Below are 55667 nucleotides of genomic sequence, written 5' to 3'. Positions count from 1 at the left end.
CGGTGCAGAACGCGCGTCACGAGCCTGAGCACCGACCCCGCCGGGCACGGCGTACAGGCCTGACCATCTGAGTCACCGAATACTTCACACACCGACGCGGGCGTGCACTGCTTATGCCGGAGGCGCGCCGGGCTGGTTGATCAGCTCGGCGCACCCCCGACCCCGTCGCGGTCAGTACGTCATCCGCATCAGGTCGCGGACGTCGTCGAGCGTGCTGTCCGCGATCTCGTTGGCGCGCGCGTTGCCCCGAGCGAGCAGGTCGTGCAGGTACTCCGGTCCGTGGGCGGCCGCTTCGGCACGGCGGGCTCGCATCGGCCGTAGCCCCTCGACGAGCGCCTCGGTGACGACCTGCTTGAGCCGACCCGCCCCGGCGGTACCGACGGACTCGGCCAGCGCCTCCGGCGTCGTCCCGGCGAAGTGCGCCCCGATGGTGAGCAGGTTCGCGATCTCCGGACGGCGGTCCGGCTCGTAGGTGATGTGCCGCTCGGAGTCGGTCTTGGCCTTCTTCACGAACGCGACTGTCTCGTCCTCGCTCGCACGGATCTCCAGCGCATTGCCCGCGGACTTGGACATCTTTGCCCCGTCGTTCCCCAGGATCGTCGGGGCGGGCACGATCAGCGCGTCGGGCTCGGGGAAGTACGGCCGGTCGGCGGCGTACCGGTAGTTGAACCGGCGCGCGACGGTCCGGGTGATCTCCAGGTGCGGCAGCTGGTCCTGCCCGACGGGGACGAGGTTGGCGTGGCAGAACAGGATGTCGGCGGCCTGGTGGACGGGGTAGGTGAACATCAGCCCGGACATGCCCCGCCGCCCCCGCTTCTCCGCCGCAGCTGTCTCGGCCTTTACCGTCGGGTTGCGCTCCAGCTCGGCGACGGTGACCAGGGACAGGAACGGCAGGAGCAGCTGGTTCAGCGCCGGGACGGCCGAGTGCGTGAAGATCGTGGTCGCCTCGGGGTCGATCCCTGCGGCGAGGTAGTCGAGCAGTACCTCGCGCACGACGGCGGGCAGGTCACCTGCGACGTCGCGGTCGGTGATGACCTGGTAGTCCGCCACGATCAGGAAGATCTCGACACCCTGCGCCTGGAGGCGGACGCGGTTGTCGACGGTGCCGATCAGGTGGCCCAGGTGCAGCGCACCGGTGGGGCGCTCACCGGTCAGGACCCGGAACCGGGACGGGTCGGCGGCGATCTGCTGCTCCAGGACCGCGGAGCGCTCCCGGGCGGTACGGACGGACTCGGTCGAGTAGACGCCGTCGGTCGTCGCGACCGACGGCGACGGCGCGGCCGGCTCTGTCGGTGCCGGGGTGACGGTGGGCGGGTTCATGGATGGTCTCCTCGTTGCTCGAGCCTGCCACGGGCCCGGAGACCACCCCTGAAATGCAGAAGTCCCGGGCTGCGGCAGGCAGCTCGGGACGGCGGGCGGGCGCGTCAGGTCACGGCTGCGAGGGCAGCCGCCACCAGGAACGCCGGAGAGTCATGGCCGTGAGCATAGTCTGGGGATGCATCGTCGTCACGGGGGCGCTGTGCTGAGCTGGCGCGGCGAGGTCGGGTCGAGCTGGAAGGCGGCTCGTGCCAGGTCGAGCTGGTCAACCCCGCAGACGTCTGCGCAGCGGATCCATCTTCGGAACGTCCACCCAGAGCTGGGTGCTGTTCGGCGTCGTGCCCGTGCCCGTCACACGGAACGCACCTGCGTCCACCGCGTCCAGGATGGGCGACAGCGATGCAGCGCGTGAGGCAGAGAGATGGCCGACCTTGCGGCCCTTCGTACTGAATACCGCGACGGCTGAGGCGTCGGCTTCGTTGTCGGGCTCACGGATCAGCAGGTACTCGCGCCCTCCGAATTCCTTCCGCTCACCATCGCGCAACCAACGTGCCGGTCCCTTGATCCGCGTGCGCGTCGACTCCAAATCGGTCAGGTCGAGGATGCGTAGCGATGTGGTGTCGACGGTGACGACCTTGACCCGAGCTGCGTCTACCAATTCGTCGTACTCGCGGACAATCTCGTCGTAGTCGAGTCCACCATCGTCGACCTCGTGCCAGTTCACGCCGCCTTTCGGATGGCGTTCGAAGAGATCGCGTGCAAGTGCTCGCGCTGACGTCGGCCGAGGGGGCGATGCGGTCTTGGCCGGTGTTGGATTACCTGCTGGTGAGTCTTTCGCAGGCTTCCTGAACAGGTTGAATAGGCCCATGTAGAGCAAGGGTAGTCATGGCGTTGCCGCCCCGGCCGCGGCAGGCAGTGCTCCAGGTCCGTTGTAGGCTGCGGTCTCGCGCGAGGCGCCACTGGACCGCAAGGCTCAATCGCCGCAGCCGTCGCAATCGTGACCCTGTTGATCTTGTAATTGTCGACGGCTGGCTTTGCGAATGCCCGGATTGCGACCATGAAGACTTCATCGCCGTCTACGTGAGGGACGGCGTACTGCACGCCGTCGGGCCGGTCAGCGACGTCTCGGACCTTCCCCAGATCGCGTGGATCGTTCTTCCAGAACGCTCGAAGGAGCCGACATGACGCCCCCATGTAATGGGCTTCGATCCGGCCTGATTCGGCTGCCACACTCACCCCATGAGGGAGAGTGAGCGCCTGTCGACGGGGGATTCCAAACGACCCGGCCTGACGGAGCGCGGTGCTGAGTTGCTGCGGCAGCTCGCGGCCGAGGCCGGGGATCAGGATCTCGACCTCAGCGACGAGCACGCCAGGTGGGGTCTGTACTGGGAGGTCGTGCCGCGCGCCGACTTGCGGCCCCTGCTCAAGGAGATCGTGGCTGAGGGTGAGGCCCTCGGCTCTCACATCGTCACGGAGGTCCTCAAGTACGTCGACGAGACGGAGGGCCGGACGTGGGTCGACCTGCTGCGCACCGAGGAGGATCGGGAGTTCCCGGAACGCCGGCTGCGCGAGTGGGCGCTGATCCGTGAGGTGGCGACGTCACCTCGGCGGATCGCCGATGACCTTCCGGGCCTGACGATGTGGTGCCAGCGTCGCCTGGTCGAGCACGCGACGTCGGACGTCGTGCTGAGCGACCTTGCCGTGCACGCCTCGTTCAGGAAGGTCCGTCATGCGGCCCGCGAGAAGCTGCGGGGTCGGTGGAAGGGATGGGTATGACGCACGAGACCGGGTCCGTCGCGGCCCGGCTGTCTGGACGGCGGCTCGCGACCGTCATGTACTTCCCTCTCGGATACGAGGGGGACGACGGGACCTGCGACATCGAGGACTGGGACTACGAGATCGGGCACGTCCCGACCGTGGGTCTGGCTCTGCGGACGACTGACGGTGCGGAGTTCTTCATCGGTTGGGAGCAAGCGGAGTGGGAGTTCGGCGTTGCACTTTGGGAGGGACCGCCCCTCTTGATCCCGTCCGCCCTTGACGCGGCTGTCACGGTGGAGGACCACCCGCACTGGCGCCCGTTGATCGGTGTGCCGTTCGACGTCGAGGTCGGCCCACGCCTGCGGGGACACTCGGAGCCGCACGCTTTCATCAGGCTGCGCACCGCCGAGCAGGTTGTGACGATCACCGCCGCGGAACTGAGCTACGAGAACGCCACCCCTCGAGTCACGCTCGGCATGGACGCCGTGATGGTGTTCTTCGGGCCGGACGCGCCCTTCGACCGGGCGTAGAACCAGCCCGAGCCGGGTTGTCGTCGGACATGACCGATCGGCGGGAGTCCCGGACGGGTGCCCCCGCTAGAGTCGGTGCCGTTCCCGCCCGTCGATCCGAGGAGTTCGCCCCGTGATTGCTGAGTTTCGTCTGCTGGTGACCGGTGGCGGGACGGGCGGGCACACGTACCCGGCGTTGACGACGGTGCGGGCGCTGCAGTCCCGGCTCGCGAGGGAGGGCACGACGGTGCGGGTGCTGTGGGCGGGCACAGCCGGTGGCCTGGAGGCGCGGGTGGCCGAGGCTGAGGGGATCGAGTTCGCGCCGGTGGCGACGGGCAAGATCCGCCGGGCGTCGAACCCGCTGGGAATGCTCACGGTGGAGAACGCGAAGGACATGGCCCGGGTCCCGCTGGGGGTGGCGCAGGCGCGGTCGGTGGTGGCACGGTTCCGGCCCGATGTGGTGCTGTCGACCGGCGGGTATGTGGCGGTGCCGATCGGGCTGGCGGCGCAGATGCTGCGTCGCCCGCTGGTGGTGCACGAACAGACGGTCCGGCTCGGGCTGGCGAACCGGGTCCTGGTCCGTGGCGCGGCCCGGGTGGCGGTGTCGTCCCCGTCCACGCTGGACCTGCTGTCGCCTTCGGTGCGGGAGCGGGCGGTGGTGACGGGCAACCCGGTGCGGGCCGAGGTGCTGACCGGTGAGCCGATGAAGGCGGTCGACACGCTCGGGCTGGACTCGTTCGACCCTGGCCTGCCGGTGGTCTACGTGACCGGTGGGGCGCAGGGGTCGGTGCAGATCAACACCCTGATCGCCGAGTCGCTGCCGTGGCTGCTGCAGCGGGCGAATGTGATCCACCAGTGCGGCCCGAACAATGTCGAGGCGATGACCGAGACCGCCACGGCGCTGCCCGCCGATCTGGCGGGCCGGTACCGGGTGCTCGGGTTCGTCGGCGGGGAGCTGCCAGACGTGCTGGCTCTGGCCGACATCGTGGTCTCCCGCTCCGGGGCGGGCACGATTGCGGACCTGACCGCGCTGGGCAAGCCCTCAGTGCTGGTGCCGTTGGCGTCGTCCGCGGGGATCGAGCAGGCGCACAACGCGAGCCGGCTGCAGGACGTCGGCGCCGCCGTCGCCCTCGAAGGGGACGTCACGGCCCAGGGGTTGCAGGAGGCGGTCGAGCCGCTGCTGACCGACGCCGGGCGACGTGAGCGCATGGCTCACGCCGCCCGGGAGCACGGCCGACCGGACGCGGCTGAGCGGCTGGCGGACGTGCTGCTCGACGCCGCCCGCACCGGCAGGCGGTAACCGTCGCGGTCAGAGGATCAGACGCCGCGGTCGCCGGTCGGTGGCTGACAGCGAGCGGCCCGCCACCTGGAGGTGGCGGGCCGCTCGTCGTTTGCGTGTCAGTCGCGCGGGTCCCGGCCGGAGCTCTCGCTCTTGCCCGAGCCCGGGCATGTAGGGCGGGGTGATCGCCCGGAGAGGCCTGTTGCCTATGGTGGCCGGGCAAGTCGATGCGGCTATCGCCGTTGGTAGGGTCGGCGGCATGAGCCTGGGTGTGCTGTATGTCGTGGTCACGGCCGCTGGCGCTACCCGGCAGGTGCCTTCGCAGCTGCTCCCGATGGCCGCGGAGCGGGGGTGGGACGTGCATGTGCTCGCGACCGAGCGGGCTGCTTCGGTGTTCCCCGACACGATGGCTGAGATCGCAGAGGTGACGGGCCGCCCGGTCCGGACGGACTTTCACACGTCGGTCGGGTACTCGCTGCCTGACCCGGACGCGGTGATCGTGGCGCCGGCTACGTACAACACGATCACGAAGTGGGCGCTGGGCATTGCCGACAGCTACATCCTGACGCGGTTGGTCGAGCAGACCGGCCGTGGGGTGCCGATCGTTGTCGGGCCTTACGTGAACGTCAACTTTGCTCAGCTTCCGACGTTCAAGCGCAGCCTGGACACGCTCACGGGGTGGGGCGTTGAGGTGGTGATCGGCCCGAGCGAGCCCCACCAGTCCGGTGTCGAGGCGGCCGACGACTTTCCCTGGGCCGAGATCCTGGACGCGGTCGCGCCGCGCTGAACCCTCAGGCGGCTCGACGTCGTTCGCTGCTCACCCGTTCGAACCTGCGAGCGGGCGCCAATTGTCGGTCGGGACGATTGCGCCATCGTCCTAGCCTTCGTCGCTGGCCGTCGGCCGGACGGTCGTTGTCTCGGTCCGGGGGATCGTGACCTCATCGGTCGTCGGCGAAGGTGATCTCGAGTTCGTCGGCGAGGACCGTGGCGAGGTCGGTGAGCTGGTGCTGGTCGATGACGACGCGCTTGAGGTTGATCGCGCCTGTGATGGCGGATAGGTCGTTGTCGCGCAGGTCGGTGCCCTTGTAGGTGCCGGGCTGGAACGACGTGGCGCGTAGGACGCAGTCATCGAAGACCACGCCGGACAGGTCGCACCCGGTGAACTCGGACTCGACCAGAGAGCAGCCGAGGAACGCGACTGGTCCCTTGGCCGTGATGTCGGTGAACGTGGCGTAGTCGAACCGGCATCGCTCGAACACGACGTGCTCGAAGGTCAGGTCGCTCAGCCGCGCGCCGAGGAGTCGGCAGTCGGTGAACCGGACCCGGGAGAGTCGGCTGCTGGTAAGGGTCAGCGATGCGAGGTCGCACCGGGTGAGCTCGACGGATGACATCCGTAGGTGGTCCAGGTCCGCGCGCTGGACCGTCACGCCCAGCAGGCGGGCGTCGAAGATCTGCGTTCGGGACAGGACGAGGGTGCGCAGGCTCGCCTCGCCGTAGGTGAACAGCGACAGGCGATCCTCATCCGTGTCGAGAACCTGCACAGGCGTCAGCTCGTCGTCGTGCAGGACGGGCAGGTCGACGGCGAGGTTGCGGATCGTCAAGGTGTCCATGGTTCCTCACCCTAGGGACGGGATGGGCTGGAGGGGGTGCGTCCCGCGGGCCCCCGCGGGACGCACCGCGCGAGCGGTCTACGAGTTCTTCTTCCAGTTGTCCCAGCTCGGGCGGTTGTCCCACGGGCCCGGGTCCTTCTTCCAGTTGTCCCAGGAGGGCCGGTTGTCCCACTCCGCCGTGGGACGTCCCGTGCCGGTGAGGGCGGTGACGGCGTCGTGGTCGGAGTCGATGAGCACCGCGAGGGCGTTGTTCGCGGTGTCGAGGATCAGGGTCACTAGTTCGTCTCCTTCTGGGTGATGTCGATCAGGGCGTGCACGAGCTCCTGCTTGGACACCCGGCAGAAGTTGGTCTCGGTGGTGTCGAACCGGCCGTTCTCGAAGTACCGGTTCCCGGCCTGTGCGCCACGGCAGAAGTCGAAGAACCCGCACGTCGCACGGCACGCCGCCAGCCCGGCGAGGAACTCGGACACGTACCGCAGCCGGTGTGCGCCGTCGAGGATCTCGTTCAACGACTGTTCCAGGACGTTGCCCGCGAGGAAGTCGCCGTAGCGGTCGTCGCGGATCCCGGCGAGCTCGGGCGACAGCAGCACGACGTCCCCGTCGAACGCCACGGTGGGTAGCGGGTCAAACCGGTGGGACTCCCACCACTGGCGACCGCCCGCGCGGATCGTGCGCAAGTAGCGGCCGAGCCGGTCGAGCTCTCGCACCTCGACCCCTTGGTGCGCCGCGGACCAGGTGAACACGTCCGTCCAGAAGGTTCGGGCCTGCTGCGGGGTGGGCTGGGTGCGCTCGGCGTTGACGCCCTCGAACTCTTCGATGTTCAGCCCGATCGACGTCGGCCCGAGGCCCGACAGGAAGTCCAGCAGCTCGGTAGCCCGGCCGATGCCCGCGCCGACCACCGCGATGAGCGAGAACGCGATGCCCCGCCGGGCGAGCGTCCCGATCCCGGTGACGATCCGGTCGTACGCGGGTCGCCCGGACCAATCTGTCCGTTCGGCGTTCAGGTCGGCCGGCCCGTCGATGCTCACACCGACGCTGACCTCATGCTCGATGAACAGGTCGCACCAGGTGTCGTTGATCAGCGTGGCGTTCGTTTGCAGGCTGTGCCGCACGCGTCCGGCCCGGCGAAGGTCCTCGAACGGTGCCATCAGCGCCGCAAGCTTCTCGGGACCGGCGGCAAGGGGCTCCCCGCCGTGCCAGCACACCTCGGTCGTGTGGTTCGGCGGAACGTCAGCGAGCGACGCGGCGACCGCTTCTGCGACCTCGACCGGCATCTCCTGGCGCTTCTTGCGGAACGGCAGGTAGCAGTACGAGCAGTCCAGGTTGCACAGCGTCGTCGGCTGCAGAACCAACAGGCTGGCTCGTGGCGCGACCCACTGTTCGAACCGGTCCGCGGCCTCGCGCTCGCCCGCATTGGTCCTGGTCATGGCACCTCCTTGGCGTCGTTCTCGATCGGGCGGACTTGGCTTCTGTCGCGGTGGCCGGGGGCTCCCAAGGGGCGGGGAGCCCCGGACCGTGGTTCCTGCCGTCTGGGGGCGGCCTCACGGCCGGGCGGGGTCGGTCCGGCCGCAAGACTTGTGGTGGCAGGGCCGGTCACCAGGGGCGCGTGACGTCCAGGGTGTAGAGGCCGCCGTGGTTGGCGTCGTACCGGTACTTGGGGCGTCCGTCCGGGGTGAGGTCGTAGACGTACCCGGCGGTGACCAGGGCGCGTTCGAGGTCGAGCATCGTGGCCCCGACGGCGGCGGGCAGGTCGACCCGGTGGGCCAAGAGGGCGTCGCCGTCGCCGGTCCAGACCTCGCACGACGCCAAGGCCGGACCCGTTCCGGCCAGCCGCACACGCACCGAGACGGGGTGCAGTCTCGGGTGCAGGTCCTCGGCCAGCGTCCGGACCTCGCGCAGGAGCTCGGCCGGCGGCGGCGCAGGGGCGGTCATGATCCTGCTCCCGTCATCGCCTGCGCGACCCGAGTGGGCGCGTCCTCGGCCGGCAGGTTCCGCAGCACGGTCGCCGCGCCGTGCTCGGCGAGCGTGCCGGTCACATGGTTGGCGGTGTCCTGCACGAGCATGGGTGCGTGCCCCATCGCGAAGGAGCGGGCGGCCCAGACCATCGCCTCCAGGTCGTTGACCCCGTCGCCGACGAACACCGTGTGCTCCGGGGCGACGGCGAGGCGCTGGCGGACCGTGTCGAGCGAGGACGCCTTCGACAAGCCAGGTGGGGTCACGTCCAGCCAGGACGCCGATGCCGGGTTCACCGTCACCCCGAGCGACCGGACGGGTTCCAGCAGCAGCGCTGCAGCGTTCGGGGCGGACAGGATGACCCGGGGTGCTGGCTCGGCGGTGAGGTCGTCGTCCGATACGACGATCTGGCGGCCGTTGACCTCGCCCGGGTCGAACAGCTCGGATGCGTGGTAGCCCCAGCCGACCTCCTCGACCGCGACCCGCACCCCGGGGCACAGGCGCCGGGCCAGGTGCAGGACCGGGACGACGTCGAGGGTCTGGCAGGACTCGACCCGGTACCCGCAGGGCCACGTCCGGTCCAGCCGGACGGTCACCGCCCCGTTCGAGGCCACGGCCCAGGAGCCGTCCAGCCCGAGCGCCTTCGCCACGGGGAGCACGCCAACCAGGGAGCGACCTGTTGCCAGAACGACTACATGCCCGGCCGCGACGACATCGGCCACCGACTGCCTCGTGACGTCGGGTATGTCGGTGGTGCCGTCCGGACAGAGGGTCCCGTCGATGTCGAGGGCGACCAGCAAACGCTCGTTCTTCGCGGTGGTGTTCATCCGACCGTCTCCGTCGTTGCGACCTTCTCGGTCGCCGCGTGGGTTGGCGCGGCGCGGCGCGGCAGGGTGTCGGTCAACCGGGACCCGCCCGCCATCGCGTTCGGTGTGTGGCCGAGGACTACGCACGAGGCGCCGTCGGGTTCGAGTTCGTGGACCAGGCGGGGGCGCGCCGTGGAGAGCCGGGCTCCCGCCGGGAGGAGGAGCACGGTCGCGTCGTGGTAGCGCACGGCCTGGACGACCTGGCTGATCGTGAACGTGTCGAACCGGTCGGTGACCACCTGCGCCAGAGCCAGACCCTCCGCGCGGGCGTACTCGGTGACGGCGTCACGCTGCTCGTCCAGGCCCGCGCCCTCTGGGGCGCACACGTAGCCGACGGCCACCGGGCTCGGCGCGTTCACAACGCCACCCCGACCGGACGGCGCAGGACGGAGCGGACCTGGACCTCCAGCCCGTCACGCTCACCGGTCCACAACGTGTGGCCCGGGACGAACATCCGGTGGTCGAGCGGCACGACGCATCCGAGCGCCTTGGCGATCGACTCGCCGTCGTCCAACCGCGCGGGCTGCAGGCAGATCCGATCCCGAGTGATGGTGACCAGCTCGATGCGGTCGTGCCCGACGGCATCGACGATCCGGGATGCTGCTTGGAGTCCGTCGTAAATACCCATCGGGCACCACCTCTCGCGGCTGGTGGCGGAAGCCGAGGCGCCCCCGCCTGGTCACAGCCTGAGGTCCGGTAACCCTTCCCCGCGATGACGAAACCGGCGCCAGAGAGGCGACATTGGGGCGACATTAGGGCTAGGCTCGCGGCCATGGAGACGACGCCGAACACCGCTCTGCGCGCATGGCGGGTCAGCCGCAGACTGAGCCAGGACGCCATGGCCCGCGCGGTGCAGGAAGCTGGTGCCCGCATCGGGGAACCCAACGACGCGTCCAAGCGACTGATCCAGCGCTGGGAGACTGGCGCAACCCGACAGTGCCGCTACGCGTATGCGAAGGCTCTGGAGGCGATGACGGGCCTGCCGATCGAGATGCTGGGGTTCTCGGTGCGTGTCATGCCTGACGGTAGGGGTGGTCATGACGTCGTTCGTGAGGCGCAGCCGCGGCCCGTCGCCGATGCACACGCTGCTCCAAGCCCTTACGGCGGCATCTGGCTCTCGCGCTACCAGTACTTCTCCTCGGGCAGGGAAGGTACGTTCGAAGGTCGGCACTACGTCGTACTCCTCCAGCACGACTCCCGGTTGACAGTGCGTTCCCTGCCCGGTGCCAGCTCGAACCCGGACTCGAATCTGTCGATGGATCTCGCCATCGACGGAAACGTGGTCACCGGAACCTGGCGGGAGGAGACCTCGAAAGAGGGCTACTACCGGGGCGCGGTCTACCACGGTGCCGTCCAGATGCTGATCGAACCAACCGGACGCCGTATCACCGGCAAGTGGGTTGGATTCGGCCGCGACATGGACGTGAACACCGGCCCCTGGGAGCTCGTCTTCCAGGACGCCAGCACCTCGCAGACGTCCATCCAGGATTACAGCCGACCACCTGAGGAGTAGACCGACTCGGCGCTGTGTGGGCCTGGACGAGCGCGCGCCCACCGTGAGCTCGCTGGTCTGAGCATCGCCGGAAGTGGTCCCGGCATGCTGACGACCCTTGACCACCTCGATGCCCCGGACGCAATCCACAAGATCGACACGCTCGGAGGAGCACGGTGACAGTCCATCCCGACGAGCCCGGACTGCTCACCTACCGGCGCGTCCTGGAGGCAGCGTGCACAGTCGGCGAGTGAACAATCAGTTGCGTAATGCCTGAGGACGTCATCGAGCTATGTTGTGCGCGCTTCCCATCGGCCATCCGGCGTGATGCGGAGGTCGTAGCCATCGAGGTATTGGCGCAATTGCCAGAGCTGGTCAGAATTGCGGTACTTACTCAATAGATCGCTACCCTGGCCGGTCAGATCGAGAGCAAGGAGCCGGACCAGCCACGTGTTGATCTTACTGACAAGAATGGACTCTCTTGCCTCAGGGAAATCGCCACGGTCGGCGTGCTTGATTTCGTTGTAGTTGCGGGCGATAGCTCGTGCGAGACTCTCCTTGCCGCCAACATGTTCGGGCCAAACAATGTCGACTACGTCAAGACACCGGTAGACGTGGGTGGCTGTGGTCGGCTTGTTGCGATGATATGTGTTCTCCTCGTTGTCCCGATGCCCGATCAGCACACTCGCCGCCTCCAGGCTTGTGGACGTGGAAACGACAATGTCCTCCGCGAATGCTCCGACCCGACTCATCGCGCTGACGGCAGGGAGGATGAATCTCCGCCACCGGTCGTAGTTTTCGGCCCAGGTCGCCATACCGTCGGCGCCGATCTGGGCCAGGTCAGCGAGCGGAAGGCGGAGATCTTGAGGATCAGGCGGCGGAAGCACTCGCTCACGGACGGTTTGTTCGCTCACGATCTCGACGAATGGCTTGCCAATTACCTCGCCACTCATCACTCGCGTGACATACCGCGGATCACGGAACTGATGGCGCCGGAAGGCGATCTTCTGCCCGTAAAGCAGTACCAGTAGGTTGGCGACCTTGCGCTGCTCCGTGAGATGGTCGCTAAACGGACGCGCGTCGGGGAATGAACTCTCAATGACGACGTCGTCAGCGATGACGTGTCGTCGGCCCCGACCGTCGTTCTCCTGGACGGATCGCCACACTGACTGAAGGGAAATATTGGCGCCGCCTTGCGGCCACGCTGTTGCCACCGCGGTCTCGGTGGTCACGGTCAAGCCCTTGATTCGACTAACCGATCCATCGGACTCACTAATGATTTCTTTGCTCACGGAACTGAGGCGGGTCCACTCGTTCAATCCATCGACCCAGCTCCTCACTTGCTGCATCGTCAAAGGGTCGGAGAGTTCCCCGTCGCGGGCGCCTAGTGCTGCCTCCCCAACCTGTATGCTTCCGCGAGCGGCGGTCATTCCGCTCGGTTCCGAGTGGCCGCCCCAGCGCAGCCCGAACAATGTGATCGGTCCTTCTGTCGACATGAATAGGAGGTTCTGTGGCGGCGTCCTAGAGTCAAACCACTCACTTACATGTTTGAATTGGCCGGTGCCGTCGTAGCTCAAATAGGGCACTTCCACAAGTGTTCCCGACTTCTCATCCAGCCTCAGGGTTGCGCCCACGTATGGGGTTTCTGGGACTCCGTCAACCAAGAGGCCGGCAAGCGACTGACCGAAGTCGATCTGTTCGATTGGCATGGTGCCCAGCCCTCCCGCGTGGTCGAGGAACTCGTCGATGATGGCGCACGCAAGCGGCTGCGGCCAGGGCAGGTGATGGGTGATGTCGGACGGTCGACAGTCCCCTCTTCCGATCCGAGCGCACTACCGCGACCTGGATATCTGCAGCGAGCACTCGCGTTCGCACCCGGGACACCCGTTCCCGAGTGGCACGCAGGGGGCGAGGCCCGGTCACGGGACCGAGAACCGCAGGATTCCACCGACCCTGAGCCTCCACGACCGGATGGTCAACGTGTGGCTGGCCGCCAGCGCCCATGCGGCCGGGGAGGCCGGCCGTTGCCTCGGCGACTCGGGTTGGGCGGAGGCCCTGCTTGCCCGCCTCGTGCTACCTCGTGCGACCCTGTCCTTGTGCACACGCACCGTGGTGCCTGCCCCCTGCGGGCCCCCGCGGTTCACGCATCAGCCTTAAACATGCAGGTCAGGCCCACTTCCATGGTTTACACCGTGCAGGTGGTGGGGGTCAGTCCGTGCGTGGGCGGCTGGCTGACGTGCTCCAGCAGAGGCGCTGGGGCAGGACTCGGGCGGACGCGAGGTGCCGTTGACCGATCCGCTCAAAGGCTACGAGCCTGCGCACGCCGGCCTCCCGACCAATGGCTGTGTCGCACCCGGCAGCGACCCCGATGATCGTCGGATCGCGCCGAAGAAGCCTGCCCTGGTGGCGCCGAGCTACAGCGACGGGACTTGGTCCGCGGGCGACAAACCGCTTCACCTACCGTGTGTCGTCGTGGCGCTCACGTGCATACGCTGCGAGTTCGCGAAGGCGATCGTGTGATCGGGATCCGGGTGCGGCGGTCCAGATGATGATCTGCTGGTCGGGGTCGCTCGCCGAGGAGAGTGCCTCCCAGTCGAGTATCAGTTCCCCGACGATCGGGTGGAGAAGGCGCTTTGACCCGGTTCCGCGGCTGGCCACATCGTGGGAAGTCCAGAACGTCGTGAAGTCGGCATCGCGATCGGAGAGCTCCCGGACGATGGCGGCGAGCTGAGGGTCGTCCGGGTACCGGGCGCTGACCATCCGCAGCTGCGCGATCGCCAGCTGCACGACCTCCGACCAGTCGGCGTAGAGCCTTCGCATCCTGGGATCGGTGAACAGAAGTCGGATGAAGTACCGCTCCCGCTCCGGTATCGCTGCGAAGTCGGTGATGAGCGCGGCCCCGAGACGGTTCCACCCGAGGATCTCGGTTCGCCTGCCGATGACGAACGCGGGGGTGGTGGCGAGGTCGTCGAGCATCCGCTGCAGTGGCGCCTGGAGGGTCTGGCGGGGCGCGACCTTCGGGGCGTCGAGGACCTTGCCTGCCAGCTCGAACAGGTAGGCACGGTGGTCATCGTTCATGCGCATCACGCGGGCGAGGTCGGCGAGTACCGGCGCCGACGCCGGAAGCCTGCCCTGTTCGAGCCGGGTGTAGTACTCGGTGCTGATGGCGGCGATGCGAGCGACCTCGGAGCGACGCAGGCCCGGGACGCGCCGCTGTGAGTCGGCGACGTCCAGTCCGAGCTGCTCGGGCCGCAGCTCCGCACGGCGCGCCTTGAGGAAGTCGCCGAGTTCCTTCCACCGCGTTTCCACCACGGCACCATTCTCCCGCAACCTGTCGCGGCGCGGCCGGGTGTCCTCGGGGTCCACGGGCGTCGCAGGGAGGGGGGTAGGTTTTCCTCCCCTTTTGGCCGACGCGAGCACCATGACAGATTCGACGACGCGACCGCGCCGATGCCCGAGTCCGGGCTCGCGGACCCTTCGCCGGCCGTCGCACTCCCCGGCTCCCTCGGATGTGGCGAGCCACCCGAGAAAGGAAAAACCCGTGTCGTCGAACGACAACATCGCCCTGATTCAGCGCCTCTACGCCGCGAACGGAGACCCCGAGGTCATCAGCGCCGTCATGTCCCCCGACGTGACCTGGGACATCACGCCCACCATGCCAGGGGGTGCGGTCTACACCGGCCTCGCGAACGTCGTGTCCGACTTCCTGGTTCCGCTTAACCAGGGCTTCGAGTCGTTCGTGGCGCGCCCGGAGCACCTCTACGCGGACGGCGACCGGGTGCTGGCGGTCGGCCACTATGTCGGCACCGCCAAGACGGGCGAGGACTTCCAGGCCCGCTTCGTCCACATCTGGACGATCGCCGGCGACAAGATCGTGCACAACTACCAGGTGGGCGAGAGCGCCACCGTGACCCAGTACTTCCAGGGCTGATGGCACTCGGCGCCAGGGTCGCGTGGAGGAACGAGCGATGAAGGCCGTCGGCCTGACCCGGCACGGAGCGCCCGACGTGCTCCACCTCGTCGAGCTGCCGGAGCCGCACGCCGGCGCCGGCGAGGTGCGCATCCGCGTTCGCGCGGCCGCGGTCAACCCCGTGGACGCGATCATCCGTTCCGGGTCGTTCGCCGGCATGGAGGCGGACGAGGCGCACCCCATCATCCCCGGCATGGACGTGTCGGGCACGATCGACGAGATCGGACCCGACCAGCCGGACGGCTTCGACCTCGCCGTCGGCGATGCCGCGATCGGCTTCGTCGTGCCCTCCGGGGCCCACGGCGGATACAGCGAGTACATCGTGCTGCCCGCGCAGTCGGTCACCCGGATGCCGTCGACCGTGAGCTTCGCCGAGGGCGCCTCGTTCCTGTCCAACGCGCTGACCGCCGAGATCACGCTCGAGGCGCTCGCTCTGGGCAGCGGATCGACCCTCGCGGTGACCGGCGCGGCCGGCGCCGTGGGCGGCTACCTGGTCGAGCTCGGCGCCGGGCGGGGTCTGGTCGTGATCGCCGACGCCGCCGAGGAGGACGAACCGCTCGTGCGCGGATTCGGGGCGACATGGGTCGTCCGGCGCGGCACCGACTTCGTCAGCGACGTCCTGGACGCGACCGGAGGCCGCGGGGCAGACGCCCTCGCCGACGCCGCGATTCTCACCGACGCGGTCCTCCCGGCCGTCCGCGACAGCGGGCAGGTCGCGTTCTACCTGCCCACACCCGTGGTGCCGGACCGCGGCATCACACCGTTCCACTCCTATGTCATGCGGTCGGCGACGCGGCACGACGCCATCGAATCGCTGGCACGGAAGGTCGAGCAGGGCGTCGTGAGCACGAGAGTCACCCACGTGTACCCGGCTGTCGAAGCAGCAGCGGCCCATGAGCGACTCCAGCGCGGCAAGCTGCGCGGCCGCCTGATCCTGGAGTTCTAGCTGCGACGGCGCACGTCGCGCCGTACCTGACCTGATCGAGAGATGGAGAGAAAGCACCATGCGCGCCACCGTGATCCACGCCCCCGGTGACATCCGGGTGGAGGACGTCCCCGAGCCCACGATCATCGCGCCGACCGACGCGATCATCCGTACGGTCGTCACCTGCGTGTGCGGGTCCGACCTGTGGGCCTACCGCGGCCTGGAGCCCGTCGGCCAGCCGCACCCGATGGGTCACGAGTACGTCGGGATCGTCGAGGAGGTCGGCAGCGACGTCACGTCCGTCCGGCCTGGTCAGTTCGTCATCGGCTCCTTCGCCACGTCGGACAACACGTGTCCGAACTGCCTGGCCGGGTACCAGTCCAACTGCGTGCACCGCGAGTTCATGAGCACCTGCCAGGCCGAGTACATCCGCATCCCCAACGCCCAGGGCACTCTCGTCGCCACCGACGAGCACCCCGCCGACGAGCTCCTGCCCAGCCTGCTGACCCTCTCCGACGTCATGGGCACCGGCTGGTACGCCGCCAAGGCCGCGGAGGTCCGGCCCGGCTCCACCGCCGTCGTCGTCGGCGACGGCGCCGTCGGCCTGAGCGGTGTCATCGCCGCAAAGGAGCTCGGCGCCGAGCGCATCATCGCCATGAGCCGTCACGCGGATCGCCAGAAGCTCGCCCTGGAGTTCGGTGCCACCGACCTCGTCACCGAGCGCGGTGAAGAGGGCGTCGCCCACGTCAGGGAGCTGACGGGCGGCGTCGGCGCCGACAGCGTGCTGGAGTGCGTCGGCACCCAGGAGTCCATGCGGCAGGCACTGCACTCCACCCGCCCCGGCGGCAACGTCGGCTTCGTCGGCGTACCCCACGACGTCGCGATCGACGGTCAGGAGCTGTTCTTCTCCCACGTCGGCCTGCGCGGCGGCCCGGCTCCCGTGCGCGCCTACCTGCCCGACCTCATCCAGCGGGTCTTCGACGGCCGGATCAACCCCGGCAAGGTCTTCGACCTCACCCTGCCCCTGGAGCAGGTCGCCGAGGGCTACAAGGCCATGGACGAGCGGCGCGCCATCAAGACGCTGCTGACGCCCTGACCCATTCCACTTCTCTCCGGGAGAGTCCACCGTGCTCGGTCTGGAACTCGTCGTGCTCCTGGGCGCGGCGGTGCTGGTGGGCAACGCCGTAGGGCAGCGCCTCGGCATCGCCCCTCCCATCGTGCTGCTCGTCACCGGCGCCATCCTCGGGCTCGTCCCGGCGGTGCGCGAGACGGAGCTGCCGCCGGAAGTCGTGCTGCTCCTCTTCCTGCCCGTGCTCCTGTACTGGGAGAGCCTGACGACCTCCCTGCGGGAGATCCGCACCAACCTGCGCGGCATCGTGCTGCTGAGCACCGTGCTCGTCATCCTCACGGCCTGGGCCGTCGCGGCGGCCGGGCACGCCCTCGGGCTGCCGTGGGGGCCGGCCTGGGTGCTCGGCGCGGCGGTGGCACCCACGGACGCGACGGCAGTCGCCGTCCTGGCCCGCGCCCTGCCCCGCCGCCAGGTCACCGTCCTGCGCGCGGAGAGCCTGATCAACGACGGCACCGCGCTGGTCATCTTCGGTCTCGCCGTCGGCATCACTGTCGGCGAGGAACACCTGAGCGTCCCGCACGTCGGGGGGCTGTTCCTGCTCGCCTACGGCGGCGGAGCGCTGGTCGGGGTGGCGGTCGCGTGGGTCAACATGAACCTCCGCCGGCGCCTGACCGACCCGCTGCTGGGCAACCTCGTCATGATCCTGGCGCCCTTCACCGCATTCCTGCTCGCCGAGCTGGTCGAAGCCTCCGGCGTCCTCGCGGTGGTCGTCAGCGGCCTGATCATGAGCCAGGTCGCCCCTCGCATCATCCCCGCCGGACACCGCACGCAGGCGATGGCGTTCTGGCCACTCGCCACCTTCCTCATCAACGGGACCCTGTTCGTGCTGGTGGGGGTGGAGCTGCAGCACGCCGTCCGCACCCTCAGCCGCCCCGAGCTCCAGGAAGCCCTGATCGCCGTGGGCATCGTCTGCGGGGTGCTCGTCGCCGTGCGCTTCGCCTTCCTGTTCCTCTCCACCTACGTCGTCCGCCTGCTCGACCGCCGTCCCGAGCAGCGCCTGCTCCGGATCAGTCACCGGGCACGTGTGGTCAGTGGGCTGGCTGGGTTCCGGGGCGCCGTCTCCCTCGCGGTCGCCCTCTCGGTGCCGCAGGCGCTCGACTCCGGCGAACCGTTCCCCGACCGCGACCTCATCGTCTTCGTCACCTCCGGCGTCATCCTCGTGACGCTGGTGACGCAGGGGCTCCTGCTGCCGGCAGCGGTGCGCTGGGCGAGGCTGCCCCCGGACACTGCGGTCGACGACGAGCACAACCTCGCCGAGACCACCGCCGTCGAAGCAGCGCTCCAGGCCATGCCCCAGCTCGCCACCGACCTGGGCGCCGAACCGAAGGTCGTCGAATGGCTGCGCCAGGAGTACGAAGCTCACCTGGCGACCGCCCGGGCACGGACCGCGGGCACCGCCGACGACCCGGTACTGCTCCAGTACCAGGACTACGTCGCCCTGCGCCTGGCCCTCATCGGCCACAAGCGCGCCACCGTCGTCCGCCTGCGCGACGAGCGCCTGATCGACGACACCGTGCTGCGCCGCCTCCAGGCAGACCTCGACAACGAGGAGCTCCGCCTGTCCCCGGGCGTGGTGGGGGAGTGACCGTCGCATCGGCCCGTGGGTCACGGGCGGCGGCGCGTCATGGCACGACCTCGACAGTGACGGGACCTTCGAGCAGGTCGAGCTGGTCGAGGGCGGCGTCGTACGTGCCGAGATGGAGGGTCGCGTCGGAGTATCCGATGCCGGCGGTGTTGTAGTAGAAGCCCAGGTTGCCCCAGGGCGTGTAGTAGATGAGGTCTCCGTCTTCCGGATCCGAGCCCGGTGTGCCCTGGTGGTCGAGCTCCCGCGGGAGGTAGGCGATCTTCTCCCGCCCGTTGAACTCCTCGACGGCCAGAGCGAGCGGCAGCATCGACAGGAAGTCCCGCACGGCCGGGGTGTCCTGATCGATCGTGACGTCCACCTGATTGTCGTCGGAGGTGAACCGCACCACGGTGCCGATCACCTCCTGGGTGGGGTCGGAAGGCTCGGCCGGCGACTCCGCCGCGGACGACGTCGGCGACGGGGTGGGTGCAGCCGACGACGGCGGGGCGGGCGAACCCGAAGCTGTGCCAGACGTCGGTGCCGGCTCGGTGGCCGCGCATCCGGCCAGCACGGCGAGGAGCGTGACGGACGCTGCGAGCGAGACTCTCGAGGGCTTCATGCTTGACCTTTCGAGGCGAGGGACTGCTCCAACTCCTTCTCGGGCGTTCCCGGAGGCGGCTTGCCGAGGTCGGCGACGGCGGCCGGTGCGGCCTCGACCGGCCGCGGCCGGGTGGCGAGTGCGAGGTATGCGGCGCCGGCGAGCACGACCGCGACGACGCTGACGACTCCCAGAGGGAGGATCGTCGCGGCGCCCGCGACGCCGACCAGCGGTGCGGTGACGCCGCCGAACCCGAACCGGACCATGCCCAGCAGCGACGAGGCGGTCCCGGCGAGCTGCGGGTAGTCGGCCAGTGCGAGCGTCGTCGCCGGCGGGGAGGTGATGGCCACGCCGCTGGCCAGCGCCAGCAGCGACACGATCACGACCCACAACGGCAGGGCGATCACGCCGGCGGCGAGCAGCCCGAGGGCGCCGAGGCCGGCCACGACGATGCCGACGGCGAGGGTGCCGGGCACGCTCCAGCGTTCGGACGCACGCCCGGCGAGGTATCCGAAGACCATGAACCCGGCGGAGTTCAGGCCGAACGCGAGGGCGTAGCCCTGCGGGGTCAGCCCGTAGATGCCCTGGAGCACGAACGTGGCCCCGGACAGGTAGGCGAACAGGGCTGCGTACAGGAACCCCTGGCTGAGCACCGCACCCAGGAAGTCGCGGTCCGAGATCAGGACCCGGAAGTCTCGTCCGGTCTGCGCGAAGCCGCCGGTGGTCCGGTGCCCGGCGGGCAGCGTCTCGGGGAAGGCGATCAGGGCGGCGACGAGCAGGGCGGCGCCGACGACGGCGAGGAAGGCGAACAGGCCGCGCCAGTCGGTGACGGTGCTCAGCTGGCCGCCCAGCAGCGGGCCGACGATCGCGGCGAGCCCGCCGATCACCGTCAGACGCCCGTAGAAGCGGATCAGGGCCCCGCCGGAGTACACATCTCGTCCGGCGGCCTGGGCGATCACGATCCCCACGCCGCCGGCCAGGCCCTGCACGAGCCGGGCGAGGATCAGCAGCTCGACGGAGGGGCTGACCGCGCACAGGCCCGAGGTCACGACGTACGCGACGACGCCGATCAGCAGGATCCCGCGCCGCCCGAACCGGTCCGACAACGGCCCGGCGACGAGCTGCCCGGCGGCGAGGCCGATCAGGCACGTGGTCACGGTCAGCTGCGCCACCGACGTGGCCGCGCCGAGCTCGGCGGTCAGTGCGGGGAGCGCCGGGAGGTACAGGTCCATCGAGATCGGCCCGAACACCGTCAGGAGCAGCAGCAGCGTGGGCAGGAACCGGCTGAACCGGGGTCGCGCGGAGGCCAGCGTGTCGGGCATGCTCATCAGCGTCGCCACTCGCGCGGGCTCGGGGGAGTCCCTGTCGATAGGTGTACTGACAGGGACTCGTTCGCCGTGAGGGCGCGGCCTAGCCTGGCGGTGTGGACAACCGGGCCGAGGTGCGTGAGTTCTTGATGTCGCGCCGCGCGAAGCTCACCCCCGAGGCCGCGGGCCTACCGCCGGGGCCGAACCGCCGTGTGCCGGGGCTCCGTCGGGGTGAGGTTGCTGTGCTTGCCGGTGTGAGCGTGGAGTACTACGCGAAGCTGGAGCGCGGCGCGATCGCCGGGGCGTCCGGGTCGGTGCTCGAGGCGGTCGCGAAGGCGCTGCAGCTGGACGAGACCGAGCGTGCTCACCTGTTCGATCTCGCACGGGCGGCCGACGGCATCCCGACGTCGGGCCGTTCCCGCCGTCGTGCCGGCAAGCCGTTCGTTCCCAGGCCGAGCCTGGAATGGGCGCTGGCGGCCATCACCGAAGGAGTCGCGTTCGTCCGGGACGCGCAGCAGAATCTCGTGGCGGTCAACGCGCTCGGCCGCGCGTTCTACTCGCCGGTGATCGGCGACGGCGGCCGCACCCCCAACCTTGCGCGGTTCCAGTTCCTGGACCCCGCCGCGCGCGACTTCTATCCCGACTGGGATCTTCTCGCCCAGATGTGCGTGGCGGTCATGCGCGCCGAAGCCGGCCGCGATCCGCACAACAAGGAACTCCAGGACCTGGTCGGCGAGCTGTCCACTCGCAGCGAGACCTTCCGCACGCTGTGGGGCGCGCACAACGTGCGCACCCACGGCACCGGCACCAAGCGGTTCCACCACCCGATCGTCGGTGAGGTGGTGCTGACCTACGAGGAGCTCGCCCTCACCGCCGAGCCCGGTCACGTGCTCTTGATCTACACCGCCGAACCGGGTTCCCCCTCGGCCGAGCGGCTCAAGCTCCTGGCCTCCTGGGCCGCCGAGACGAACGTCCCCGACATGTCATCGTGACCTCGGAGCGAGGTCCGCAGGAAGGAAGACCCATGCCCTTGCAGGAAGACGGCTACACCTTTGTCCTCTCGGACGAGGTGACGCGGACTCCGGTCCGCTACAAGAACCGCTACGGCATCGAGATCGCCGCGGACCTGTACGCCAAGAAGGGGCTCGACGAGTCGGTCGAGCACCAGGCGGTCGTCATCGGACCGCCCCACGGCGGGGTGAAGGAACAGGGCCCGGGCGTATACGCCCAGGAGATGGCCCGGCGAGGGTTCGTCGCCCTCGGGTTCGACCCGTCGTACAACGGCGAGAGCAGCGGAGAACCGCGGCACATCACCTCCCCGGAGCTCTTCGCCGAGGACTTCAGCGCCGGTGTCGACTTCCTCGGCACCCTCCCCTACGTCGACCGCGAGAAGATCGGTGCCATCGGCATCTGCGGCAGCGGTGGGTTCGCCCTGAGCGCCGCTCAGGTCGACACGCGCATCAAGGCCGTCGCGACGGCGGCCATGTACGACATCAGCCGGGTCAACAGGTACGGCTGGCTGGACAGCGCGACCGACGACGAGCGGCACAAGACGCTCCTCGATATCGCGGCGCAGCGCTGGGCGGACGTCGACGCGGGCGAGCCCGCGCTGTCCCCGACCTTCCCGGCGGAGATCCACGCCGGCCTCGACCCGATCACCAGCGAGTTCTTCGAGTACTACGTCGCCGACCGGGGCCGCCACCCCCGTTCCATCGGCGGCTTCACCGTGACCAGCGGCATGGCGCACATCAACTTCGGGGAGCTGCGCCACCTCGCGGACATCGCCCCGAGGCCGATCCTGATCGTCACCGGTGAGCACGCGCACTCGCGCTACTTCAGCGACACCGTCTACGAGCAGGCGACGGGACCGAAGGACCTGGTGGTCGTCCCCGGGGCACGCCACATCGACCTCTACGACCGCACCGACCTGATCCCGTTCGACCAGCTCGAGACCTTCTTCTCCTCGAGCCTCAACTGGGTCCCACAGAAGTAGCGGCAACGCGGCACGCGCGACAGCGAGGGGCTCCCCAAGCAGGACTTCCTGGCAGCGTGGAGCCGAACGACGTGGTGCCAGTCACGCGCCTTGAGTATCCGCGGGTGCAAGGGCGGTATCGCTGGTGGTGGCGGGGAACAGGCGCTCGACGGCGGCGACGATGGCCGCCCGGCGGGCTGCCAGGAACGCGTCGCGCTCTTCGCCGGTGGGGGTGAGTTGGGTCTGGCTGGCCCACGAGGTGGCCAGCTGACTGACGAACACGAGGATGTCCTCGGGCTCCCAGGCGGGATCGAGGTGGCCGGCGTCCTGCGCTGTGCGTAGCTGGTCGATCTTGCGGCGCAGGGACTCCTGGAACGGGTCGTCGGGGGGAGTCTCCCCGGCCGGGAGCTCCAGCTGACCCCACGTCATCAGCCGGTGGCGTTCGGGGTGCTGGGTGGCGTGGTCGTGCACGCGGCCGGCGTAGCCCGGAAGGTCGGTCGGATCCAGGTGGACGGCGTCGGCCATCGCCGCGAGCTCCCGGGCGGCGACGAACCGGTAGAGCGCCTCCTTGCTGGAGAAGTACGCGTAGACGCGTTCCTTGCTGGTTCGCGCCGCCTTGGCGATCCGCTCGACCCGTGCTCCGGCGATGCCGTGGCGGGCGAACTCGGCGGTGGCCGCGGTGATGATGCGATCGCTGGTGGCGTCGGGGTTGCGAGGAGGCATGCCTCTGAGGGTACCCGACCGAACCGTTTGGTTTGACACGGGCGGACGACGGGGCGTACTTTCGAACCGAACCGTTTGGTACGAGAACCTGGAGCTCCTCATGCAACAGCGCACCCTGGGCCGGCAAGGCCTGACCGTGTCCGAGATCGGCTACGGCGCGATGGGCACCGCCGTCGGCTACGGCCCCTCGGACGACACCGCGTCGATCACCGCGATCCGCCGTGCCCACGAGCTCGGCGTGACCCACTTCGACACCGCGGAGATGTACGGCTGGGGAGAGGGCGAGAAGCTGCTCGGCCACGCCCTGGCACCGATCCGCGACGAGGTGACCATCGCGACCAAGTTCGGCCTCACCAAGACCTTCGGCCGGGACTCTCGGCCCGAGCACGTCCGCGAGGTGGTCGACAACAGCCTGCGCAACCTCGGCATCGACACGATCGACGTGCTCTACCAGCACGGGGACGACCCCAACGTGCCGATCGAGGACGTCGTGGGCGTGATGAAGGAGTTCGTCGACGCCGGAAAGGTCAGGTACCTCGGCCTGTCCAACACCGACGCCGACTCCATCCGCCGCGCCCACGCGGTGCACCCGATCTCGGTCCTGCAGGACGAGTACTCGATCTTCACCCACAACGCCGAGCCGCTCCTTCCCGTGCTGGAGGAGCTCGGCATCGGGTTCGTCGCCTACTCCCCGCTCGCCCGCGGCTTCCTCAGCGGCGCCGTCGCGCCCCGCGAGAATTACGACGCCAACGACTTCCGCCAGCGCATCCCCTGGTGGAACCCGGAGAACTTCGACCAGAACCTCTCCATCGTCAGCCAGCTCACCGACCTCGCCGAGAGCAAGGGCGCGACCCTGTCGCAGCTCGCCCTGGCGTGGCTGCTCGCGAAGAAGGACTACATCGTCCCGATCCCGGGATCACGCAACCCCGAGCGCGTCGCGCAGAACATCGCCGCCGCCGACCTCGAGCTCACTCCCGCCGACCTCGCCCGCATCGACGAGATCGCACCCGACGGCGGCATCGGCGGACGAGGGCTCTGACCCTCGTGCGCATGTGGCCGAGGCGCCCGCCCAGCACCCGGGCCTAGGCTGGGCCGCGCGGCGCCAGCCAGTACCGATGGTGCCGGCGCGCGCCGTCGTCCGGTGTGGCACGCAGGGGGCACGAGCCCCCGCCCACCGGACGAAGAACCGCAGGATTCCAACGATCCCGAGCCCCCAGAATCAGATGATCAACTTCCGAGACCTGGGGTCTCGCCAGCACCGGAAACGGCGGCTGACCTGCGCTTTCGCTTTGCGGCGTTGTGCAGCGTCTGCCGCCGTTTCTGATTGGTGGCGCCTCGTATTCGGAGGTAGCGAATGCCCTGGATGGCAGCCTCGTCAGTGCTGCATTGCGGCGTCCGGTGCGAGGTTGCGCAGGCCGGGTCCGCTGAGCGCGACGATGGTGAGGAAGCCGGCCCCTGCGATGAGCCAGACCGCGTCGAGGCTGAGCCAGGTGCCGAGGAAGCCGCCGGCGGTGAGGCCGGCTGGCATGGTCAGGGCGTTGATCAGGCGGCGCAGCACGGCCGTGCGCCCCAGGAGGTGGGCGGGAACGAGGCTCTGTTGGGCGGATTGGACCGCGGCGCTGCTGGCGATGAGCGGCAGCCCTTGGGCGAAGAACATGGCCATGACCAGCCAGATCGAGTCTGTGAGGGCGACGGGAAGGAGCAGTGCGCCGTAGATCAGGTAGGTCGTGACGATGAGCTTGGCCAGGCTCGTCCGGGGGGCGATGAGGGGGGCGAGGAGCCCGCCGAGGACCGATCCTGCGGCGGTGACGGCCATGAGGAGACCGAACTGGACGTCCGAGGCGCCGAGCTCGTCCCTGGCGAAGAGGACGAGGATGCCTTCGGGCATCCAGCCGAACAGTCCTGCCCCGGCGGAGAGCAGGAGAGTGGTGCGGATCGCGCGGTGCCGGGCCGCGAAACGTGCCCCGGCCGTGAGGTCGGCCGTGTAGGCGGCAAATCGTGCTTTGCCGGTCGCAGGCCGTTCCGTGTGCGGGACGGGTGCGTTCGGGCGGGTGTCGCGCCTGAGGGCGAAGGACCCGATTGCGGCAGCCGATGCGGCAAACGACGCGGCGTTGATCGCGAACGGCAGGGCCGGTGCCGCAGTGAAGAGGAGCCCAGCGAGGGCCGGGCCGATTCCACCGGCGCCGACCTCCCGCCCGACGGCGAGGTGGCTGTTGGCCCGCAGGAGGTGCTCGCGGGGCACGATCGTGGGGATCAGGGCGTAGAGGCCTGTGCTGAAGATGAGCTCGGCGACGCCCAGCAGGGCTGCGACGGTGAACAGCAGCCAGAGCTCGGCGACGTCGGCCAGGACCGCCAAGGTAAGGGCGCCCACGATCAGGACGCAGGCCAGGTCGCTGTAGGCCATGAGACGGCCGCGGTGGGTGCGGTCGACGAGGTTCCCGACAGGCAGGGCAAGCACGAGGGCGGGAATGCCAGCGACGGTGGCCAGCGCGGCAATGACCCGTGGGTCGTGCGTGTAGGTCGTGGCCAGCAGCGGCAACGCGACCAGGTGCAGCCCGGTGCCCACGCTCGACAGGGACTGCGCCGCCAGGACCCTCCAGAACCGGGAGCCAAGGCCCTGTCGGGTGGCGTCCCGGGCGGTGCGGTCTCCGGTCGCTGTCACGGACGGTGACCCTACGGCGTCAGGACCGACGTGGGCACATCATTTCGGTGCGGTGCTGGATGTAGGCGCCCCAGTCGCGGGCGGCGAGGCGTGCCCAGTCGGCGGCGTTCTTGTCGGTGGTGCCGAGGAGCTCGGCCAGGACGGGGGCTGGCATGTTCGCGGCGAGCTGGAACATCGCGGCCTTGCGGTTCTCGTGGGGCTTGACCCCGATCTGGACGAGGTCTCTGCGGATGTTCTCGGTGGCGAGGTGGCGGCCGGGTTGCCCGCCGGGGAAGAACCAGCCGGTATCCCTGGCGACGTGCAGACTCTGCCCGCGCCGGTTGGCGTGCTCGCGGATGAGGTCGTCCAGGATCGGGGGCATCTGCAGCGGGATGCCTGCGAAGGAGACGAAGACCGGCTTACGCTGCCGACGTCGACCGCGTGCTGGACGTCGTCCTGCGCGCCGCCCTGCCCGAAGACGAGGTGCCGGACCGGGACCGGCCGTTCATCCGGAAGGGTCCATGAGCCGACGGCGCTACGTCGCTCGGGGCGTGCCCGGCGGGTATCAGATCTGGGACACCAGACTCGACCGCCGCTGGGGCGACCGCTCTACGAGCTGTGCCCAGATGACCTGCTCACCGAGCTCAACGGAGCGAAGGACTACGCCCGCGTCACAGCGCTTATCACCATGTACCGGGCGGCCAAGCGGTGAGCGCCCCGGGACCATGCTTCGGGCGGCCGTCAGCTCGACGATGCCGTATCGCATGTGATGCGGCCGCCGCGCGCTGTGGCTGCACGTGGCGCGGAAAGCGTCGAGGTGACGTGACGACGGCGTCGCGCGCCCGAGCCGGCCTCGGACATTCCCCGAGCCCGCTTGGATCGGTCCCGGCTGCCAGACTCGCCTCGTGAGCGAGAGCAAACGCCTTGTCGAGCAGCGACAGCGCAACCAGGTGATGGATGTGCTCATGCTGCTCGTCCGCGGCGACGACGGCGTACGGCGAGTTGGGAGGAGGGCGTTCTACGACCTGTTCTTCGGCTCGCTCGGCGACAGCAGTCCAGGGGAGTGGCGCACTTGGACCGTGTTCTCTCCTGCGGAGGTAGCACTGCTCGACGATGTGTACACGATGATGGTCGCCTCTCGAGGGGAGACGGCGGTCGGGGACACCGGCGGGCTGGTCGAATCCGGGTGGCCATGGGAGATCAGCCAGGCGGCGTCGCCGGCGTTGCACGTGATGAGCGCACGCGGCCGGTTCTCCGAGGATGTCGACGAATCTGAACCGAGCGGTGCCGTTGTCGATCTGCACGACGCTCGTCACGCACCTGTCGCTGACGTCGAGGTTGAAGCGGGTCTCGCGGTCGATGCGACCGTCCTGTGCCACCACACCTTCGGGATGGGTGTGTGGGTCGCTGGACTCGACCACTTCGGGCATGTGGACGTGCCCGCGATTCGTGACGGCGCGATCGGCGGGTCCGAGGACATTCCGGTGATCGGGTCAAGGGTCAGGGCTGTCGTTCTCGGCTCCAGTGCGACGAAGCAGCTGCGGCTGTCGACGCGGCGATCCGACCTGCCCGGGCTCACTGAACGCGGTGTCGAGCTGCTGCGCCAGATCGCCGCCGAGGTGGGGGTTCAGGACCTCGACGTCGACGACGAGCACGCGCGGTGGTGGCTGTACTGGGACGTCGTGCCGCGCGCTGATGTGCGGCCTGTGCTCAGGGAGATCGTGGCTGAGGGTGAGGCCCTCGGCTCTCACATCGTCACGGAGGTCCTCAAGTATGTCGACGAGGTGGAGGGGCGGACGTGGGTCGACCTGCTGCGCACGGAGGAGGGTCGGGCGTTCCCCGCACGCCGTCTGCGGGAGTGGGCGCTGATCCGTGAGGTGACCACGTCACCTCGGCAGATCGCCGACGACCTTCCGGGCCTGACGATGTGGTGCCAGCGCCGCCTGGTCGAGCACGCGACGTCGGACGTCGTGCTGAGCGACCTTGCCGCGCACGCCTCGTTCAAGAAGGTCCGCCATGCGGCTCGCGAGAAGCTGCGAGGTCGGTGGACGGGATGGGGATGACCCACGAGACCGGGTCCGTCGCGGCCCAGCTGTCTCGACCGCAACTCGCGACCGTCACGTACTTCCCTCTCGGATACGAGGGGGACGACGGGACCTACGACATCGAGGACTGGGACTACGAGATCGGGCACGTCCCCACCATGGGTCTGGCCCTGCGTACGACGGACGGTGCGGAGTTCTTCATCTGCTGGGAGCAAGCCGAGTGGGATTTCGGCGTTGCCTTCTGGGAGGGACCGCCACGCTTGATCCCGTCCGCCCGTGACGCGGCTGTCACGGTGGAGGACCACCCGCACTGGCGGTCACGCCGCGCTGAACCTTCCGGTGCGACCAGCCGGGTCCTCCAGAATGCGAACATTGGGGCGTGCTCGTCTTCGTTCATGGTGCTGGACGGTCCGGCGCGGCGGCTTGGCCGACAATCGAACGCGCCGATGCGGTGATGCTCGACCTCGCCTCGATCGGGTCGGTCCGTCGCAAGGCAGAGGCGGTCGCGGCCGCGGTCGAGGAAGCGGCGGTCATCGTCGCGCACTCGCACGGGGCCATCCCCGCTCTGCTCGCGCTTCCCCTGGTCGGGCAGCGGCTGCGTGCTCTGGTGCTCTGCGAGCCCGCTCTGTATGACGTCGCTCGAGGTGAGCCCGCGATCGAGAGCCACATCGCGACGATGGAGGCAGCTCGGCGCGCCCACGAGAATGGGCTTCGTGCCTACTGGCAGATCGTGCGGCCTCTCATGTTCGGGGGCAAGTTCGACGAGGAGCGCTGGCCGGACGAGGAGCGGGTCGCGGCCCGGTTCTCCACCGTTCCGCCGCCGTGGGGACTCGGGATCGCTGCTTCCGACATCGCTGGCACGTCAACCATCGTCGTGACCGGCGGATGGAACGACGAGTACGAGGCGATCGCAGCAGCACTGGTGGCCGAAGGTGCGGAGCACCAGGTGCTCACCGGCGCTCGGCACCGACCTCAGGACGCGCCCGGCTTCGACGCAGTGCTGGCGGAGGCGCTGAGCCGCTGAGGTCGCGCAAGCCCGTACCGGCCTGTTCGGCGGGTCAGCCGATAGAGGGCCAGCGGATGGTGACGACGACGGAGTCGTCCTCGGCCTGCCAGGAGTGGTCGGTCCCAGGACCCCAGACAACGTAGTCGCCCTGTCGCTGCAGGACGGTGCTGCCGGTCGTCAGGTCGAGGCGGAACCGGCCGCTGACGAGCAGGAGCATGGTGGTGCGCTGGTCGTCGGCAGTCCACTCGGGCCGCTGCTGGCCCTTGGGGTGGATGCCCCACTTGACCTCCAGATCCCCCGTCGCGCGGACCGCGCTGCCGGGAGTCTCCGGCGCGATGAAATGACCCAGGAGCCACCCACGGTGCTGGTCCGCGTCATCGTCAGCGTTGCCGGAGTACCAGTTGTCAGACATTCACAGCCCCAGTTCGACGTCGGGCAGGTCGACCCGCGCGCCGCCGATGTTGGCGAGCCGGCGAAAACCTTGGAGCAGCGCAAAAAGACCCTCGTTGCTCCAGCCAGGGCTGTGCGCGAGTGTATCGAGGACGTCCCGGTCAAGGCTGGAATACCTGCGCAGAGCGCCGGACTCCCCGTTGGCCTCGATCCGGCCGAAGCGCACCCACCACTCTTCGTCCTCAACGACGACAAACTCCGAACGCGATCGCCAACTAGACTCTTTGAATACTGTTGGCAAGTCTCGAATGCAATTCTCGCTGCCGACTAATGGCCTTCCATCTGGTGGAGTCCCAATGCCGCTGGAGATCGGGCGGTGGCGGTAGGGTCTGCCGCGAACTGGTGGAGCGGCCGGGCATGAGCGAGGAGAAGGCGTGAGCCTGTTCAGCAAGCGCAAGCGAGAAACGAGCGACGCGGACGTCAGCGCGGGGATCGATGAGTTCTGGCGGTGGTGGGACGGTGCTGCTGGGGAGCTTGCCGAGGCGGTGCCGGCTGGCCGGCTCGCGGAACATGTCGATGCGGTGAGCGAGCGGGTCGCCGCGATCCACCCAGAGCTGGCATGGGAGTTCGGCCAGGGCATCCACAGCGAGCACCAGCTGACCGTGACCGCGGGCGGGGACCCGCCGCTACGGCGGATCGCGCGGCGGTGGCTGCGCTCGGCGCCGCCGTCGGACCGGACGTGGTCGTTCTACGACCTGAGGCTACCGGGTCCGCTGGACGCGGTGCTGAGCATCGGGGGCGCGGAGGTGGCGTTCGCCGACGTGCTCGTGGTTGCGGAGCAGCGGGCGACGGGCCTGGACGTGACGGTGCATCACCCGGTGTTCGCTTCGGTTCCCGTCGACGCTCGCGGCCAGATCGCATTCCTGTGCTTGGACACTGCCCTGGGCGAGGAGGCGACCGAGCTGTGGATCGGGGAGATCGACTGGTCCGTCGGGGACCCGGACGGGAGTCGTTCGCTCGCCGAGCTTCCGGCGATGCTGGCCGTGGTGACTCAGGAGTTCGCCCGTGACGGGAAGATGGGCTGGTTCCTGGCCGAGGCTTGGACGCCGCACGGCCCGATGCTGGTGCGGTGCCTGAACCGGCTGTCGCCCGTGCAGGCTCCGGATCTCGACCAGCATGTCGCGATCACCGCGGAGTTCCGCGCCGCGACGTCGGCGGGCATGCCAGGACCAGACGACGAGAACGACCTGGCCAACCTGGAGAGCAGTCTGCACGCGGTCATGGAAGAAGGGGCAGGGCAGATAGTCGCGGTTCAGACTGGTGGCGGCAGACGGACTTTCCACTGCTACGTCGACTCCACCACGAGTGGTGCCGACGAGCTCAAGAAGGCGGCGAGGGGCTCCGCGGGGGCTCGAGTGCGGGTGCGTGCACGGCTCGATCCGTCGTGGGAGGCCGTACGGCCGTTCCGCGTGTGACGGTCCGATCCGAGCTGTGCGACGATCTGCCCCTTCCGGAGTGGCACGCAGGAGGCATGAGCCTCCACCGTTGTGAATACCGCAGGATTCCAACGATCCGTACCCCCCGGAACCCCATGGTCAACTTCTGATCCGGCTCCCGCCCCCGCGCGGCCCCCGCCCCCCCCCCCCGCCCCCCCTCGGCCACCGGCCGCGCCCCCGCGCCTCTCTTGGGGTGGACGACCGGCCGCTGACGTTCCTCGCCAAGCGAGACGCTCGCGCGTGGCTGAACCGGGTGCACGAGACGATCACCATCGACAAGTGAGTGCCGCCCGCCGGGGTCGCTCAGCGTCGTCGGGCCGAGGCCTGGGCTGCAGCCGCTCGGGACGTCACGTTCTGGGAGTGCGCCGAGCGGTGGCTGGAGCGGATCGCGAGCGAGCCCGGCAAGGGCGGCAAGCTCCATCGACGGGGCACAGTGATCGCCTACCGGGGGCGAGTGCACAACTACCTCATGAAGTCGCTGGGCGACGTGGGGGTCCGGGAGATCGACACCGAACGGGTGCGAGCCCCGGCGACCGCGCTCGTCGCCATGCCCTCGGTTCTCAAGTCCGACGCCTGTCGGCAGATCCGATTGGCGGGTCCCGACCGATGCCCTCACGCGGCGGAGAGACGTGGCTCGCGGCCATCCCGAGAACGAGCGGGTGGCGGCGCCCCGACCCTGCAGCCTGAGACGGGTCTTGACGCGTGTGGTGCCGCTCCCATACCTTCCAGCACGATTGAAACGCTTAAATCCTGAACCTGACCCTGCAGCGTCGCATGGAAGGCAATCTGATGACGATTCCCGCCGAGGGGCGTCCCACAGCGATTGCGTGGCGGCTGGCCGCGCTCGTCACCTGTCTGGCGATGTCGGTGGGAGGCATCCTGCTTCCCAGCCCGGCGGAAGAGGCCCAGGCAGAGGTGGCGGCTCTGATCGCCGTCGCGGGGCTGACGACGAACGGGCGCGTCAACCCGCTGGGCATCGGAGGTCAGGACCCCGTTCTGGGATGGGCCTCGTCCTCGTCTCGACGGGGGGTCACGCAGTTGGCCTACGAGGTCCAGGTCGGTTCCTCGGCCGGTGCGTCCGACGTCTGGAGCACGAGGAAGGTCCTCTCCTCGCGTCAGGTCGACGTCGAGTACGACGGTCCTCAGCTGACGGCCGGTACGCGGTACCACTGGCGGGTGCGGGTCTGGGACGACCAGGGCACAGTCAGCGACTGGAGCGCACCGGCGTGGTTCGAGACCGGTCTGCTGTCTGCCGGCGACTGGGGGAACGCCGAATGGGTCGGAATGCCGGCCCCGTCGTACGAGCACTGGACCGACTACACGGCGACCACGCGGTTCAGGCTCAACAGCGTGGCATTCGGCGTGTTCGTCCGGGCGCAGAACATCAGCAACACGTACATGTGGCAGGTCAACGTCAGCTCCGGTGTACCCATGCTGCGGCCGCACCTTCGAGTGAACGGCGCCTACAGCCTCCTCGGTGAGGTCGACCTGCGGCCGTTCGGGTTCACCGCCGCCGGACTGGTGGCGGGGGAGCACACCTTGTCCTTCCGGCTGGCCGGCGACACGATCGAGACGACGCTGGACGGCCAGATCGTCGACACGCGTGCGGCGACCAACTTCAGCTGGGGCCGGGTCGGCATCCGCACCTTCGGGACCGAGTCGGTGACCATCAGCTCCCTGACGGTGACCAGCGCCGACGGCACCGTGCTGGCCAACCCTGACTTCGGAAGCAACCCGCTCAGTGCCGGCTCGTTCGCCGACCGTCAGGTCACCGTGAACCAGACCACCGACGCCATCCTCAAGGGACCTGAGGAGGCCTTGCCGCTGCTGCGCAAGGAGTTCACGACCTCGGCCGGTAAGACGCTCACGAGTGCGCGTCTCTACGCCTCGGCCCACGGCATCTACGAGCTCTCGATCAACGGCGACAAGGTTGGCGACCAGTTCCTGGCACCGGGCTACACCGAGTACGCGAAGCGGATCCAGTCCCAGACCTACGACGTGACCAACCTCGTCAAGGAAGGCACCAACGGACTCGGTGGCGCACTGGGCGAGGGCTGGTGGGCCGGCAAGATCGGCCTGGACGGCAAGGGCCAGTACGGCACCGACCTGGACCTCGTCGCTCGCCTGAGGCTCACCTACGCCGATGGCAGCGTGCAGTGGGTCGACACGGACTCGAGCTGGAGGTGGGCTCCGAGCCCGTTCGTGGCCACCGACAACCAGCTGGGTGAGACCTACTCCGCTGCACTGGAACAGTCGGGCTGGGACGGGGCCGGGTTTGACGACTCGGTCTGGAAGCCGGTGACGGCGCAGACCTCCGACACTGCGAAGCTGTCGCCGCAGCCTGACGAGCCGGTCCGTCAGACCGGCCTGCTGGACACGGTCGAGATCACCGAGCCGATCCCGGGAGTGAAGATCTACGACCTCGGCCAGAACATGGTCGGCGTCCCGCGGGTCACGATCACGGGGAGTGCCGGGGAGACCGTCCGGCTTCGTCACGCCGAGGTGCTCAACCCCGACGGCACGATGTACACCGCGAACCTCCGCGAGGCTCTGTCCACGGACCACTACACGTTCGCTGAGACGGGCACGGTCACGTATCAGCCGACGTTCACCCAGCACGGCTTCCGCTACATCGAGATCACGGGCCTCGCCCTGGCGCCGGCGGGCACCGACGTCAAGGGCGTGGTGCTGGGATCCGACCTGCCACGGGTGGGCTACCTCGAGACCTCGAGCTCGATGCTCAACCAGCTGCACAGCAACGTCACCTGGGGTGCTCGGGGCAACTTCCTGTCCATCCCGACCGACACCCCCGCTCGCGACGAGCGGCTCGGCTGGACCGGTGACATCAGCATCTTCGCGCCGACGGCGAACTACCTGAGCGACTCCCGGGGCTTCCTGAGCAAGTGGATGACCGACGTACGGGACGAGCAGTTCGCAGGCGGCGGGGTGCCGTCGGTCGTCCCGTCGACCAACGGCGCCTTCGGCCGGAGCGCCGTGGGCTGGGAGGACGCGATCATCACCGTGCCGCACGCGGTCTGGAACGCCACCGGCGACGCTCAGATCGTCCGGGACAACTACGCGGCGATGAAGAGGTTCTTCGACTATGCCCGGGCCAGCGCCGGCACGGACAACCTGGAGACGGGTCGGTTGTGGTTCTTCACCAACGACTGGCTGCACCTGGACGACCCGACCAACCAGGGTGTGCTCGGCACGGCGATCTGGGCACAGGACGTCAAGATGATGTCCGAGATGGCCGCCGCGATCGGCCGCGACGCGGAGGCAGCTGAGTACGCCAACCTCTACCAGGCCGTGCGTCAGTCCTTCACGAACGCGTATGTCGCGTCCGACGGCACCGTGCTGGGGAACTCCCAGACCGGCTACGCGCTCGCCCTGGGTCAGCAGCTGATCACCGACCCGGGCCGTGAGCGCAAGGCGGGGGAGAAGTTCGTGGCCAAGCTGGCACAGACCAACTACCACCTGCGCACCGGCTTCATCGGCACCCCGTGGTTGCTGCCCGCGCTGACCAACATCGGCCGCGACGACCTCGCCTACACGATGCTCCAGCACAAGGACTACCCGTCCTGGGGATACGAGATCGACAAGGGCGCGACCACGATCTGGGAGCGCTGGAACTCGATCATGCCTGACGGCTCGTTCGGCCCGGTGGACATGAACTCCTTCAACCACTACGCCTACGGTGCCGTGGCGGACTGGATGCATCAGAACATCGGCGGCATCCAGATCGGCGAGGCGGGCTACCGCACGAGCATCATCGAGCCCCACGTCGAAGGTGGCCTGACCTCGGCGAAGGGCACGCTGCAGACGGTCTACGGCGAGCTGTCCAACACGTGGCGGCAGACACCCGACGGTCTGACCATGGACGTGACCGTGCCGGTGAACACGACCGCGCAGGTGCGCATCCCCTCGGATCACCCCTTCCAGGTCACCGAGTCGGGCAAGCCGCTCGTGGTCAGGAACGGCATTCAGGCCCTCAGCTACGACGACCAGGAGTCGAGGACGGTCGTCACCGTGGGGTCCGGGACCTACTCGTTCAAGGCAGCCGCCATCTCAGCGCCCCCGACGGAACCGACCGTCGACCACGTCGACTTCGGGGAGTCGGTCTCGGAGAGCGCCCACGCTGTCGCAGGCTCGTCGAGCAGCGGCACCAGCTTCGAAGCCGGACTCACCCGCCGCTACGCGCACAACCAGTTCCCGGGCTCCTTCTACACCGCCCGGGTCAAGGTCCCGGCCGGCGAGCCGTTCCTGCTCAGGATGCGCGAGACCTGGAACACCCCGGGGGTGAAGGACTATCAGGTTCTCGTCAACGACACGCTGGTCAAGCACGTGCACATGACCCGCAGTGCCGCCGGTCAGACGGTCACGAGCTACGAGATCCTCGTCGACCAGCCCGCCGCTCTCGACATCGAGGGGACGGTGACGGTCACGTTCCTCTACCCGACCACCAACGCTGCGTTCGCGTACTACGACCCGTCGATCGCCGACCTGTGGGTCCTCGACGGACCGGCTCCCGACACCACTGCCCCGGCCGTGGTCGCGGAGACCGACCCGGCCACGCCCACCGGCACCAACGGTTGGTTTAGGGGCGCGGTCGCCCTGGAGCTTGCCGCAACCGATGTCGCCGGCAACGCCGCCATGGAGACCAGGTCCTACACCGTCCTGCCGTGGACCCTCGAGGGCTTCTACGCCCCGGTCGACATGGGCGGGGTGGTCAATACGGTCGAGGGCGGATCCACCGTGCCGGTCAAGTTCGAGGTCTTCGCGGGCGCCACCGAGAAGACCAGCGTCGACGACGTCGCCTCCATCGCCGCGTACAGGACCGCGTGCGACAGCCGGGCCCAGACCGACGCGATCGAGACCGTGGTGAGCACGGGCACCGGGCTGCGGTTCGACGCAACCGCGGGCACGTTCGTCTACAACTGGAGGACCCCGAGGAAGGCGGGATCCTGCTACCTCCTGACCGTCGAGACGGACGACGGGTCGACCATCAACGCGCTCTTCCGGCTGCAGTAGTAGCCCGTCGGGAGGGGCGTGCTGCAAGGCGCGCCCCTCCCGCCTCAGCCGAGTCGTGACCTGACGAACGCGCTCACCGCAGCGCGGGCCCGTCGCCTGGGCTCTGACCGTGCAGCTCGCCAAGCGCTGACGACGTCGGCGGCGCGTCCGCCAAGGTGGCGAGATGGACCACGCGATTCGGACCACGTGGTCAGGTCGGTGCGAATGATCTCCGCCATGCTGTGCTCTGCCAGCGCCGCGATCGTCATCGACGGGTTGCACGCACCGGTGGAGCCAGGGATGCGGGCGCCGTCGAGCACGTAGAGCCCTGGGTTTCCGTGGACCCGCCCGAAGAGATCGACCGCGTCTCCCATGGGAACGCCGCCGAGCGCGTGCCAGGTGCCCGGTGCCTTCGCGTCGGTGTCGATCATCAGGCCTCCGCCCGCCTCGGCGATGCGGTTCATGTAGCCGGCGATCACCGCCTGCAGCTCCGCGTCACCGCTCGCGGGCCAGGTCAGGTGGGCGTCGTCGGCGGCCTCGTCGTAGGTCCAGGTGCCGGCGGGGTCCACGATCCCGAATCCGACGACGGTCATCATCTTCATCCCCGGTGGCTGCTCGGGGGATCCCGCGTGGATGACCGTGAACGGGATCGGGCTGTTGGCGTCGCGGCCGCCGACGCAGGCCGGCCCGCCCTGCACGGTCCCGATGTCGGCGTCCATCCCGATCCAGGCGTAGATGCGGTCGCCGTTGTTGCCCCACTGGGTGCCGACGGCGTCAGGCAGGTCGGGGACGAGGCCCTTGGCCTTCGCCTTGACGAGGAGCCGCGTGGTTCCGGTCGACCCGGCGTTCAGGAAGACCGCGTCCGCGACGATGGTCTTGCGTTCCAGGACGGTGCCGTCGGTGTCGATCCGGTCGACGTAGAGCTCCCAGAGGCCCTCGTCGCTACGGGCGAGGTCACGAACGACGTGGAGGGTCTCGATGCGGAGGTTGCCCGTCTCCTCCGCCGCGCGCAGGTAGGTGACATCGATCGACTTCTTGCCGCCGTTGTTGACGCCGAACGCGAGGTCGCTGGTGGTGTAGGTCGGCTCGTAGCGGCCGTCGAGCTCGCCGCGCACGTACTCCCAGTCGACGGGCAGTGGCACATGGAACGGCTCGAGGCCTGCGTAAGGCGCAACATCGAGGAAGGCCCGCGACGAGGCGTAGGGGTCGGAGGCGAGGACGTCGTCGGGCACCGTGGAGACGCCCAGCATGCGTGCCACGGTGGGGTAGGCCCACTCGTCGAGCTCGTCGTAGAGGTGGGCCGCGAGCGGCATCGACGCGGCGAAGTCCTCCCTCGACGGCTGCAGCGTCATCCCGTGGTACATGACCGAGCCTCCGCCGAGCGCAGCGCCGCAGGTGGCGGTCATACCGTCGCCGATGACTTCCTCGAGTACCCCGGTGTAGGGCGCCCAGGTCTTGTCGATGTTGCGGATGACGCTGTGGTCGGTCAACCAGGCGGACCGGTCGTCCATGGTGGAGAACCTGGCGAAGGTGGTTGCGTCGGGGCCGGTCTCCCAGCGCATGCCGCGCTCGATGAGGAGAGTCGGGACCCCGGCCTCGCAGAGACGGAGCGCGGTCACCCCGCCTCCGAAGCCTGAGCCGACGACGACGGCACGCTCGCGGTGGGTGGTGTGGGGAACGGATTCGGTGATCTCGGACATGACGTCTCCTCGAGCCGGTCGGCGGGTTGGGCGGACAAGGTCAGCTCGTCCTTCCACCACGATCGCAAGATCTGCCGCCCCGCAGATCGTCCAGGCGGACTCGTCGTCGTACTGCGGGTGCAGTACATGCAAGCCGGCTGCCCCACAGTTCCACCCTCCGCGCCAGTCGGCGTCGAACGCCGCCGAGAGGCCCGGATCCGCGGAAATCCGCGGGTCCGGGCCTCGTCGCTCTTGGGGTGTTGTGGACAGGATCAGGAGGCCGAGCACCCTCCCTCAGTGATTGCACACATGGTCCGGCCCCCAACCGGTGATTCCCTTGTGCATTCCCGGGTTGTGCGTCCCATCGAAGCCGACAAGCTGGGCGCACGCGGCCACGTGGGCGCCGTAGCTTCCCGCGTCGGTCGCCGCTTCGGCGGAGGCCGTGCCGACCGAGAGGAACGCAACGCCGAGCAGAACCGCTGCGATGCGGGTGAGCGGGGTCGTCATGGTGGTCACTCCTTCTGGGACGTGCGCCTGTCGGCGCCACGTCGTTGGGCGTTGTGACTCCACCGTGCACCCCGGGCCGCTCCAGCCGCACGGGCCGTTGGTCCTGCACGGCCGGGACGGTCGTCAGTCGAGTCGGACCTGTTTTCCCAGCCGGGGGACGACGGCGCAGATGCCGAGCTCGTCCGCGATGCGGCGGGCGCGACGTCGGGGTGCAGGCGTCCCCCGTGAATTGGTGAGGACACTCCCGATCACCGCGGTGGTGACCTCCCCGCGGGACCTACGCTGGAGCGTTGGACTCGATGTCGGTCAGGGTGGCCTCCAGCAGGTCGTGGGCGAGGCCGGAGAGCGCCCGGCAGGTGGCGAGCTCGTCACCGATCTCGGGCACGTCGCGGTCGCGCGGGCTCTTGCGCGCGATGCCCTCGTGGCGCAGCTCCGTCCCTGCTGCGGTGCGAAGGACGGCCTCGGCGCGAGTCCTGCCGTCCTGCTCGAAGAGAAACACGTCCACGTGCCAGGTCGTGGTGTGCATGAGCGCCTCCTTGCGGTGGTCGGAGCTCGGGCGATCGAGCTCCTTCGATCATTGTCGCGCGCGACGGCTCGACGGTGCGGTCGTCAGGGAGGATCCCCCGGTAGCGCGCCGTACCCAGCTCGCTCGGCTTGCCCTTGCGGCAGAGGGCCCCGGTCGATCGACCGGGGCCCTCGTCGTGCGGACTCGTGGCCCGCTCGCGTCAGTCGGCCCGACGGCGGACGGCGGCCAGCCCGATGCCGACCCCCGCCGCGCCCACGACCAGCCCACCGGCGCCGAGCAGGCGTCCGGTCAGGTCTGCGCTGGAAGCCGCGGCGCCGGACGCCGTCGCGTCGGAGTCCGCGTCACCGGCTCCGGCTGACGTGTCGTGGCCAGAGTCGGCAGTCGCAGCGGTCGCGGCGGTCCCGGCGGCGCCGGCGTCGTCCGACGACGTGGTCGTGAACACCGGGGCGGGGTGCTCCGGCTCCGTGTCGCCGTCGGCGACCTGGTCCCAGTCGACGACGCGGCCGTCGCTGTACTCCTGGTGCGCGGGCAGCACGACGTCGGTGCCGGCCTCCGGCAGGGCGTTCACCCGGATCGTGAACTCCTGGTACTGGTGCGGCGGGATCTCGCTGCCCGGCTGCGCCGTCCACACGACGCGGACCGGCGCGGTCGTCACCGTCTCGCCGTCGACCTCGACCGGTGCGGGCAGCTCGCCCTCCTCGATGGTGATGTCCCAGCCGGGCAGCACCTTGGCCGACACGGACCGGAACGGCGTCCCCGTGGGCAGGTCGACAGTGAGCCGGGACGTCGACGCGGTGTCCGACTCGGTCGGCACCCGGAACGTCAGGCCGGCGCGCCCGCCCTCGGCGGTGGCATCGGGCTTGACGCTCACGTGCGCGGAGGCGGGGGCGACGGGCAGGAGGGCGAGGACGGCGGTCGCGAGGACGACCGCGACGAGCCGGCCCTTCGGGAGCGACCCGACCGAGGGCAGGCTGAAGCGTGCAGACATGATGAGTGGTCCTTCGTTCGTCGAGAGCCAGCGGGCTTGGTGTCCCGGCCGGCCGAGGGCATGCAGACGACGGGGACCAGCCCGGCTGCTCTCAGCCGGCCGTCCCCGTCAGCAGCACCGACGGCGGGCCACGGGTCGGGTGGGCCGTGGACCCGGGGAGTGACCGGGGCACGAAGAGAACGCCCGGCACGACCTGGCGCACCAGGACGGGGACCCGCGACGGCACGACCAGGACGGGCCGGAACAACCAGCCGGCGAACCACCAGATCCCACGCTCGACGCCGACGAGCAGCCCGACGGTCGCAACCGTCGCGACGGCGTGCCCCGCGATCATCGACATGCCCCAGCCAACGCCCACGCCGTGCGCGGAGCACGACGCCGCCACGTCGGCGGCCACGAGCGCGGGGGCGCCTGGCGCCCCGTGACCGAGGTGCGCGGAGGCCGTCGTCGCGCCGGCGACCGCAGGACCGGTGGTGCACCCGGCGTCCCCGAGGACCTGGAAGGCGTGGTGGAGCAGGAACTGGCCGACCCCGGCCAGCGCCAGCCCGGCTGGCCAGCGGACCTGCGTCCGGGTGACGGCCGACGCCACCGGCAGGAGCAGCACCGTCAGCCCTGCGACGAGCACCAGAGGCGGCGAGTGGCCGGAGGCCAGCACATGGGCACCCGTCGCCAGGGCGACCACCAGGACGGCCCACAGCAGCGCGCGCGCGAGCCGCGCACCTCCCGCTGACGGCGACACCACGCCCCGACACTACCGCCGCCGAACCCGCCACGACCGACCGCGGGCAGCGTGAGCGCATGGCTTACGCCGCCCGGAGCGCGGTCGCCCGGACTGGCGGCAAGGTCGCGGACTCGACGGCCGGCCGACGGGTGTCCAACACCCGGCGTTCACTCGCGTGCCACCTGGCGGCGAGAGCCTGTGGCGGCACCGTACGCCCCCGCAGGAGGACCCATGCCCGCCCCGTTCCGCGCCACCGATCTGCCTCGCTGGGCCGACCCGTCGGTCCCGACCTCGTCCCTCGACCCGCAAGGCGCCTCGCGTCGCACGTTCCTGCGTCTCGGCATGGTCGGTGGGCTGGCGCTCGCCACGGGCGCGTACGCCGGCACCGCCGCCGCCTCGGGCCGCCCCGGAGACCCGCAGCTTGCGTGGCTCGTCGGCGACCACCACGTGCACACCCGCTACAGCCACGACGCCAAGTACGACTTCGACCAGCTCGCCAAGAAGGGCGCACAGCTCGGTCTCGACTGGATGGTCTTCACGGAGCACAGCAACCACGGGCACGCTGCGAAGGGAGCCGCTGCCGAGCACGAGGAGATCATCGCGGCGCGGGCACGCAACCCGCGCCAGCTCATCTTCCAGGGCCTGGAGTGGTACATCCCCGCCGCTGAGCATGGCACCGTGTTCGCCGCGCCCGGTCCGCACGAGGTCGAGCTGCTGCGCGAGTTCGAGCGCCTGTGGGACGGCAAGCTCAACGGCTGGGCGGCCAACCTGCCCGAGAACGAGGAGCGCGCAGTGGAGGCACTGCGGTGGCTCGCCGCGCGCAAGGCAGAAGGACACGTCGACGACGTCCTCATGCTGGCCAACCACCCGTCCCGGCTCGGCATCGACTCTCCGCACGAGATGCGGGCGTGGCGCGACGCCGCAGCCGGCATCTGCATCGGTATGGAGGGCGCGCCGGGTGCCCAGGGTGACGCGGATCCGGCCTGGGTCGCCTACCGCGGCAGCACGCGGGCCCAGCGGGGCGAGTACAGCAACGCGCCGCGTCCGGACTCCTTCCCCGGCTACCCGGTCGAGTCCTACCGCACCTTCGGAGGCTTCGACTGGATGACCGCCACCGTCGGCGGCCTGTGGGACGCGATGCTGGCAGAGGGCACCCTCTTCTCGATCACCTCCAACTCCGACAACCACCGCACCATCTGGGACACCTGGCGCGACGGCGACATGCCACCCGGTGAGAACTTCGACTCCCTCGGGTGGAAGCCGTCCCCCGTCGACACCGGGACACCGCAGCCGGGAAGCGACTTCTGGCCGGGCGAGTTCAGCCGCACCCACGTCGGCGTGACCCGGCACGGCTACCTCGACGTCATGGACGGCCTCCGCCGTGGCCGGGTCTGGGTGGACCACGGACACCTCGTGGACGGACTCGACGTGCGCCTCGTCGACGCCGGCGGCGCCCGCGGGACCGGCACCACTCTCGGCGGCCGGCTCTCCGTGGAGCGCGGGACGTCGGTGGAGCTGATGGTCAAGGTGCGCAGCGCGCACCGGCCCAACCCGCACGGGTTGCTCCCTCGGCTCGCCCACCTCGACGTGATCCGGGGCACCGTCAACGGACCGTCGGCAGACCGGGACACCTGGCGCGCACCCGAGACGCGCGTGGTCGAGCAGGTCGACACCAGCGGCCGTTCCGGCACCTACGACCTGCGGATCCCGCTCGGCCGCATCACCGAGTCCTGCTACGTGCGCCTGCGCGGCAGCGACGGCAACCGCCACGGCGCCGGCTATCTCGGAGCGTCGGTCGACCCCACGGGTCCGCTGCCCCATGACAACAACGACGGCGACCCGTGGGCGGACACCTGGCTCTACACGAACCCGATCTTCATCGACGTGCGCTGAGCCGACGCGCCCCAGCAGCGCTTCAGTAGCCGCGCAGGGACGGCGCGCCTGCCGCCGCCGTGACGACCTCGCGCAACCGCTGGACGTACAGCCGGACGTTCTTGGTCGCGACGTCGGTGTCCGGATACCGTGCGGCGATCTGCAGGCCCTCGTGGAGCCGGGAGACCCACACGCAGACCTGGTCGCCGTACGAGACCCGGACCAGGCCGTAGGCCTTGAGATCGACCCATTCTCGGGATCTGGGGACGGCCCGGGCGTCGACGTAGGACACGATCGAGTACAGGTCGGGCGACGTCGGCCGGAAGGTCGACCCCAGGAGGCCGAGCACCCGGGCGATCGGTGTCCGCGACATCGGACGGGTGTGCCGCAGTTCCGACCGGACCGAGCTCATGACGTCGGTGAGCGTCATCGTGCCGTCCACCGGCACCTCGATCGGGGCGCCGCCCACGTACCAGCCGACGGACTCCGACCACTGAGACCGCACCCGCGTGTGGAACGGGACCACGGCGCGGTAGGTGCCGTGCCCGCTCATCTCGTGCGTGACGAGCGCGGTCGCGGCGAGCACCCCGACGAGCGGTCCGCCGTAGGGCCGGCACAGGGCCTCGAAGGCCGACGCCTCGGCGTCGTCGGCGAGAAACTCGCGGAGGAGGCTCTGTGTCGGCAGGGGGCCGGCCGGGTCGAGTCCCAGGTCCACGGGTAGGTTCGGCAGCTTCCCGTCGCAGCGTTCGATGAACCCGCGCCAGAGGTTCACCACCTCGTGCTCCTCGTCCACCTGGTCGGCCTCCGTGCGCTCCGCCGCGCTGAAGTCGACGTAGGACGCCACGGGAGCGGTGTCGGGTTCCCGGCCCGCGACTGCCGCGGCGTAGAGCTCGTGGATCTCGGCCGGTATGCGATGGATGGAGGCCGCGTCCACGTTGGAGTGGTCGAAGGCCAGGTAGACGCTCGTGCTGTCGTCCCGGACGACGGCGGCGTACATGAAGTTCGGCCACGTCAGTGCATCGGCAGCGACGTCGAACCGCGCCTCCAGGTGTGCCACCAGAGCGCCCGCGTCAGGGAAGTCGCCCGCCTGCCGACGCTGCAGGACGACGGCGTCCGGGTCCAGTGTGAACCGCCGCATCTCGTCCCCGGCCCAGCGGAAGCCGCTGCGTAGCGTCTCGTGCCGGAGCGTCCAGGCGTGGAGCGCGCTCTGCAGGGCGTCGAGGTCCACGGCGCCCGGGACGTCAAAGGCCGTGCCGAGCCAGGTCGGCACGAAGAGGCCGTCCTCGCGCACCGTCCGCGAGGTGCGTATGTGCGCCTCCTGCACGTACGCCGGCGGCCGGGCATCGTCCGGGAGGGCCGTCGCCGCGCTCGCCGAGTCCGGGTGCAGCGTCCACTCCACGAGCCGGCCCGGGCGGACCTCGCAGCGCTGGATGTCTGTCATGCGCACGGCCGTCTCCGTTCGCCGGGCCAAGGGCCGGGGAGGGTGAAGTTTGCTGGAGAGACTGCCCTGCGCAGGCCGGGGCGTCATATCACAGCGCCCGATCGCCAGGAGGGCCCGCGACCCTTACGAACACCCCCGGCAGGCCTCCACCGACCTCGACCCGGCGCCGCGCGCGGGTCCGGGTCTCCATCCCGGGCCTGTCGTTCAGTAGCGCGCCACGTCCTGCGGTCCCCGGCGGGCGAGCAGGACGCACAGCACCAGCAGCACGAGGCTGAACGGCGCCCACCCGTAGCGCTCCCACGGGCTCGACGACGCGAGGTTCATGACCGCCCCCAGCGCGAGGAGCGCGACGAGGAGGCGGACTCCCACCCGGGCTGCGGTCGCCGGGAGGCGTACGCCCATGCCCCCGCGGGCGAGGACGACGAGCGTGGCCAGCAGCCACACGACCGCCGAGACGCTGCTCGCGACCCGCAGCTCCTCGGGGAGCCGGCCAGGGTGAGCCCCGCTCCAGGCAGCGGCGCCGAGTGGTGCCCCGGCTGCGAGGGCGACCTGGAAGGCGACGATGATTCCGAAGCCTGCGGCGGCCGCGGTCGCGAGGCGCCGGGTCCTGCGGGCCGACGGGGTCTGGTGCTCGCCACGGTCGCCGGCTGCCGGGGTGCCAGCCGGCATCGGGGCACCGTCCGGGCTGGGCGTGTCAGGGGTCGCGCCGTGGGGCGTCGAGTCGCGTGAGGTCGAGCGCGCGTCGTTGCCGGTGGTTGTCATGGCGTCTCCTTCGAAGAGGTCGGGGGTTCTCCACCGTGGCCTTCGGCGGCGAGCGTGGCGAGGGTCGCTAGGGTCTCGTCGGCCCAGGCGATCGTGGCGCGCGCCGCGTGCTCGCCCGCGGAGATCGTCAGCAGCCAGTACGGGCTGTCGTCCGCATGCGCGGTGTGGTCGGTGTCCGTGCGCTCGGCGGCGAGACCGGCGAGCTGCCGCTCGGCCCGGTCCCGCGCGTCCCGCACGAGGTCGGCGCACGCCTCGGGCCCGAGGACCCGGCCGAAGAACAGGCGCAGGAGGACGCCGTTGCGCGGCGGGTCGGGCTGCGGCGGATCGGCGAGCAGGGTGCGCAGGTGCGCGCGGCCGGCCGGCGTGAGGGCGAACGTGGAGGAGCCGGTGCGGGTGCCCTCGCCGCGCTCGACGAGCCCCTCCTGCTCGAGCTCCGCGAGCGTGGGGTAGATCTGCCCGAAGCTCTCGCTCCAGAAGTGCCCGAGGGTTGTGCGGATCGCCTCGCGCATGGCGTAGCCGGTCATCGGCTGGATGCTCAGGGCCCCCAGGACGGCGGTGCGGGTCTGTCTGCTGCGCATGGCTCACCTATCTCGGAGATATGTCTACCAGATATAAGAGTACCAGGGTTGCCGGCGCGGTCGATGAGTCGGTATGGGTAGTCTCGGTTGCGCAAACGTCGGCCGCCGAGTCCACTCGACGAGGAGAAGTCATGGCAACGTTCACCAGGTCCGACGAGCTGCAGGGAGCGGAGTTCGTCAACGCGAACCTGCGGGGCGCCCGGTTCCGGGAGTCCGATCTGTCCGGCGTCGTCATGCGCGGGGTCGATGTGGAAGGGGCGGACATCGACGCACCGTGGCTTGTCGACGGCGGGGGCATCTTGCGCGTCAACGGTGTCGACGTGATCCCCTTCGTCGACGCCGAGCTCAACCGCCGCTTTCCCGGGCGCGCCAACAGGCACGCCGAGGATCCTGACGGCCTGCGTGCTGCCTGGGCCGCACTCGAGCGCACCTGGGCGGCCACGCTCGAGCGCGTCGCGGCGATGCCGGCCGGCACGGTCGACGTGTCGGTGGATGGCGAGTGGTCGTTCGCGCAGACGTTGCGGCACCTGGTCCTTGCCACGGACATGTGGCTGGGCCGGGCGATCCTGGACCTCGGACAGCCGTTTCACCCCATCGGTCAGATCGACGACGGCAGCGCCGGTGAGGACGGACTGGACATGTCGATCTTCACCGCGGCCGCGCCGTCGTACGCCGAGGTGCTCGACGTCCGGGCCGGGCGCGTCGCGATGGTGCGCGACTTCCTCGCCACGGTCACGCCCGACACGCTGGCCGCGACGCGGCCGAACCCGCACGACCCCCGGTACGAGGAGACCGTCCTCTCCTGCGTGCACACGATCCTCGAGGAGGGGTGGGAGCACCACAGGTTCGCCGTACGCGACCTCGACGCCATCGAGGCGGCGTCCGACGGATGAACCGGGGGCGGCGTCGGCCGCCGTCCGCCGACCTACGTTCGGGGTAATCAAGGCCCACGCTGCCATCACGTCCGCGCACGGAGCTCGGTGTGCGCGAGCGTCATGGCCCGGTACACGCCGGCGACGACCTCCGAGGCAGGTCGGTGCCCGGCAATCGTGACGCCGTAGATCTCCCGGTCGGGGTGGATGGCGCTCCTGACATGGGGCTGTTCCTCGAGGAACGTCGTGACGAGGTCGTGGTCGTCTTCCTCGTCCTCCCAGAGCTCATGGTCCTCGTCGTACAGCGCGCCGAAGTGACCATCGTTCAGGCCGACGTCCCAGGACGTACCGTCCTTGGTCGCGAACGTGATGCTCCCCAGGAAGTCTTCCCGCGCGATGGGGTCGGCGGACCGGTCTTCCAGGTCGACGAAGTACTCCGGGGCATCGCTCATCGCATCCTTCACGGGCGCAACCTGAGCGAACGCCGCGCCCCTGTAGTGGTACCAGCCGTCCTGGTCCCGCTCGCCCGAGATCCGGGGGACTTCCCAGTCACGTCTGCGCAAGAAGACCATGGCCCACCTCCGTCAGAACCTGTGTGATCGGAACCACCTGTGGTTCCCGCGCATGCGTCCTCCTTGAGTAAAGGGGACATTGGACGCGTGAAGGTATATAGCGGATGCGGGTGAAGGAAGGGGTCAGGAAGACTTCACCCGCCCGATCGCGGTTGCCCGGTTGTCAGACCGGTCGTGCGCTGCAGAGAGCCCAGTGAGGTCACGACTCGGTGAACCCCGCTTGATCGTGTGGTGCAGGTCACACCGAGAGGAGTAATGTCACGGTCGGCACTTCATCAATGATGATCGGAGACCGTCATGAGACGCGAACAGCGGACGACCCCGCAGCGCAGCGTTGCCCTCGTGTTCCTCGCCGCGTCGCTCGCGGCGCTGACGGCCTGCGTCCCGGGCACCGACGGGGGAGACAGCGACCAGGCGTCGGGCTTCCCCGAGGACGACATCGAGGTCATCGTGCCGTTCGCGGCCGGCGGCCCCACGGACACCGTCACCCGCATGATCGGCGAACCGATGGGCGAGAGCCTCGGCGTCCAGATCGTGGTCCAGAACGTCGAGGGCGCAGGCGGCACGGTCGCCGCCGGGCAGGCGGCCACCGCCGCACCTGACGGCTACACCATGCTCATGCACCACATCGGCATGTCGACCGCGCCCGCGCTGTACGACGACCTGCCCTACGACCCGCTCACGGACTTCGAGACCGTCGGCCTCGTCACCGAGGTGCCGATGACGATCATCGCCCGCAAGGACTTCGAGCCCAACACGCTCGAGGAGCTCGTCGCGTACGTCGAGGCGAACCAGGACACCGTGACCCTGGCGCACGCCGGCGTGGGCTCGGCGTCGAACCTCTGCGGCCTGCTGCTGCAGGACGCGATCGGCGTCACCCTCCAGGAGGTCCCCTACGACGGCACCGGCCCGGCCTTGGCCGACCTCGTGGGCGGGCAGGTCGACTTCATGTGCGACCAGACCACCAACACCACCGGGCAGATCACGGGCGGGGAGGTCAAGGCCTACGCGGTCACCACCCCTGAGCGGGTCGAGAGCCTGCCCGACCTGCCGACCACCACCGAGGCCGGCCTGCCCGACCTCCAGGTGTCCGTCTGGCACGGACTCTACGTCCCGGCCGGGACGCCCGAGGACGTCATCGCGGTCCTCACAGAGGCGCTGCAGACGGCGCTCGCGGACCAGGGTGTCATCGACCAGATGGCGGACCTCGGAACAGCTCCGGTCGACGCCGACCAGGCGACGCCCGAGGCGCACCGCGCGCTCCTGGAGGAGCAGATCGGGGTCTGGGGCGACATCATCGGCGCAAGCCAGGGAGGCTGAGATCGCCGCGCGCCTGCCCCGGTCGACGGCCGACCTCGTCGCGGGGACGATCTTCATCGCGCTCGGGGCGGCCTTCGCGATCGGGGCCCTGCGGTACGACGTCGGCTCGCTGCTCGGCATGGGGCCCGGATACGTGCCGCTCGCGCTGGGCGCGGTCCTGGCCGTGCTCGGCGTCGCGACCGTCGTGAAGGCGTACGTGGCGCCCGACCTCGCGCCCGAGGAAGTGTCCACCGCGGTGGAGGACGGTCGGGCGTCGGACGGCGGCGGGGCGGCCGAGCCGGAAGATGCCGTACGGCCGCTCGCCGGGATCAAGTGGCGGCCCCTCCTGTTCGTCATGGCGGGGATCGTGTTCTTCGCGTACACCGTCGACGGGCTGGGGCTGCTGCCAGCGTCCTTCGGCGCCGGGCTGCTCGCCGCTCTCGCCGGGTCCCGGCTGCCGCGGGCCCTGCTGGTGTCCGCGGGGCTCACCGTCGCTAGCTACATCATCTTCGTCGTCCTGCTGCAGCTGCGGCTGTCGCTGGTGGGCGACTGGCTCGGCGGATAGGGGAGCCATGGACCTGGTGGACAACCTCGCCCTCGGGTTCTCGACGGCGCTGCAATGGCAGAACGTGCTGTTCTGCCTCCTGGGCGTGGCGCTCGGTACCGCGGTGGGCGTGCTGCCCGGCATCGGGCCCACCGCGGCGATCGCGATGCTCCTCCCCATCACGTTCGGGTTCGACGACCCGACGTCGGCGCTCATCATGCTCGCCGGGATCTACTACGGCGCGCAGTACGGCGGGTCCACCACGGCGATCCTGCTCAACCTGCCGGGGGAGTCCTCGGCGGCCGTCACTGCGATCGACGGGCACCGCATGGCGCTCGCCGGCCATGCGGGAACGGCGCTCGCGGTCGCCGCCATCGGCTCGTTCGTGGCGGGCACGGTGGCGACGGTGGTGCTCGCCGTGGCGGCACCCCCGCTCTCCCGGGCGGCGCTCAGCTTCGGTGCCGCCGAGTACTTCTCGCTCGTGGTGCTGGGTCTCATCGCGTCGATCGCGCTGGCGAGCGGGTCCACGCTCAAGGCGCTCGGCATGATCGTGCTCGGCATCCTGCTGGGGACGGTCGGCCAGGACCTGTACACCGGTGCTCCGCGGTTCACGTTCGGGCTGCGCGAGCTGTACGGCGGACTCAACTTCGTCTCCCTCGCGGTCGGCCTGTTCGGCGTGGCCGAGATCCTGCGCAACCTGCACGACCCACGCACCCGCCAGCGCATCGTGAGGCGGGTGACCAACCTGTGGCCCTCGCGCGCCGACCTGCGCCGGATCGTCGGGCCGGTGCTGCGGGCCACCGGCATCGGGTCGGCGCTCGGCGTGCTGCCCGGTGGCGGGCACGTCCTCGCGTCCTACGCCTCGTACGCAGTGGAGAAGCGGATCTCGCGGCACCCCGAGCGGTTCGGCCGCGGGGCGATCGAGGGCGTGGCGGGGCCGGAGTCGGCCAACAACGCGGCGGCGCAGACGTCGTTCATCCCGCTGCTGACCCTCGGCCTCCCGGCGCACCCGGTCATGGCGCTCATGGTGGGCGCGTTCATCATCCAGGGCATCACGCCCGGGCCCGACGTCATGAACGACCAGCCCGCGCTCGTCTGGGGCCTCATCGCGTCCATGTGGATCGGCAACGTGCTGCTGGTGCTGCTCAACCTGCCGCTCATCGGGCTGTGGGTGCGGATGCTGACCGTGCCGTACTCGATCCTGTTCCCCACCATCGTGGTGTTCGCCTGCATCGGCACCTACTCGCTGGGGCAGAACCCGTACCACGTGCTCGCCGTCGCGTTCTTCGGCGTGCTGGGCTTCGTGCTGGTCCGGTCCGGCTGCGAGCCTGCCCCGCTCCTCCTCGGGTTCGTCCTGGGGCCGCTGCTCGAGGAGAACCTGCGCCGGGCGCTGCTCATCTCGCGCGGCGACCCGTCGGTGTTCCTCACCCGGCCCATCTCGGCGGTCCTCCTGGTACTCGCGCTCGTGGCGCTCGTCGTGACCGCGCTGCCGGCGATCCGGCGCAAGCGCGAGGTGGTCTTCGCGGAGGACGAGTAACCCGCGCCGGGCGGCGCCGGGGGCACGCTCAGAACGTCATCACGCCGCGGACCAGGGCCGTTGTCGCTCCGGCCACTGCCACCGTGACGGCGAGCGCCGCCGCGACGCGGGTGGGCACCACCCGGGCGAGCACCGACCCGAGCGCGACGCCGCCGACGACCGCGACCGCCAGGACCGGCCACGTCCACCACGCCGGGATGTCGGCGGGCGGGACGGCGCCCAGGAGGAGCTTCGTGGCGAGCGACGTCACGTTGGCGACGAGGAGGAGCGGCTGCAGCGTGGCAGCGAACGAGCGGTGCTCCCAGCGCGTCGCCAGGGCGTACGCGGTCCAGGCCGGCGCGGCGACGCCGCAGGTCGTGTTCATGAACCCGGCGGCCAGACCCGTGACGAGAGAAGCAGGCCGGCCCTCCACGCGGACCCGGCGGCGCAGCGCGAGGGTCGCGGCGAGGGCCAGCAGCACGGATCCGCCCACGAGGACGTCGAGCCACGCGGCGCTCGCCGCGCGGACGGTCAGGGCGCCCAGCACCGAGCCCAGCAGCACGAGCGGCGTCAGCGCGGCGACGCGCCCCCAGTCGACCCGGGCATGCAGTGCGCCGAGCACCAGCAGCGCGGTGACGATCGCTGCGCCGTTGCTGGTCAGCACCCCGGCGGCCGGGCCGAGCAGCACCGTGAGGACAGGCGCCGCAACCATCCCCAGACCCATCCCGGCGACCCGCTGCAGGGCTGCCCCGAGCACGACGGCGGCGCACGCCGCGACCAGAGTCGTCGCGTCCACGCCTCACCTCCGGCCGATGACCGTCCGGGTGCCCGACGCCGGGACCGGGTGCCGGGTGCACCGGCACCCGGCACAGGCACCACGCTAGGGTGCCGCGACGACGGGGGCGAAGCCGGGCATCGGCGCGCGACTCAGGCGACGCGGCCGGGTCCCGGCAGGCGTCAGCTGCCCACGTGGTCCACGTAGTCCACGTCGCGCGTCTCGCGCTCCAGCAGCAGGGCGACGAGCGTGATCACGGCCATCGCGGACAGGTACACCCCGACGAGGACGGGTGAGTCCGCCGTCGTCCACAGCCAGACGGCGATGAACGGCGCGACGGCGGCGCCGAGCACCGACGACAGGTTGTACGCGACGGCGGAGCCGGTGTACCGGACGTTGGCGGGGAAGAGCTCGGGCAGGACGGCCGCCATGGGACCGAACGTGAGGCCCATGAGCGTGAACCCGAGGATGAGCAGGCCCTGCACGCCGACGTGCCCGGCGGCGAACAGCGGCACGAACAGCCCGCCGAAGAGGATGATCGCGATGGTGACGGCGATGAGGTGCTTGCGGCGGCCGAACCGCTCGGCGAGCGGCCCCGACACGAGCGTGAAGATGCCGAAGAACACGACGCCGATGATCAGCATCCAGAGGAAGTCGATCTTCGTGTAGCCGAGTCCGGCGGGCGCGCCGCCCTCGGGCTCGACGGGCGCGATGCCGTAGTTCAGCGTGAACGTGGTCATGATGTAGAACAGCGCGTACGTGGCCAGCATGATGAACGTGCCCGACACGACCTGCTTCCACGAGGTGCGGAACACGTGCGCCACAGGCACCTTCGCGACGACCTCGGCCTCCACCACCTTGCGGAACGCGGGCGTCTCCAGGAGCCGCAGGCGCACCCACAGGCCGACGATCACCAGGACCGCGGACGCGAGGAACGGGACGCGCCAGCCCCACGAGGCGAACTGCTCGGGGGTGAGCGAGCTCGAGATCGCGATGAACACCGTGTTCGCCAGGATGAAGCCGATCGGTGCACCGAGCTGCGGGAACGTCCCGTAGATCGCGCGCTTCCCGGCCGGCGCGTTCTCGGTGGCGAGCAGCGCGGCGCCGCTCCACTCGCCGCCGAGGCCCAGGCCCTGGGCGAACCGGCACACCACCAGGACGGCGGGGGCGGCCACGATCCAGCCGGGCGTCGAGGCGGCGGGGATGAGGCCGATCGCGACGGTCGCGATCCCCATGGTGAGCAGCGACGCCACGAGCGTCGCCTTGCGCCCGATCCGGTCGCCGAAGTGTCCGAACAGCACCGAGCCGACGGGCCGCGCGACGAACGCCACGCCGAAGATCGCGAACGAGCTGAGGAGCGCCGTCGTCGGGTCCTCGAGGTTCGGGAAGAACAGCGCCGGGAACACGAGCGAGGCCGCGGTCGCGTAGATGTAGAAGTCGTAGAACTCGATCGAGGTGCCGATGAGCGAGGCGAGGATGACCCGCCCGCGCGGATTCTCGCCGGATCCCTCGACCGCCTTGGCGACCTTCGGTGCGGATGAAGTCATGCCCGCGAGGCTAGGCAGCGGGTCCGGATTGCGAAAGTGCTGTCTCACATCCTGATTGCACCCTTGACGCGCTGTGCGGCGTGTCGCTTCCCCTGGAACCCGGCCGACGGAGTGAAGGTGTGGTGAACGAGGGGCCCCGTGTTGGCACCCGCGGACCACGGAGGGCAGGATCGTCCGGTCGCGGCCCCCGCCGTGCGCCCCACCCGTGCTCCACCGACGAGACGACGACGAGGACATGAACGACTTGCTCTACGTGAACGGCGGCAACCCGCTGCGCGGGACGATCACCGTGCGAGGCGCGAAGAACTTCGTGTCGAAGGCGATGGTTGCCTCGCTGCTCGGCGAGACCCCGAGCGTGCTGCGGAACGTACCCAGGATTCGCGACGTCGCCGTCGTCTCCGGCCTCCTCGACCTGCACGGCGTGAACGTCAAGTACGACACCGACGCCGGGATCCTGGACCTCGACCCGTCGAACGTCGAGTCGGCGCACGTCGCGGACATCGACGCCCACGCCGGCTCCAGCCGCATCCCGATCCTGTTCTGCGGCCCCCTGCTGCACCGCCTCGGCGAGGCGTTCATCCCCGACCTGGGCGGCTGCCGGATCGGCGACCGGCCGATCAACTACCACCTCGACATCCTGCGCCAGTTCGGCGCCGTCGTGGACAAGCTGCCGAACGGCATCCAGCTCCGTGCGCCGCGGCGCCTGCAGGGCACGAAGATCGCGCTGCCGTACCCGAGCGTCGGCGCCACCGAGCAGCTCCTCCTCACGGCCGTGCGCGCCGAGGGCATCACCGAGCTCGACGGTGCGGCGATCGAGCCCGAGATCATGGACCTCATCGCGGTCCTGCAGAAGATGGGCGCCATCATCTCGGTCGACACCGACCGCGTGATCCGCATCGAGGGCGTGGACCGCCTCGAGGGCTACAGCCACACCGCGCTGAGCGACCGCATCGAGACCGCCTCCTGGGCGTCGGCGGCGCTCGCGACGGGCGGCGACATCACCGTCAAGGGCGCGACCCAGCCCGAGATGATGACGTTCCTCAACACGTTCCGGAAGGTCGGCGGCCGGTTCGACGTCCAGGACGACGGCATCCGGTTCTGGCACGCGGGCGGCGACCTGCACTCGATCGTGCTCGAGACCGACGTGCACCCCGGCTTCATGACGGACTGGCAGCAGCCGCTCGTCGTGGCGCTCACGCAGGCCAAGGGCCTGTCCATCGTGCACGAGACCGTGTACGAGAACCGCTTCGGCTTCGCCGACGCGCTGCGCAAGATGGGCGCCACGATCCAGGTCTACAAGGAGTGCCTCGGCGGGCGCGACTGCCGCTTCGGGCAGCGCAACTTCCACCACTCCGCCGTGATCTCGGGGCCCACCCCGCTGCATGCCGCGGACATCGAGGTGCCCGACCTGCGCGGGGGCTTCTCCCACCTCATCGCCGCGCTCGCGGCCCAGGGCCGGTCGACGGTCCGCGGCATCGGCCTCATCGACCGCGGCTACGAGAACTTCCAGGACAAGCTGGTCGCGCTCGGCGCGGACGTCGCGCGCGGCTGAGGGTCGGGCAGCCTCACCGCGGGTAGGCTGTGGGCCCGTGCCCATCGCTAGACCCGACTCCCGCGCCTACCGGGCTGTTGCCTGGATCGTGCGCCACCTGATGTTCGCCATGTGCCGCTACGACTGGCGCGGCGGTGAGCACCTCCAGCAGCCCGACGGCTTCATCGCCGCGGGCAACCACGTCACGGAGCTCGACGCCCTGTCGTTCGCGCACTACATCTTCGACCAGGGCGTCGAGCCGCGGATCCTCGCCAAGCGGGCTCTGTTCGACTCGCCTGTGGGCTTCGCGCTGCGCGCGACCCGGATGATCCCGGTCGATCGCGGCTCGGTCGCGGCCGGGCAGTCCCTCATGGCGGCCCGCGACCAGCTCGGCCAGGGCGCCTGTGTGGCGATCCTCCCCGAGGGCACCCTGACGCGGGACCCCGACCTGTGGCCGATGGAGGGCAAGACCGGTCTCGCGCGCATCGCGCTGGCGACCCGCATGCCCGTGGTCCCGATCGCGCAGTGGGGCGTCACCGAGATCATGCCGCGCTACGGCCGCACGCTGCGCCCGTTCCCCCGCAAGAAGGTGTGGGTGTGGGCCGGCCCGCCGGTCGACCTCTCGGACCTGTACGACCGGCCCACCGACTCCGCCGTCCTGCGCGAGGCGACCACCCGCGTGATGGACGCGATCACCGCTCTCCTCGAGGAGATCCGCGGCGAGAAGGCGCCCGAGAAGCGGTTCGACCTGCGCCTGCACCCCGAGTACGAGACCAAGCGCACCGTCTACCCGCCGGTGGAGCGCCCGTGAGCGCGGACCGGAGCACCCCCGAGCAGGCCGCGGAGGTGCCGGCCGGCGTGCGCGCCGCCGTGCTCGGCTCGGGCGCCTGGGGCACGACCTTCGCGACGGTCCTTGCCGACGCCGGCTGCCACGTCGCCCTCTGGGGCCGTGACGAGGCCGTGGCCCGGTCCGTGACGACAGAGCGCCGCAACGAGAAGTACCTGCCCGGCGTCGAGCTGCCCGTCATGACCGGCACCACGGATGCCGCCGAGGCGCTGGCGGGCGCGCAGCTCGTCGTCGTGGCGATCCCCTCGCAGGTCGCCCGTGCCACGCTGACGGGCCTGGCTCACCTGGTGGAGCCCGGCGCCGTCGTCGTGTCGCTCATGAAGGGCGTCGAGCTCACCACCGACAAGCGGATGAGCCAGGTCGTGTCGGAGGCGCTGGGAGTCCCCGCCGAACGGGTCGCCGTGGTGTCGGGGCCGAACCTCGCCCTCGAGATCGCGACGAGGCAGCCGACGGCCACCGTCGTGGCGTCCGTGAGCGAGGAGACGGCGCGCTTCGTCGCGACCGCCTGCTCCAACGCGTACTTCCGGCCCTACACGAACGACGACGTCGTGGGCGTCGAGCTGTGCGGTGCGGTGAAGAACATCATCGCCCTGGCCGTCGGCATGGCCCAGGGCCGTGGCTTCGGGTGGAACACCACGGCCACGCTCATCACGCGCGGCCTGGTGGAGATCACGCGGCTGGGGCTGGCCCTGGGTGCGGAGGCCGAGACGTTCTCCGGCCTGGCCGGCATGGGCGACCTCGTCGCGACGTGCGCGTCGCCGCTCTCCCGCAACCACACGCTCGGCAAGCACATCGGTCAGGGGCTCACGCTCGACGAGGCGATCGCCGCGACGGGTGGCACCGCCGAGGGCGTGAAGTCCTCGCAGTCGGTGCTCGAGCTCGCGGGCAAGCACGGCGTCGAGATGCCGATCACGGCGGGCGTCGTCGGGGTGCTCAGCGGCGCGCTGCCCCTGTCGGACCTCGCGTCGACGCTCCTGTCCCGCCCGCAGAAGTCCGAGGGCGTGTACTGAGCCGGCGGGCTCAGTCCCGGACGTCCACCACCACGCGGACCGGGTCCTCCAGGAGGAACGCCCGGAACGGCCGGGGGTCGCCGTCGACCCCGATGAACGCGGTGGAGTAACCCTCGAAGACGAAGCGGTACACGACCTCCTTGACCGCCTCGGTGTCCGTGGGCGCGAGCCGGTCGCCCGGCCACTCCGTGACCCCGCTGTCGAGGGGCATCGCGGTGCCCGAGATCACGACCTGCAGGATCGAGTCTCCGTCCACCTCGACCGCGTTGCCGCTGCCGTCGTCGAGCGCCTCGGGGACGTACTCGACCCGCCAGCCGGGGACGCCCTCGCCCGTGCCGCCCAGCTCGAAGACGACGCGGTCGTAGCCCTCGTGGCGGCCCGTGCGGACGTCCGTCACGGTGAGCAGGGCGGTGCCCGACGGTTCGCTCGTGTCGGTGCTCGTGTCCGCCGGGAAGGGCGGCGCGGCGGCGTCGTCGTCGGCGTCGGTGCCGTCGTCGGTCGCGATGGGGCTCGGACTCGC

Annotated in this window: 56 protein-coding genes (2 of these 56 only partly in view); 26 read left to right on the top strand and 30 right to left on the bottom strand. The window is 69.9% G+C overall.

The window, feature by feature from the left end; all coding sequences use genetic code 11:
- Positions 1-71, top strand: partial view of a MobF family relaxase gene (gene mobF / locus L1785_RS12135; protein ID WP_372461860.1) — the 3' portion only. The gene continues 3673 nt to the left of window position 1, outside the view; the window shows 71 of its 3744 coding nt (coding positions 3674-3744); the start codon falls outside the window, past its left edge; it ends in the stop codon at positions 69-71.
- Positions 72-171: 100 nt separating this feature from the next.
- Here the strand turns inward: mobF and trpS are convergent, their stop codons facing one another.
- Both trpS and L1785_RS12125 read right to left on the bottom strand, forming a co-directional pair.
- Positions 172-1320, bottom strand: a complete 1149-nt coding sequence (trpS, locus tag L1785_RS12130; RefSeq protein ID WP_236089528.1) for a tryptophan--tRNA ligase — start codon at positions 1318-1320, stop codon at positions 172-174.
- Between the two features lie 262 nt (positions 1321-1582).
- Positions 1583-2041: an HIRAN domain-containing protein gene (locus tag L1785_RS12125; protein WP_236089527.1), complete on the bottom strand. Its 459-nt coding sequence runs from the start codon at positions 2039-2041 to the stop codon at positions 1583-1585.
- A gap of 515 nt (positions 2042-2556) precedes the next feature.
- Between L1785_RS12125 and L1785_RS12120 the strand changes: the two genes are divergently transcribed.
- The 4 genes from L1785_RS12120 (at position 2557) to L1785_RS12105 (ending at position 5650) form a co-directional block, all read left to right on the top strand.
- Positions 2557-3093, top strand: a complete 537-nt coding sequence (locus L1785_RS12120; protein ID WP_236089526.1) for a hypothetical protein — start codon at positions 2557-2559, stop codon at positions 3091-3093.
- Complete coding sequence (locus L1785_RS12115) at positions 3090-3605, top strand: hypothetical protein (RefSeq protein ID WP_236089525.1); 516 nt, start codon at positions 3090-3092, stop codon at positions 3603-3605. Before L1785_RS12120 ends, L1785_RS12115 begins: the two co-directional genes overlap by 4 nt.
- Before the next feature lie 112 nt (positions 3606-3717).
- The gene (locus L1785_RS12110; protein WP_236089524.1) at positions 3718-4884 is read left to right on the top strand and encodes a UDP-N-acetylglucosamine--N-acetylmuramyl-(pentapeptide) pyrophosphoryl-undecaprenol N-acetylglucosamine transferase; all 1167 of its coding nucleotides are present in this window, start codon (positions 3718-3720) and stop codon (positions 4882-4884) included.
- A 238-nt stretch (positions 4885-5122) separates the two neighbouring features.
- A complete protein-coding gene (locus tag L1785_RS12105) occupies positions 5123-5650 on the top strand; it encodes a flavoprotein (protein WP_236089523.1) in 528 nt (175 codons plus the stop codon).
- A gap of 151 nt (positions 5651-5801) precedes the next feature.
- Here L1785_RS12105 and L1785_RS12100 read toward each other — a convergent pair whose 3' ends face one another.
- The 7 genes from L1785_RS12100 to L1785_RS12070 all read right to left on the bottom strand — a co-directional run bounded on the left by L1785_RS12100 (position 5802) and on the right by L1785_RS12070 (position 9920).
- On the bottom strand, positions 5802-6473 hold the full coding sequence (locus L1785_RS12100; protein WP_236089522.1) for a pentapeptide repeat-containing protein: 672 nt from the start codon (positions 6471-6473) through the stop codon (positions 5802-5804).
- A 78-nt stretch (positions 6474-6551) separates the two neighbouring features.
- The gene (gene amcA / locus L1785_RS12095; RefSeq protein WP_236089521.1) at positions 6552-6749 is read right to left on the bottom strand and encodes a multiple cyclophane-containing RiPP AmcA; all 198 of its coding nucleotides are present in this window, start codon (positions 6747-6749) and stop codon (positions 6552-6554) included.
- A complete protein-coding gene (amcB, locus tag L1785_RS12090) occupies positions 6749-7900 on the bottom strand; it encodes a cyclophane-forming radical SAM peptide maturase AmcB (RefSeq protein WP_236089520.1) in 1152 nt (383 codons plus the stop codon). Before amcB ends, amcA begins: the two co-directional genes overlap by 1 nt.
- A gap of 166 nt (positions 7901-8066) precedes the next feature.
- The gene (locus L1785_RS12085) at positions 8067-8405 is read right to left on the bottom strand and encodes a hypothetical protein (protein WP_236089519.1); all 339 of its coding nucleotides are present in this window, start codon (positions 8403-8405) and stop codon (positions 8067-8069) included.
- Positions 8402-9253: an HAD family hydrolase gene (locus L1785_RS12080; protein WP_236089518.1), complete on the bottom strand. Its 852-nt coding sequence runs from the start codon at positions 9251-9253 to the stop codon at positions 8402-8404. The genes L1785_RS12085 and L1785_RS12080 overlap by 4 nt, the downstream gene beginning before the upstream one ends.
- Positions 9250-9651 (bottom strand): hypothetical protein, encoded by a 402-nt coding sequence (locus tag L1785_RS12075; RefSeq protein ID WP_236089517.1) that lies wholly within the window; start codon positions 9649-9651, stop codon positions 9250-9252. The genes L1785_RS12080 and L1785_RS12075 overlap by 4 nt, the downstream gene beginning before the upstream one ends.
- Complete coding sequence (locus L1785_RS12070) at positions 9648-9920, bottom strand: hypothetical protein (RefSeq protein WP_236089516.1); 273 nt, start codon at positions 9918-9920, stop codon at positions 9648-9650. The genes L1785_RS12075 and L1785_RS12070 overlap by 4 nt, the downstream gene beginning before the upstream one ends.
- A gap of 144 nt (positions 9921-10064) precedes the next feature.
- Here L1785_RS12070 and L1785_RS12065 point away from each other — a divergent pair, with 144 nt between their 5' ends.
- Positions 10065-10805, top strand: coding sequence for a hypothetical protein (locus L1785_RS12065; RefSeq protein ID WP_236089515.1), 741 nt, complete (start codon positions 10065-10067; stop codon positions 10803-10805).
- Between the two features lie 269 nt (positions 10806-11074).
- On the opposite strand, the gene L1785_RS12060 is transcribed toward L1785_RS12065, so the two are convergent.
- Together L1785_RS12060 and L1785_RS12055 are read right to left on the bottom strand one after the other, a co-directional pair.
- Complete coding sequence (locus tag L1785_RS12060; protein ID WP_236089514.1) at positions 11075-12493, bottom strand: ApeA N-terminal domain 1-containing protein; 1419 nt, start codon at positions 12491-12493, stop codon at positions 11075-11077.
- A 748-nt stretch (positions 12494-13241) separates the two neighbouring features.
- On the bottom strand, positions 13242-14342 hold the full coding sequence (locus tag L1785_RS12055; RefSeq protein WP_236089513.1) for a helix-turn-helix domain-containing protein: 1101 nt from the start codon (positions 14340-14342) through the stop codon (positions 13242-13244).
- Here L1785_RS12055 and L1785_RS12050 point away from each other — a divergent pair.
- From L1785_RS12050 to L1785_RS12035, 4 genes are read left to right on the top strand one after another with little or no spacing between them, the layout of a single operon-like run.
- Positions 14326-14715: a nuclear transport factor 2 family protein gene (locus tag L1785_RS12050; protein ID WP_236089512.1), complete on the top strand. Its 390-nt coding sequence runs from the start codon at positions 14326-14328 to the stop codon at positions 14713-14715. The two genes, L1785_RS12055 and L1785_RS12050, sit on opposite strands and share 17 nt — an antisense overlap.
- A gap of 37 nt (positions 14716-14752) precedes the next feature.
- Positions 14753-15700: an NADP-dependent oxidoreductase gene (locus L1785_RS12045; protein ID WP_236089511.1), complete on the top strand. Its 948-nt coding sequence runs from the start codon at positions 14753-14755 to the stop codon at positions 15698-15700.
- Positions 15701-15758: 58 nt separating this feature from the next.
- Complete coding sequence (locus L1785_RS12040; RefSeq protein ID WP_236089510.1) at positions 15759-16775, top strand: zinc-dependent alcohol dehydrogenase family protein; 1017 nt, start codon at positions 15759-15761, stop codon at positions 16773-16775.
- Between the two features lie 31 nt (positions 16776-16806).
- Positions 16807-18393 (top strand): Na+/H+ antiporter, encoded by a 1587-nt coding sequence (locus L1785_RS12035; protein ID WP_236089509.1) that lies wholly within the window; start codon positions 16807-16809, stop codon positions 18391-18393.
- Positions 18394-18430: 37 nt separating this feature from the next.
- On the opposite strand, the gene L1785_RS12030 is transcribed toward L1785_RS12035, so the two are convergent.
- Together L1785_RS12030 and L1785_RS12025 are read right to left on the bottom strand one after the other, a co-directional pair.
- Positions 18431-18991 carry a cyclophilin-like fold protein gene (locus L1785_RS12030; protein ID WP_236089508.1) on the bottom strand — a complete coding sequence of 187 codons (561 nt, stop codon included), beginning with the start codon at positions 18989-18991 and terminating at the stop codon, positions 18431-18433.
- Positions 18988-20292, bottom strand: a complete 1305-nt coding sequence (locus L1785_RS12025; protein ID WP_236089507.1) for a multidrug effflux MFS transporter — start codon at positions 20290-20292, stop codon at positions 18988-18990. The genes L1785_RS12030 and L1785_RS12025 overlap by 4 nt, the downstream gene beginning before the upstream one ends.
- 101 nt (positions 20293-20393) lie before the next feature.
- On the opposite strand from L1785_RS12025, the gene L1785_RS12020 reads away from it, so the two are divergent.
- Positions 20394-21269: a helix-turn-helix transcriptional regulator gene (locus L1785_RS12020; RefSeq protein ID WP_236089506.1), complete on the top strand. Its 876-nt coding sequence runs from the start codon at positions 20394-20396 to the stop codon at positions 21267-21269.
- Between the two features lie 32 nt (positions 21270-21301).
- A complete protein-coding gene (locus L1785_RS12015) occupies positions 21302-22270 on the top strand; it encodes an alpha/beta hydrolase (protein WP_236089505.1) in 969 nt (322 codons plus the stop codon).
- A gap of 81 nt (positions 22271-22351) precedes the next feature.
- Here L1785_RS12015 and L1785_RS12010 read toward each other — a convergent pair whose 3' ends face one another.
- Complete coding sequence (locus L1785_RS12010) at positions 22352-22972, bottom strand: TetR/AcrR family transcriptional regulator (protein WP_236089504.1); 621 nt, start codon at positions 22970-22972, stop codon at positions 22352-22354.
- Positions 22973-23072: 100 nt separating this feature from the next.
- Here L1785_RS12010 and L1785_RS12005 point away from each other — a divergent pair, with 100 nt between their 5' ends.
- Positions 23073-24011 carry an aldo/keto reductase gene (locus L1785_RS12005; protein ID WP_236089503.1) on the top strand — a complete coding sequence of 313 codons (939 nt, stop codon included), beginning with the start codon at positions 23073-23075 and terminating at the stop codon, positions 24009-24011.
- Between the two features lie 336 nt (positions 24012-24347).
- Here L1785_RS12005 and L1785_RS12000 read toward each other — a convergent pair whose 3' ends face one another.
- Complete coding sequence (locus tag L1785_RS12000; RefSeq protein ID WP_236089502.1) at positions 24348-25634, bottom strand: MFS transporter; 1287 nt, start codon at positions 25632-25634, stop codon at positions 24348-24350.
- 19 nt (positions 25635-25653) lie between these two features.
- Positions 25654-25995 (bottom strand): hypothetical protein, encoded by a 342-nt coding sequence (locus L1785_RS11995; protein WP_236089501.1) that lies wholly within the window; start codon positions 25993-25995, stop codon positions 25654-25656.
- A 523-nt stretch (positions 25996-26518) separates the two neighbouring features.
- Here L1785_RS11995 and L1785_RS11990 point away from each other — a divergent pair.
- Genes L1785_RS11990 through L1785_RS11980 form a run of 3 tightly spaced genes read left to right on the top strand, consistent with a single transcriptional unit; the run spans position 26519 to position 28682 of the window.
- The gene (locus L1785_RS11990; RefSeq protein WP_236089500.1) at positions 26519-27676 is read left to right on the top strand and encodes a hypothetical protein; all 1158 of its coding nucleotides are present in this window, start codon (positions 26519-26521) and stop codon (positions 27674-27676) included.
- On the top strand, positions 27673-28113 hold the full coding sequence (locus L1785_RS11985; protein ID WP_236089499.1) for a hypothetical protein: 441 nt from the start codon (positions 27673-27675) through the stop codon (positions 28111-28113). Before L1785_RS11990 ends, L1785_RS11985 begins: the two co-directional genes overlap by 4 nt.
- Positions 28038-28682, top strand: coding sequence for an alpha/beta fold hydrolase (locus tag L1785_RS11980; protein WP_236089498.1), 645 nt, complete (start codon positions 28038-28040; stop codon positions 28680-28682). Before L1785_RS11985 ends, L1785_RS11980 begins: the two co-directional genes overlap by 76 nt.
- A gap of 34 nt (positions 28683-28716) precedes the next feature.
- On the opposite strand, the gene L1785_RS11975 is transcribed toward L1785_RS11980, so the two are convergent.
- Together L1785_RS11975 and L1785_RS11970 are read right to left on the bottom strand one after the other, a co-directional pair.
- Positions 28717-29076, bottom strand: coding sequence for a cupin domain-containing protein (locus L1785_RS11975; protein WP_236089497.1), 360 nt, complete (start codon positions 29074-29076; stop codon positions 28717-28719).
- Positions 29077-29355: a hypothetical protein gene (locus tag L1785_RS11970; RefSeq protein WP_236089496.1), complete on the bottom strand. Its 279-nt coding sequence runs from the start codon at positions 29353-29355 to the stop codon at positions 29077-29079.
- 133 nt (positions 29356-29488) lie between these two features.
- Between L1785_RS11970 and L1785_RS11965 the strand changes: the two genes are divergently transcribed.
- Together L1785_RS11965 and L1785_RS11960 are read left to right on the top strand one after the other, a co-directional pair.
- Complete coding sequence (locus L1785_RS11965; RefSeq protein ID WP_236089495.1) at positions 29489-30529, top strand: DUF695 domain-containing protein; 1041 nt, start codon at positions 29489-29491, stop codon at positions 30527-30529.
- 810 nt (positions 30530-31339) lie between these two features.
- Positions 31340-35581, top strand: a complete 4242-nt coding sequence (locus L1785_RS11960; protein ID WP_236089494.1) for a family 78 glycoside hydrolase catalytic domain — start codon at positions 31340-31342, stop codon at positions 35579-35581.
- 44 nt (positions 35582-35625) lie between these two features.
- Here L1785_RS11960 and L1785_RS11955 read toward each other — a convergent pair whose 3' ends face one another.
- From L1785_RS11955 to L1785_RS11935, 5 genes are all read right to left on the bottom strand, one after another.
- Entirely contained in the window at positions 35626-37260 is a 1635-nt protein-coding gene (locus L1785_RS11955; protein ID WP_236089493.1) for a GMC oxidoreductase, read from the bottom strand.
- 273 nt (positions 37261-37533) lie between these two features.
- Complete coding sequence (locus tag L1785_RS11950; protein WP_236089492.1) at positions 37534-37746, bottom strand: hypothetical protein; 213 nt, start codon at positions 37744-37746, stop codon at positions 37534-37536.
- Between the two features lie 277 nt (positions 37747-38023).
- The gene (locus L1785_RS11945) at positions 38024-38272 is read right to left on the bottom strand and encodes a DUF1876 domain-containing protein (protein WP_236089491.1); all 249 of its coding nucleotides are present in this window, start codon (positions 38270-38272) and stop codon (positions 38024-38026) included.
- Positions 38273-38471: 199 nt separating this feature from the next.
- On the bottom strand, positions 38472-39260 hold the full coding sequence (locus tag L1785_RS11940; protein ID WP_236089490.1) for a YcnI family copper-binding membrane protein: 789 nt from the start codon (positions 39258-39260) through the stop codon (positions 38472-38474).
- A gap of 91 nt (positions 39261-39351) precedes the next feature.
- Positions 39352-40002, bottom strand: coding sequence for a hypothetical protein (locus L1785_RS11935; protein WP_236089489.1), 651 nt, complete (start codon positions 40000-40002; stop codon positions 39352-39354).
- A 210-nt stretch (positions 40003-40212) separates the two neighbouring features.
- Between L1785_RS11935 and L1785_RS11930 the strand changes: the two genes are divergently transcribed.
- Positions 40213-41874, top strand: coding sequence for a PHP domain-containing protein (locus tag L1785_RS11930; protein ID WP_236089488.1), 1662 nt, complete (start codon positions 40213-40215; stop codon positions 41872-41874).
- 22 nt (positions 41875-41896) lie between these two features.
- On the opposite strand, the gene L1785_RS11925 is transcribed toward L1785_RS11930, so the two are convergent.
- The 3 genes from L1785_RS11925 to L1785_RS11915 form a co-directional block, all read right to left on the bottom strand.
- Complete coding sequence (locus L1785_RS11925) at positions 41897-43294, bottom strand: condensation domain-containing protein (protein ID WP_236089626.1); 1398 nt, start codon at positions 43292-43294, stop codon at positions 41897-41899.
- 204 nt (positions 43295-43498) lie between these two features.
- Positions 43499-44056 (bottom strand): hypothetical protein, encoded by a 558-nt coding sequence (locus tag L1785_RS11920; protein ID WP_236089487.1) that lies wholly within the window; start codon positions 44054-44056, stop codon positions 43499-43501.
- Positions 44053-44634 (bottom strand): PadR family transcriptional regulator, encoded by a 582-nt coding sequence (locus L1785_RS11915; protein WP_236089486.1) that lies wholly within the window; start codon positions 44632-44634, stop codon positions 44053-44055. Before L1785_RS11915 ends, L1785_RS11920 begins: the two co-directional genes overlap by 4 nt.
- Before the next feature lie 131 nt (positions 44635-44765).
- Between L1785_RS11915 and L1785_RS11910 the strand changes: the two genes are divergently transcribed.
- Entirely contained in the window at positions 44766-45527 is a 762-nt protein-coding gene (locus L1785_RS11910) for a DinB family protein (RefSeq protein WP_236089485.1), read from the top strand.
- A 65-nt stretch (positions 45528-45592) separates the two neighbouring features.
- On the opposite strand, the gene L1785_RS11905 is transcribed toward L1785_RS11910, so the two are convergent.
- The gene (locus L1785_RS11905; RefSeq protein WP_236089484.1) at positions 45593-46078 is read right to left on the bottom strand and encodes a hypothetical protein; all 486 of its coding nucleotides are present in this window, start codon (positions 46076-46078) and stop codon (positions 45593-45595) included.
- A gap of 297 nt (positions 46079-46375) precedes the next feature.
- On the opposite strand from L1785_RS11905, the gene L1785_RS11900 reads away from it, so the two are divergent.
- From L1785_RS11900 to L1785_RS11890, 3 genes are read left to right on the top strand one after another with little or no spacing between them, the layout of a single operon-like run.
- Positions 46376-47398, top strand: a complete 1023-nt coding sequence (locus L1785_RS11900; protein ID WP_236089483.1) for a tripartite tricarboxylate transporter substrate-binding protein — start codon at positions 46376-46378, stop codon at positions 47396-47398.
- Position 47399: 1 nt separating this feature from the next.
- Positions 47400-47942, top strand: a complete 543-nt coding sequence (locus L1785_RS11895; protein ID WP_236089625.1) for a tripartite tricarboxylate transporter TctB family protein — start codon at positions 47400-47402, stop codon at positions 47940-47942.
- 7 nt (positions 47943-47949) lie between these two features.
- On the top strand, positions 47950-49458 hold the full coding sequence (locus L1785_RS11890; RefSeq protein WP_236089482.1) for a tripartite tricarboxylate transporter permease: 1509 nt from the start codon (positions 47950-47952) through the stop codon (positions 49456-49458).
- A 28-nt stretch (positions 49459-49486) separates the two neighbouring features.
- Here the strand turns inward: L1785_RS11890 and L1785_RS11885 are convergent, their stop codons facing one another.
- Both L1785_RS11885 and L1785_RS11880 read right to left on the bottom strand, forming a co-directional pair.
- On the bottom strand, positions 49487-50233 hold the full coding sequence (locus L1785_RS11885; RefSeq protein WP_236089481.1) for a sulfite exporter TauE/SafE family protein: 747 nt from the start codon (positions 50231-50233) through the stop codon (positions 49487-49489).
- 161 nt (positions 50234-50394) lie between these two features.
- Positions 50395-51759, bottom strand: coding sequence for an MFS transporter (locus tag L1785_RS11880; RefSeq protein WP_236089480.1), 1365 nt, complete (start codon positions 51757-51759; stop codon positions 50395-50397).
- A 235-nt stretch (positions 51760-51994) separates the two neighbouring features.
- Between L1785_RS11880 and murA the strand changes: the two genes are divergently transcribed.
- From murA to L1785_RS11865, 3 genes are read left to right on the top strand one after another with little or no spacing between them, the layout of a single operon-like run.
- On the top strand, positions 51995-53311 hold the full coding sequence (gene murA / locus L1785_RS11875; protein ID WP_236089479.1) for a UDP-N-acetylglucosamine 1-carboxyvinyltransferase: 1317 nt from the start codon (positions 51995-51997) through the stop codon (positions 53309-53311).
- A 37-nt stretch (positions 53312-53348) separates the two neighbouring features.
- Positions 53349-54101, top strand: a complete 753-nt coding sequence (locus L1785_RS11870) for a lysophospholipid acyltransferase family protein (RefSeq protein WP_236089478.1) — start codon at positions 53349-53351, stop codon at positions 54099-54101.
- A complete protein-coding gene (locus L1785_RS11865) occupies positions 54098-55147 on the top strand; it encodes an NAD(P)H-dependent glycerol-3-phosphate dehydrogenase (RefSeq protein ID WP_236089477.1) in 1050 nt (349 codons plus the stop codon). Before L1785_RS11870 ends, L1785_RS11865 begins: the two co-directional genes overlap by 4 nt.
- A 10-nt stretch (positions 55148-55157) precedes the next feature.
- Here the strand turns inward: L1785_RS11865 and L1785_RS11860 are convergent, their stop codons facing one another.
- Positions 55158-55667, bottom strand: partial view of an AMIN-like domain-containing (lipo)protein gene (locus tag L1785_RS11860; protein WP_236089476.1) — the 3' portion only. Its footprint extends 156 nt past the window's final position; 510 of the gene's 666 nt are visible here — the last part of the coding sequence; its start codon lies beyond the right edge, outside the window; the stop codon is at positions 55158-55160.

The sequence above is a fragment of the Antribacter soli genome (assembly GCF_021568775.1).
Taxonomy (GTDB): domain Bacteria; phylum Actinomycetota; class Actinomycetes; order Actinomycetales; family Cellulomonadaceae; genus Antribacter; species Antribacter soli.
This window is presented reverse-complemented; position numbering and strand designations above follow the sequence as displayed.

Bases quoted from the DNA above. Each gene is read 5' to 3' on its own strand.
- trpS (WP_236089528.1), bottom strand. From the start codon at position 1,320: ATGAACCCGCCCACCGTCACCCCGGCACCGACAGAGCCGGCCGCGCCG.
- L1785_RS12120 (WP_236089526.1), top strand. From the start codon at position 2,557: ATGAGGGAGAGTGAGCGCCTGTCGACGGGGGATTCCAAACGACCCGGC.
- L1785_RS12115 (WP_236089525.1), top strand. From the start codon at position 3,090: ATGACGCACGAGACCGGGTCCGTCGCGGCCCGGCTGTCTGGACGGCGG.
- L1785_RS12105 (WP_236089523.1), top strand. From the start codon at position 5,123: ATGAGCCTGGGTGTGCTGTATGTCGTGGTCACGGCCGCTGGCGCTACC.
- L1785_RS12100 (WP_236089522.1), bottom strand. From the start codon at position 6,473: ATGGACACCTTGACGATCCGCAACCTCGCCGTCGACCTGCCCGTCCTG.
- amcB (WP_236089520.1), bottom strand. From the start codon at position 7,900: ATGACCAGGACCAATGCGGGCGAGCGCGAGGCCGCGGACCGGTTCGAA.
- L1785_RS12085 (WP_236089519.1), bottom strand. From the start codon at position 8,405: ATGACCGCCCCTGCGCCGCCGCCGGCCGAGCTCCTGCGCGAGGTCCGG.
- L1785_RS12080 (WP_236089518.1), bottom strand. From the start codon at position 9,253: ATGAACACCACCGCGAAGAACGAGCGTTTGCTGGTCGCCCTCGACATC.
- L1785_RS12070 (WP_236089516.1), bottom strand. From the start codon at position 9,920: ATGGGTATTTACGACGGACTCCAAGCAGCATCCCGGATCGTCGATGCC.
- L1785_RS12065 (WP_236089515.1), top strand. From the start codon at position 10,065: ATGGAGACGACGCCGAACACCGCTCTGCGCGCATGGCGGGTCAGCCGC.
- L1785_RS12060 (WP_236089514.1), bottom strand. From the start codon at position 12,493: ATGCCAATCGAACAGATCGACTTCGGTCAGTCGCTTGCCGGCCTCTTG.
- L1785_RS12045 (WP_236089511.1), top strand. From the start codon at position 14,753: ATGAAGGCCGTCGGCCTGACCCGGCACGGAGCGCCCGACGTGCTCCAC.
- L1785_RS12040 (WP_236089510.1), top strand. From the start codon at position 15,759: ATGCGCGCCACCGTGATCCACGCCCCCGGTGACATCCGGGTGGAGGAC.
- L1785_RS12030 (WP_236089508.1), bottom strand. From the start codon at position 18,991: ATGAAGCCCTCGAGAGTCTCGCTCGCAGCGTCCGTCACGCTCCTCGCC.
- L1785_RS12025 (WP_236089507.1), bottom strand. From the start codon at position 20,292: ATGCCCGACACGCTGGCCTCCGCGCGACCCCGGTTCAGCCGGTTCCTG.
- L1785_RS12015 (WP_236089505.1), top strand. From the start codon at position 21,302: ATGCCCTTGCAGGAAGACGGCTACACCTTTGTCCTCTCGGACGAGGTG.
- L1785_RS12010 (WP_236089504.1), bottom strand. From the start codon at position 22,972: ATGCCTCCTCGCAACCCCGACGCCACCAGCGATCGCATCATCACCGCG.
- L1785_RS12005 (WP_236089503.1), top strand. From the start codon at position 23,073: ATGCAACAGCGCACCCTGGGCCGGCAAGGCCTGACCGTGTCCGAGATC.
- L1785_RS11995 (WP_236089501.1), bottom strand. From the start codon at position 25,995: ATGCCCCCGATCCTGGACGACCTCATCCGCGAGCACGCCAACCGGCGC.
- L1785_RS11985 (WP_236089499.1), top strand. From the start codon at position 27,673: ATGACCCACGAGACCGGGTCCGTCGCGGCCCAGCTGTCTCGACCGCAA.
- L1785_RS11975 (WP_236089497.1), bottom strand. From the start codon at position 29,076: ATGTCTGACAACTGGTACTCCGGCAACGCTGACGATGACGCGGACCAG.
- L1785_RS11960 (WP_236089494.1), top strand. From the start codon at position 31,340: ATGACGATTCCCGCCGAGGGGCGTCCCACAGCGATTGCGTGGCGGCTG.
- L1785_RS11955 (WP_236089493.1), bottom strand. From the start codon at position 37,260: ATGTCCGAGATCACCGAATCCGTTCCCCACACCACCCACCGCGAGCGT.
- L1785_RS11950 (WP_236089492.1), bottom strand. From the start codon at position 37,746: ATGACGACCCCGCTCACCCGCATCGCAGCGGTTCTGCTCGGCGTTGCG.
- L1785_RS11945 (WP_236089491.1), bottom strand. From the start codon at position 38,272: ATGCACACCACGACCTGGCACGTGGACGTGTTTCTCTTCGAGCAGGAC.
- L1785_RS11940 (WP_236089490.1), bottom strand. From the start codon at position 39,260: ATGTCTGCACGCTTCAGCCTGCCCTCGGTCGGGTCGCTCCCGAAGGGC.
- L1785_RS11930 (WP_236089488.1), top strand. From the start codon at position 40,213: ATGCCCGCCCCGTTCCGCGCCACCGATCTGCCTCGCTGGGCCGACCCG.
- L1785_RS11925 (WP_236089626.1), bottom strand. From the start codon at position 43,294: ATGACAGACATCCAGCGCTGCGAGGTCCGCCCGGGCCGGCTCGTGGAG.
- L1785_RS11920 (WP_236089487.1), bottom strand. From the start codon at position 44,056: ATGACAACCACCGGCAACGACGCGCGCTCGACCTCACGCGACTCGACG.
- L1785_RS11915 (WP_236089486.1), bottom strand. From the start codon at position 44,634: ATGCGCAGCAGACAGACCCGCACCGCCGTCCTGGGGGCCCTGAGCATC.
- L1785_RS11910 (WP_236089485.1), top strand. From the start codon at position 44,766: ATGGCAACGTTCACCAGGTCCGACGAGCTGCAGGGAGCGGAGTTCGTC.
- L1785_RS11905 (WP_236089484.1), bottom strand. From the start codon at position 46,078: ATGGTCTTCTTGCGCAGACGTGACTGGGAAGTCCCCCGGATCTCGGGC.
- L1785_RS11900 (WP_236089483.1), top strand. From the start codon at position 46,376: ATGAGACGCGAACAGCGGACGACCCCGCAGCGCAGCGTTGCCCTCGTG.
- L1785_RS11890 (WP_236089482.1), top strand. From the start codon at position 47,950: ATGGACCTGGTGGACAACCTCGCCCTCGGGTTCTCGACGGCGCTGCAA.
- L1785_RS11880 (WP_236089480.1), bottom strand. From the start codon at position 51,759: ATGACTTCATCCGCACCGAAGGTCGCCAAGGCGGTCGAGGGATCCGGC.
- murA (WP_236089479.1), top strand. From the start codon at position 51,995: ATGAACGACTTGCTCTACGTGAACGGCGGCAACCCGCTGCGCGGGACG.